We start from the raw sequence: 57,671 nt of genomic DNA, 5'->3' as shown, positions 1-57,671 counted from the left end.
ACCCTTCAAATACCTTCATCTGGAGAACTTTTTCCGCTGCCTTCTGCTCGGCTTCTTTTTTGCTCTTGCCAACCCCCTGGGCCAGCAGCTTATGCCGGTAAAACACGCCGGCGATAAAAGTCTTATCGTGAGCAGGCCCGCTTTCCTCCAGAATGGCATACGTCACGTTGTCTTTGCCCCGGCTCTGTACCAGTTCCTGTAGCTGGGACTTGTAGTCGTAGAAGTTGCCCTCCGCGACCTCGTGGATATCCTGGGCGAGATACCTGAGTATAAAGTCGCGAGCATACTCCAGCCCCTGGTCCAAGTATACCGCTCCCACCACCGCTTCTACCGTATCTGCCAGTATCGAATTGCGCTTGCGTCCGCCTGATAACTCTTCTCCCCGGCCTAGATACAGGTATTCGCCGACTTTCAAGGTGTTAGCCACTTTAACCAAGGCCTTTTCACAAACAACTTTGGCCCTTATGCGGGTAAGATCCCCTTCTGGCCGCTCTGGGAAATTCTTATAAAGATACTCCGCCACGACCATATTCAACACCGCATCCCCTAGAAACTCCAGGCGCTGGTTGTTCTCAACCGCTTCATTTTCCTGGGAATAAGAAGGGTGGGTCAAAGCCTTTGTCAAAAGGCCTGTATCGACCTCGACAATACAGTTGGCGAGCTTAAACTGCTCGGCCAGTTTTCCCTTCCTGCTCATGGTTTCACCTTATTCCCGTCACGCAACCGAAAAACGACCTCGCAACTCCATTTTAATCAACTCCTAATGCTCGTTTTAGCTTCCCTACCATGTCGTTCTCGACACACTGCACTGCTGCCTTTACGCCGTTAGTAACCGTCTGGGCCTTCGAGCTGCCGTGACAGACTATGCTCACCCCGTTTACCCCTAATAGAGGAGCTCCCCCTACCTGGTTATAATCGAAGCTCTTTAGCAGCCGGAGTACCTCGGGAGACAACGCTTCCTTCAAGGTATCCATTAGCAAGCCCATAAAACCCTCTACTGCTTTCAAAACCACATTACCCACAAAACCATCGCAGACCACCACTTCACTCTTACCCACAAATATATCGCGGCCCTCTACGTTCCCTATAAAATTTATGCCCGTTTCCTTCTTCAACATCGCGTGAGCCTCGAGTACCGCTTGGTTACCTTTGCTCTCCTCTTCCCCGTTGGACAGCATCCCCACGCTCGGCTGCGAACTGCCATTCACAACCGAAGCATAAGCACTTCCCATCAAAGCAAACTGGACCAGCTGTCGTGGTTTACAGTCCACATTAGCCCCTATATCGAGCAGAATAGTGTTCTGGCCGCTTCTAAGCGGTATGTTAGCGGCTATGGCCGGTCGCTCCACGCCTGCAACGGTTCCCAACACAAAAACTCCGGCTGCCATCTGGGCCCCGGTGTTTCCGCACGACACGACAGCCTGGGCCTCACCCGCTTTCACCAATCCGGTAGCCACAACGATGGACGAGTCTTTCTTCTTACGTAAAGCCAAGGCCGGATGCTCGTTCATACCTATTACTTGAGACGAGTGAACTACCGTCAGCTTGCCTCGGTCGTAATCGAGGCCGGACAACTCTCTGCCGACAATCTCTTGATCCCCGACCAATATCACTTCTATCCCTAGCTTATTTATAGCTTCAACCGCACCCCTGACCACCTCCCGGGGAGCATAGTCGCCACCCATAGCGTCGACTGCAACTCGCACAGCACTTCACCCTCTTTTCTAGCTATAAAATAAAAAGTAAGCTAATGGCTGCTAACGCCCATTACCTTACTTTTTGCCTCTGTAGAACAAGTTATTTCGTTACTGCTTTACCCTTGTAAAAACCGCAGTTCAAACAAACGCGATGAGGCATCTTCAGTTCGTGACACTGCGGGCACTCTACCAAGGTCGGATGCTCCATCTTCATCCACTCGCTCCTGCGCATGTTCTTGCGGGACTTCGATTGCCGGCGTTTAGGGACTCCCATCGTAATTCCTCCTCTGCATCAGTTTTTGTTATCAAGCAAAGCTTTTAATGCCTCCCACCTGGGGTCAATCTCCTCCTCCTGGCAACGGCAAGCTTCCACAGCCAAGTCCACTCCGCACCCGGGACAGAATCCCCGGCAGTCTTCATTGCATACGCGTACCAGTGGAAGATTGACGACAATGTTTTCGATAACCAGAGGTTCCAGGTCAACTTTTTCATCCCGGATGACCAGCACGTCCCCGGTTTCCACCTCATCACGTGTTACAGCCGCCCCTTCTTCCACTAGCTGAACGTAGAAGTCAACCAGCATCGGCAATTGGTAAGGGCGAAGACACCGTCCACAGGTTAGTATGGCCACGGCGTTTATCTTACCGTTCCCCACTATCATGCGACCGGTATTGGTAAGAGTAAGATCCACATGAACCTCTTCGGGAAACGTCACTGTTTCACCAGCGATCTCGATTCCCTCGATTTTCTTGCTCAGGTGGAATACCTCAGTTTCGTGGGGATGATGCTGAAGCCACCCCACTTCAATCTTCATATACTCACCACCCCATAGGATAGCCAGGTTAATTATATTCTTCCACAAAACCGTATGTCAAGGAAACCTGCTGATAACGTGTTATCGATCTGTGATTTTGTCACCTTTAATAGTTCAGTGAAAATGCCCCCATGAAAGGTGAGGTCGATTCCGAGTCTACTCTCTCTACAGCTTAGTCCCTGCTCCTTCTGCCGCCAGCCCCAACCCTAACGACGTTGCTAAGTCCACCAAGCAACACGAAAAGCCAGGACAAAGGCCAACTCATTACCTGCATTTTCCGCGAACAACTACAACAATGCGATTTCCAGCTTAAAGCGAATTGGCCAGATCCTTTAGCAGCTCTGCCAAGCTGCTCATCTCGGTAATCGAGGCAGTAACCTCTTCTGTTGCGGCTGCCTGCTCTTGACTTTGTTTGACGTTCGTCTCAGAAGCAACTCGGACAGCTTTTATCTTATCTTCAATGTTCTGCGTGAGCTTTCTGATCTCTTCTGCGGTGGCTTTGGAATGGTCAGATAATTTTCGAATTTCTTCGGCTACTACGCCGAAACCTCGGCCGTGCTCTCCCGCCCGTGCCGCCTCGATAGCCGCATTCAACCCCAACATTTTGGTTTGATCAGCAACAGACTTGATAAAATCAAGTATTTCGTGTATTCGTCCCGAAATTGCCTGGACTTCCCTTACCAACTCTGCCAAATTCGATTCATTGACGTTGATATTGCTTGCCGCCAAAGCTATTTCGTGCATAACCTTGACTATTTCGCCGGTTGTACTGCTCAGTCGTTGCGCCATCTCTTGTAGTTTGTAGGGCAATAGCCGGGGAGAGAATATGCCAAAGGAACCGAGAATTTCTCCGGTTTCATCATCTTTTAACGGAATTCCAACACACCTAACAACCTTGTACTGTTTAGAGGGCATGTCCACGACCGCAAACTCCCCGCGCCGCATAACTATTTTGCCGACATCGTCGTCCTTCATCGGCATTCCCACTTTAATCCACGGAATGTCGAACTTATCTGACCCCAAGCGGTGGGTAATCTTCTCTTCATCGGTGGCCAATACCAAGGCTCCCTCCATCTGTGATTGCGCCACGATGGGAGCAAACAAATCAAACGAGCGGTGGATGTCATGAACCTTACGCAACATGATGCCGCAGGTCCCTATAAGCCGTCCGTTACCGTCAACAATAGGGGAAACTCTTATTTTTGAAGGAAAACCGTATACCTTTTTCCTGATGGTACCGCTTTGCTTCTGTCCGGTCAGAATGCAGGCCCTGACCAAATCCACAGTGTCAATCGTGTCTCCCACACGCAAAGGCACATCGAGGTTTGAACTCCTCACAAAATCGAAAACTTCCAGGTCGCTGGTAAAAACCAACCCTCCTTCTGCAAACATCTCCAGGAAACAAGGTGCGGCAAGCTGCCAAGCCCGCTTTTCATCGACACCGACGTTATTCTGGCCCTCGAAGGAATTATCCATACCTCTCCCTCCTCTGTCGAATACCGATAAAAACCTCCAAATCCTCCAGCTAGCTACCTTATTTACTATATTTATGTACTTTTCGATAACATCTTTATTTTTCCTGTACAGACTATTAAAAGAGCAAACAGTTCCTCAAAACAGGAACAACCTGACTCTTTGGTCAGGCAGCACAATACCGCAGGCAAGTCCTTATAATTGTGTAAAAATGGTGAGCCAAGGCTCCATAATATAAAAATTGTATTAAGGAAATAAACCACAATCGAGGAGGTCTTACAATGGCCCAATACCATGTTACCATCGATTCCCAATTATGGCAGCAACTCTTCTTGTCGGATGCCAAGGAGAGAGGTATGCAAAAACACTTCAATCAGTCTTGAATCAGGTGTTGGAGGCTGAAGCTAGCGAGCAGCTCTAAGCACAGTGTACGAGCGCACGGACAAACGTGTGAGTTGCCGTAACGGGACTTATACAAACATCCTAGAAACGATAAAATTCTGTAAGAGAGAGGAATTACCTTTATTAGTGGCGAAGTTGTTTTGTACTTCCCGTTGATACGGTTGTATTCGACTCCCATCGATACAGGAGGTTAAAAATGAGACGTTTGCTGTTTCTTGCCTTAGCTGCGATAACTATCCTGGCCGGTGATTTGACGCTGCCTGCCCTCGCTCAAGAACAGCCCGGAATTCCGGTCCTGATTGACGGCTTGCCGGTTACCTTTGACGTTCAGCCGGTTATTCGGGGCGGACGGACACTAATTCCCTTCCGAGCTATAGCCGAGGCTTTGAACGTCAAGGTTAACTGGGACGGCACTGCTCAAACAGTAATTGCTACAGACGGGAAAACCTCTATCCGGCTCCAGATTGGCAACAACACAGCTTATCGCAATGACTCCCCTATCCTCCTTGACGTTCCGCCGCAAGTCCTGGGCGGGAGAACAATGATACCCCTGCGGTTCTTCAGTGAAGCCTTTAACTGTAAGGTGGAGTGGGATAAGTCGATCAACGGGGTCAGGATTACCTCCCCACCCAAACAGATGGAGGTGATCGGGTTCTACGCCTTGGGCGACAGCAAGACCAGCAGCTGGACCGACCTCTTTGGGAAACCCTACCCGGAACATTCATCAGTAAATACAGATGTGGTAGGCGAACTGGCGCTGGGCTGGTACAGTCTGGACAAAGAAGGCAACCTCTTGACCAGGAGCAGAACCGGCTGGCAAAGGCCCGACGGTTGGGAGAAGGTGCTGGAAGCGGCCAATAAGTACAACCTGAAGAGCGAGATGGTAGTCCACGTGACCGACGGTGACGGCACCATTTCTTCTCTGTTAAAGGATGAGGCTGCTATGACCAGGGCGGTTGATAGTATAGTGATGGAAGCGAGGCTGTATCAGGGAATCAATCTCGATTTCGAGGGTTTGGGCTACCAAGATAGCGGTGAGCAGTTGAAAACGGTGCAGGACGAATTTACCAGGTTCGTGAGGCTCTTAGCGGAGCAGGTGAAGGCTGCTAACCTCACCCTGACCCTCACCCTTCACGCCCCCAACAGCGCCTATAAGGGTTACGACTACCGGGCACTGGGGGAGATTGCCGACCGGATTATCATCATGGCCTACGACTATGGTTCTAAGCCGGAACCGGTGAACCTTGTCACGCAAGCAGTGAAGATGGCTAAGGCGTCTGTCCCGCCGGAAAAGCTAGTGCTTGGAATTTCTGTCCCCACGGAAACGGCGGAAAGCATTCTAACCAAGGTGGGCATTGCCAAGCGGTATAACCTTGACGGCATCGCCCTGTGGCGGCTGGGTCTGGTAACCGGCGAGATGTGGGATGCCTTGAGGGCTACCGCAATACCAAAGAGGTATGAAAGATGAAAGGCTACTTAACCAGTGAGAAGCGCGTGCCTAACATATCAAACGGTACGTTGATGCTTTCTGGGCTCCTTTCAATAACTGTGGACCCGTTTTATATCCTTAACCTTTCTGGACTAACCGGGGATGCTACGCCGACTACGAAAACAAGAGTTTCACAAATTTCAAGCCTGCCCCATAAAGAAGGTAAGGTACGAAGAAGCTAATACCTACCAGTAGCACGAAACCCAAGGGGCCGGTGTTGCCGGCCGCAGCCGAGGCCGTCCACAGGGCCGCCGCCGCCCCTACCACCAATTGGAGCACCCTCGCGGTATCTCCGAACACCAATATCTGGCCGTTTCTTTCCAGGGGACTGCGGTCAAAAAGCCAGACTGACAAGTAGTAAAGCCCTACACACAGCAATGCCAGCAAGAAACAAGCCGGCAGTGACGGGAGGGCGGCATGCGGTCCGCCTAACACCACACTCCCCAACGTGTCCGCTGCATATGCTATTCTCTCCAGCACTCGTCCCAGGCCATATTCCGGGCGAATCAATCCCAACCCGTACAAGAAATTGCGGAAGCCCAGCAGAACCGGGGCAGGCCCGAAAATCAATCCGGCACTTATAATACCGGCCGATACTGCGTTTCCGGCCACCGTGGAAGCCGCAAAAGAAATGCTGAAAACTGCGGCCAGAACCGCGGCCTGGCGGGCACACCAGACCCATACGTCGAACAGGGTGTACGGGGTGGAGATGAATTGAACCAGGCCTGACAGGTAAACGGCGACTGCCAGCCCGTTCAGAACCAGGACTGTCATTCCGGTTACATACTTGGCCTTGACCACCTGACGCCGGGTTACCGGGGTAGCCAGCAAAAACTCCAGAGTACCACTTTGCTTTTCATCCGACAGCAGAAAGATGCCGAGGACAAAGGCAATCATCCACCCCAGAAATCCAAAACCGGTGGTACCCGCGTCGCTCCCGATGGTACTGTGAACTAAGCCAACCAGGTCGATCTTCCAGGGCTGGCCGGCCCGGGCGTTGAGCCCGGCGACTAGAAACGGCCCGGCGATATACATACCGCTCAGGAGCAGAGTGTAGATAACAAACTTGAGCTGGTGCTGATGCAGTTCCTTTAAGGCCAGCATGGGATGCAGCCCAAAAACCCGGCTAAACATGATGTTCACCTCCAACAGCGTAGTAGAAGATTTCATCCAGTGATAGATCCTGCACCTCGACAAAGGCTGGATTGAACTCCCGTACCCTGGCCAGGATCCGGTCGGCATCCCGGTTTACAATCAGCGAACAGACGTGCTCCGTACTCTCCACTTTCAATACGCCGGGAAGCCGGGACAGTTCGGCCGGCAACCCGCCCGGGAAGACCGTCTGGATACGCCGGAAGTTCCGCTTGAGGTCGTCCATGTCCTGGCAGAAGACCAGTCGGCCTTTATCCAGCAAGGCAATCTGGTCGGCCATTCTCTCCAGGTCGCCCAGGTGGTGGGTGGACAGAAACACGGTGGTTCCCTCCCCGGCCACTTCCTCCAGCACCAGCTGAAAGAATTGCCGGCGCTTGACAGGGTCCAGGCCGGCGGTCGGCTCGTCCAGAATCAAGAGCCGGGGATGGATGGAAAGGGCGATGGTCAGAGCTACCAGGGTGGTCGTGCCTTGAGATAGGTTGCGGATGCGCTTCTCCACCGGCAGGTTGAACTTTGATTGCAGGTGCTTGACTCGGCCCCAATCCCAGTTCTCGTAGAAACCGGAACACAGAAAAAAGATCTCCTCCACCCTAAACCAGGGATACATCTTCTGGGTGTCCGGCACGTACCCGATGCGGTGCCGGGCAACGGCATCTCTTGCCTCACGGCCCAGTACCCATGCACTTCCCCTCGTCGGCTGCAGCAGTCCCAGCAACATCTTGATGGTGGTGGTCTTGCCCGCCCCGTTCGGCCCCACCAGGCCGAACACCGACCCTTCCGGTACCGCCAGGTTCAGGCCGTCAACCACCGTGACCCCGTTGAACCGCTTGGTCAACTCCCAGGTTTCAATCGCCAGCACCATTCTTGCCCCCTTCCCATTTCTCGAGCACTTCGTGGAAGCAGGCCTCCATCTCCTCCCGCCCGAGCTGCAGGTGATGGCTTTCTTCCAGCAACTTCTCCATCATCTGCTTCAACATCTCCATTCTTTCCTCCCGGCTGGCCATACGGGCCGATGACGAAACATAGGTTCCCCGGCCCCGCGAGGTGGCAATAACCCCTTCCCACTCCAGTTCCTGGTAGGCCTTGGCCACGGTATTGGGGTTTATCAGCAGCCGGGACGCCAGTTCGCGTACCGACGGCAACCGGGCCCCGGGCTCAAAGAGGCCCCCGTCGATACCTCTCTTGACCTGTTCCTTAATCTGCTGGTAAATCGGTACACTCGACCGGGTATCGATACGAAACCACAAATCATGCTACCCCCGCTTCACCGCGACTATCCTAGTGTACTATGTCACTAATACACCTTTAGGCTATCAATCCCTGTAACAGTTGTCAATAGGGGGCTTTGGCGTGGTCAACAGAAATGCATAAAAAAGTGGACCCCCTATCAACCAGGATTCCCTATCATTGGGTTTGGACAAAACAAGGCGCGGGAAGAAGCCTTTATAAAAGGGCACAAAACCGGCTTAGAATTCGAATATACCATACTTAGTAACCTTTGCTTTCATTCTGCCTATTAGCTGAGAAATTGTGCGAGAAACAGCAAGCGAAGTGTAAGCCAAAGACGTGCATAGTCGTATTATACGACTGAGGAGGAAAAGTATATGATGCCAAGAAAGCTCACCTGCTTCTTGCTCGTTATGGTACTAATAGCCGGTTGCGGCGGGCCGGGGGTCCCCGAACGGACCAATATCCCGGAGACTGCCAGCCAACTCCGGCAAGCGGCGCGGGAATTGATACCGGCCGGCTCTGAGTTACTGCGTCCGGGTTGCACCGAGCCGGGTGTGGAACCGTCCCCGGCGGTACAGGCGGTAGACCTGGACGGCGACGGAGACCGGGAACTGGTGGTCGCCTACCGGGTACCGGGCAAACCGACACAGACCGGTGTGCTTATCGCCACCCCGGAAAAGGAGAAGTACAGGACGGTTTGGCAGCAGGAATTGGGTTATGAGCTGGCGGACCTGCGCTGTCTCGATGTTACTGGTGACGGAGTCCCCGATGTCGTGGTGGGAGGGGCTATAGGTGCTTCCGCCGGAAATTCATTGAAGGTGCTGCACTTTTCGCTGAATGATAAGGGCTTGCCAACGGTAAGGGTGGTATGGGAAAACGGGTATCACCGCATGGACATCGGCGACTTTGACCGGGACGGCCGCCGGGAAATCGCGCTCTGGTCCAAAGATACCGGCTCCGCCTGTGCGGTGGTAGTGTACCGGGCCCATCCCGACCTATCGGGTTTTCATCCGGTGGAAAGTGCCTATGCGGCCTACTTCCCGCGCGTAGTCGCTTACTACGAAGCCGAGGTCAAAAGAATGCCGGAGTCACGCGTTCTCTGGTACTACCTGGCTGATGCCCAGGTAAAGGCAGGACAGGCGGAAGAAGCCCTGCAGTCAGCAGCCAAGGGACGGCAGATGCAGGGTGAATATCCCCCCTGGGGGAACTTCAACCTGGTGGAAGGCAGGGCTCTTCTGGCTTTAGGGCGTTACGGTGAAGCTCTCAAGAAGTTTGCAGCGGTCACAGCCCAGGAGAAGCAAATCCTCTCACCTCCCCAGAAGGATAGGAACAGCTCTATCGGCAGTATGCTCAACATGCCGCTGGGTGAGTTTGACCTGGCCGACGCTTATGTGGGCCTGGGACAGGCGTACGAGGCCCTGGGACAGTACGTCGAGGCCGAAAAGGCGTACCGTCGGCCCCGGGAGTTCCTGCCTCCGGATAGCGTCCCCGTGGGGGAAAGAGAACTGCGCAGGCTGGCAGCCCGTCCCGCAGTAGATGCCGTCAGCAAGTATCTCGCGGCTCTGCGGCCGGACGATAGGGAGCAGGGAATCAAAAGATTAGAAGAATGGGGACGCAATCGTGGTTTTACGGTGCACGCCGTTGAGCCTGAATGGGGCGGATTCAGCCGGACCCCACGGGCGTTGATCCCGCAGGTGTTGCTGCTGGACGTGGGCAAGAGTTATCCCCCTGATGGCTATGACGCGCACCTTATCTGCTGGTGGCAGTTCGACCGGGCTAGCAAACAGGAGCATTTCTATTGGCAAACGTTCTTTAGTGCGGACGAGATTGAACATGGATTGACCAGAGACTATGGACTGCTAAAGGCCCGGCTTGTTGTTAACAGCGTTGATGGGGCTCCGGAAATGGGGGTATTTTTCGATACCGCGGCCTGGGGAAGCGGATCCCCTATACCCACCTACTATCTCTATCGTCTCGAGGGTCAACAATGGCGGGTGGTATGGAGAGCTCCGGCTGCCGGCAACCTCTGGCGGGGGTTTCACGGCACCGCCGAGTTTACCGGGCCCGACCTTGACAGCTTCAACATCTCCGGCGAATTGTGGACACAAGACGGGAAAGGCAACATCTTTCACGAGGCCAACCCGGGTCCTCATCGCCGGTTCTCGGACACCTGGCAGCGCAAAGGGGATGTCTACCGTCGGACCAGAGCCACCGTCATGCCTTCATCTTACAACACCCTGGTGGAGTTTATCTGGTGTTTATCCACCGACAACATTAACCGGGCTACCCGCCTGGTAACGAGCAGCCGCCTAGTGCAGAAGGCCCGCGACGCGAAGATGACTCAATCACCGCTGGGGCAGTCCTGGGGTGTGGACTTTAACGATAACACACAGCTGCTCACGGGACCCTTAACCATTACCTCAGGCCCCGCCGCCGGCACCACCATTACCTTCAAGAAGGTTGGTGACCAGTGGCTGATCGACTCCATCGACAAACCCGGAGAACATTAGTGTGGTTTTAATGGCAAATAATTAAGATGGGAACTACAACTTGCGGCTATCATTGACTGGTCCCTGGTATGTGGGGCAAGCCGGTCAACCGTCCGGAGGTAAGATAATAATTCGACGGTTGTCTCGCGCCCATGATCATTATCATGCTGCTTTCGATGGCGACGCGCGTAAACCTTTGATTGACCGGCGCGCTTTAGGTATTCTGTGAGCAGTACGGGTACATGGGGAGGGTTTGAACATGAAAAGATTACTGCTGGTTGCTTTCAGTGTCCTTACGGTGGTACTAACCTCTACCACCATTTCGGCCTGGGCCGCTGGCGCGGCTGAGGCCAGTTATACGCCTGCCAACATCGCGGTGCTGGTGAACGGTACGGCATTATCCGTTGCCCAAGGCCCGGTCCTGTCCCATAAAAACATTATGGTGCCTCTGCGCGCCGTGGTCGAGCCCCTGGGAGCAACAGTGACCTGGACTGGCACCATTCCCCAGGTCAGAATTCAGCAAGGGGACACGGTGTTCAGCCTGAATATCGGCTCGGATCGAGCTTTCAAAGAACGCGCCGGGATTTTTTTCCTGGAAGAACCGCCGGTTCTGGTCAAAGGCCATACCATGGTATCCTTGCGGTTCCTGGCCGAGGGGCTGGGCGCAAAGGTGGATTGGGACGAGACCCGCAAAACCGTTTTTATCTCGACAGGGGATTTCATGGGGCCGGAATATCCGCCCCCGGCAGTCAGCAAGCAGGAAATACCGGCCACTGACAATTACTACAGACTGTATGACCTCGAGGTTGGACCGAATAGTGGCCCTTCGGCCGAGGAAGCTAAAGCTTATGTGTTAAAGCAGGGATTGCTGAAGACCGTGAAGGACGTTCAGTTCACCCCCATTCGCTTTTGTGAAGACGGCGACACTGATACCATGGTAGTCGGAAATGATGAATTGGGCCGGGAAAAGGCCGTTTGGTTGACCAAGAACAGGTATGGAGGGACGGTGTCCGTCACCGGGTCTGTAGTGCTGGCAGAGGCGATCTCCAGAGAAAAAGTGTACGACATGCTGCGGGCCAAAGGCATTAAGACTGAAAACATAAAGAAAATGTATCTGGCACCGTATGAAAAAGATAAGATTTACTGGCTGGTCATTGCCGAGCAGGCCGATAAGACCTATCATAGTGCGTTTGACTGCAAAACCGGGACCATGGTTCTTGAAAACGTGGTTCCTCGAACTCCTTAGAGAGCACGGTATCTGCTCCGGATGCAAGTGGGGACGGTTCTAGACTTGCGTCAACTTATTGACAAGTGTCAAAAAACAGGCATTGAGCAATTTCCATCATCCAGTGGTGGCTCCAGTACGGTGAAATGGGGGGTTGCCCTGGAGCCTGCTCAAGGGCCTGGACCTACCCGCGGCTATGGGTTCCGCCGAGGCCTACGTGCTGTTGCAACAGATGGGGGAAACAGGCTACCAGGGCTACCCCGAAAACATGAGCAAGATCAAGCAGCATATCTCCGGGCTGGAGCAGACCACCTGGACCCAAAACCTGTACCGGAACTGGCTCTACACCCTGCTGCCGCTTACGTGGAGGAAAACTAATCTTAATGGACCACTCGGAATTATTTCTCCGTGACCCCCAACCCCCCCGTGTTTTCAAAGTAGTAAGAGAATATTACCCGGCCGTCTTCCAGTATGCCCAAAACTGTTGGGCACCCGGCTTTGATGGATAGTAGTGTTTCCGCCTTAAGAGTCTTGAGGTCAACACGCACGATATGGTACACATTGTCGGCGTCATCACCGGTTTCAGCGTACTGAACTGACACATAGGCCAGGTATTTGTCGTTATGTGTTACAAGGGGCCAGAACTCGGCGGAGAGCGGAACCCTTTGCGCATCATCGGTCACCCTGACCTTGAACTGTTTCATTTCCATCTGACCGTAATCGAGCCTGGTGATGTAGATGTCAGGTTTGCTGGTGCCAGCACCGACAGTGCGGGCGGAAAGCCCGTAGGCATAAGGGAAATTGCTGTCAAAGGTGTAAATGCCGTTGAAGGCGGGGTCGTCCATGGTTAGTTTCTTGGTCCGACCTGTTCTGAGATCAATGATTACGTACCCACTGATGCTTTCATACCCAGTAACCCTGGCCACTACTTTGCTGTCCTGGTCGACAAAAGCTGGTCCCTGAATATACGGAACGTATTGGAATTTCGTGTTCTCGGGAAAATGTCTGGCCAGCAGCTTTTCGGTACCGGTCTTAACATCATACAGCATCAGTCCTTGGCTCTGTGAACTATAAACAAAGTACCTGCCATCTTTGGAGACGTCAAAACCACCCCACCAATCACTGCCGAATGCTCCTTTGGCGACGTCAGAAGGAATGTCAGTAATCTCTATCACTTTCAACTGTCGATCCAGTTTGAAGACGTTGCCGCCGCTCACGATTAGATAGCCTGATTGGGTGACCTTGACGGCCTTAAACTGCTTTGGTGACGCAAATGAAGCTAGCTCGTTAAAGTTTCGGGCATCGTACACCTTCAGAGTATCTTGATATGCACTGCCCTCCTTTCCATTGTCGGAGCGAGCAAAAACCTTGCCGTCAAAACTTGCCAGCACATGCAGCGGCCATTCTTTATCGGTAGAACTTACGTTTAGCCGGGTGGGGCTCAGCTTTTGGTATCGGCCGTCGATGACAATGGATTGTGCACTGGTCGGATAGGTGTGGTGAATGCTCTTGAAATACATAGTGCCGTCGGGACGCTCTTGTAGCACGCAGGTTGTTTCCCTTACGACCCGTGTGCTCTTGGCGGAGGCCATCTGAACTAGTTTGATTGTGTAGCTGCCCTCAGCCTCGTTCTTGGTGACCGAGTCTAGCCGGATGGCCCAGGGCGTCATTTCATTGTATTTAACGTAGGAGGCCGATACGGCCATCTCCTCGATATCGAAAGCTTCTCTGTCGGTGTCATAATAAGCAGTGTAAGCAAAGTCTTTTGGTGGGTCGATATTGCTAATACAAGTATTAAGGTATTGACGAATGTACTGAGAGACTAGCTGCGGATCGATGCGCCCGAAGCCGTCATTCAACTTTTGATATGCCTGCTTGCGACAGATGACCCGTATGGCGTACTGAATCGCGTAGTCGCGGTTGATCTGCTCTGGACTTGAAAATGGCTGATTGGCAATGGTGGGTATGGCGTCCTGAATGTATTCATCCCACAGATGGGTTATAACGCTCGGATCACTCACGGCATGGTAATCCACAGTTCGTTCATCGGCTGTCGGTCGAAATACGACTGCAGCGGCGAGGAATATGCCAAAAGCTATTAAACACCACTTTACAGCTGGATTCCTGTTAAGCCACGAAGCAACCGTTTGTTAATCCCCCCACATGGTCCCTGAGCAAGTATACCTCTCTTCTCCAGGATTGCCAAAGGCGAAAATGTACCTCGATCAGAGTGAATTTCTTGTTCGTCTAGGATAAACATTCTCTCAACGAAGAACCCATTTTATGCTGACACTGTCCGGATAATAGTTTCCGTAAAAACCGGGATCAACTTGAAGATTGTCCAACACCTTAACTTGCTGATTATTGTCCAGATCCAGCAGATACAGAGAACCCTGGTCAAACCAGTCCAACCTTTCAAAAACCAGGAATTTACTGTCAGGCGACAAGGACAGCGGATAGTCCGCCTGGGTGTTCTCCGGGGCGGTTACCGGCCGCTCCACAGCATCCTTCCTGCACCATACCTGCTGACCGGGAACCGTCACTTCCTGGTGTCTGCCTTCTTCAAGCCAGGCCTCGCTTTCCCGACCACGGGCATAGAAGAGATACTGCCCGTTCATCCCCCAAAAAGGCCGGGTGTCTACCATACCAGCCTCGCCCAGGTCTTGTTCCTGGAACGCGGAATTCACTATGTCGACCACTTTCAGACGTTTATTGGTACTGGCTATACGGTCACATCCTACTATACAGGCGAGCTTCCTGCTATCCGGAGACCAGGCCAGCCATTCCGGGTAGCCCAAAGCATCTCCTATCGTAAGAAGCGAGTGCGGGTTTTGCAGGTCAACCACCTGCAGGGTCATGCCATCGGCGTTCAGGGATTCCGAGTTAAGGGCCAAAAAATACGCCGCGTAACGCCCATCAGGTGATAGTTTAAGTCCCCTCATCTCGCAAGGGTATAAACCGCTCTCGTCGCTCTCTGCACCATTAGAAGGCAGGGTAAAAAGGCGGGTACATTTGCCGTTTAAGTCCACCCTGTCAATAGCCGGGCGGTCCTTGTCAGTCACCCTCCAGCTTACAGCCATGCTCCTGCCATCTGGAAACCAAGTCAATCCGGCTACGAACCCTCGCCCAGCACAGTCAATCAATGTACGGTTGACCCATTTTCCATTTTCCAGTCGCGCCAGTTTCAAGCTTTGATCCCGGATCTCCTGGTCAACCCACTGCAGCGTTTGGTAGGCAATGGTGTTTTCTACCGGCGACCACGCAGGAGTTCCGCGCACCACGGGCTGATCATCCAGACACAGTGATTGCTCCCCGTCGGCCCGAACCACCCACAGGCGCGTATCATCAGAAAACGCGTCGTCAGACGTCCGTCGCAAGTAGGCCAGCCACTGCCCGTCCTCGGACCAACCTATGATCTGGTCTACATTTTCGCCGGGGACGAGTTGCGGCTCAGCCTCGGGTCGATTCATGTCCAGCAGCCACAACCGTTCGTCATGAACAAAGGCCATTCGCAGAGGCAGTGCTGCTTTTGCAACCCTCTGAGGCATAGGAGCAGACTCAACTGGAACATCTATGTAGACGGCTCTGTTCTTTCCGTCCCACCGGACACTGCCTCCCAGAGCTTCAAACAGGTCGCGAGCTGGTACCGCTATGCCGTACTTCCAGGGCTTCAATCCGCACCTCCAGCGGTATGTTTTACCGTCAAGCGTGTAGCTGTCGCTCCCCACTGCTGTTTTCAACTCGCGTCCGTTTATGGCAAACAATGCCTGATTATCCCGTATGTCAAATCTTAATCCCGGAATGCCTTCAATAAGTGCGAGAGGCACCAGGGCCACCCCGCTCCCAGTGTCAATATAGGCAGTACTGCCACGATAATCACCGTTACAGTACACTTTAATACCGGCATCTTCGCTTAGAGCACATGCCGCTGGACAGTATGTCACCCAGAGAAGCAGCGTGAAGATGGCTGCCAGCAGCCCCGCTGTTTTTCGCCACTGCCACATGTTCCCCCTTGAATTGTGCTCCATTTTGTTCCCTCCTGATGAGAGTGGTATTCCTAACCAACAATACGCAGAGGCGGGACGTTTCTTACATTAGAAAATTCATGCGTACCACCTGCTTTTTCTGTTAGGTTTGCTAAGGTTTTTAATTGCCATTCAGGGAATCACCGCATAACTCACCAGGCCTTCAACCTCAAGCAGGCGCTCAGGTTGTCCCTCTTGTGACGCCGCTCGATAAACGCTTACACCGGCAGCATCCCGGCGTAGTGAGTAAACAACGCGATCGGGGTCTTTATCGAGGAAATAGATTTTTCCCCCCGGGTCGCACAGCGGCCAGTAGGAGTTTAAGTCGGGCGGAATGTGCCGGAGGTATGTGAGCCGCCCGGTTTCCGGTTCCAGAAGGACGACTTTAGCCCGGAAGGGGTCGGGCACATCCGGACCCGTGTACTGGCTCCCTTCTCCCATGAACTCGCGATAATCCGGCTTGCCCTGAGAAATGAGATAGTGCTTCCCGTCCGGCGTAAAGCATCCGGGGGGAGTGTACAGCTGGGTAGTGCTCATTAGATCCCGCTTCTGACCGGTTTCAGGCTCCAAGATAACAAGCCATTTTCTATACGGGGGTCGGTGGACTTGTCGTCCCTACCACGATCCTTTTGCCGTCGGGACTCCAGGCGACGGAGGTGATGATCCGGTAAGCCGCGTCTGGCGCACCCGGATTGGTGAAAGATGGGAGCATTTCCCTTTCGCGCCCACTCGAGAGGTCAAGCACGACAAGTGCTGTCCCTTCGCCCTTTTTATCCTTTTTCCCGGAGGCTACCTGCCGGCCATCCGGGGAGAGGGCGGGCCAGTGAAAGACTCCCTCTTTGAGACGGCGCAAGATAAATGCAGGTGCTTTTTCGGAGGAACGAGGCGCGCTACTTTCCTCCGCCGGCTGTACCAGATAAAGCGCCTTTTCAGTTGCAACGAGAAATTCCTCCCCCCTGGGGTGGGCACTAAGATAAGTGACACGCTCTGCGAACCGCCTGCGGAAAACCTCTTTCTGCGTTCTGGTAATCGACGAGGATGACTTCTTGCTGTTCTGCCCCGCAATGGGCCACATGTTTTCCAGCCCAGGCGAAAAACCGCCGCGGGAAAAGGACCTACTCTTGCCTGGCCTCCCCTCCGGAAGGCGTGAACTTAAATAGCATCACTTCTTTGCCCCGGCTGTCGCGCAGCCGCCCGGTCCAGACTTCTTTGTCCCCCTCCTTCGTAATGGTACCATTGTCCTCCCGTTACCCGGCTAACCAGCAGCGTTGCCTTCGCTCTCCATTTTTACACAATTATAAGGACTTACCTCGCCCCTATCTGGATATCGCCTGTATCAATAGTCTGTCAAGCAGTAGGGTTAATTAAGAATTCCATGATTTCCCCCCTGAAGTAACTAAAATCTCCCGTTTCCAGGTGCCAAGTTCCTTCTGCTTTAGCGGGGATCCGCAAGCCGCTGCATTCCCTGTAGTCGGCATCCAACACACTGCCTGACCAGTTTTGGAGGGAGTAACCATCATCATTTGCCTGGTATCTTTGGGCCGTAAACCTGGTAACATCTCCCTCTTTGTCAAAGAAAAAAATGCCGGAAGCAGTGGTGCCTTTGTAGCTCATTATGGCTCGGGCAGAGCTTCCGTCTACCGGTTCCCACCTTATGTACTCACTCAGAGCAGCGCTGGGGAACCACATGATTTCACTGAGAAACCGGAGCAGGGTTCCCTGGTCGATTTCCTTTCCTTTTCCATCAGCTACAGTTTTCAGTCCGAGGAGTTTAATAAGCATATTCCCTTTACCATCAAGATAGCGGTCGCGGCCAACAAGCCAAATCAGAGACGCGGCTTTGACTCTTGCGCTCCAGATATAAGCAGGTTCGTCGATCACATAATACTGCACAGCTTCAAACGGCATCCAGGGCTGATCTTCTCGGGTGCGGATTACCCCTTTTTGCTTTAGATATACAGTGCTGATCCTTGGCTTTCCTACTATGTTTGCCCGCTGCAGCCATTTCTGCACGCTCGCCGGCAGACCCTCTAGATCTGACGCTGCTACTAATGAACTGGTCGCAGCTTCACCGGCTTCCTTTTTTGCGGCTCTGGATAGCACTTCTCTTACTTCTGTTTTTACCTTTTTCCTCCACATGATGTTTGCTGTCACCACACTCAGGATGAGGAGGATTAAAACTCCTGCGCCGCCCCAGAGAAGGTAGAACAAAATTTTGCTCATGGAGAGAGAGTCTCCTTTCTGCCGTGACCTTTGGGCTTTTGGGATGTGCCTTGTCGCTGGCCTTTTCTTATCCTATCACATTTTCCTATTCGTCACAGGTCTGAAACCCCAAAATTCAGATACGCAAATCGAATTTGCCTGGCAAAAACAGTTGTAAAGGTGTTAAGGCCCAGGAACAGATAAAGGCTTGTGGACAGGGGAATTGAACGCAGTCAGCAACCACTCTTACAGCAAGTAGAAACTGTTAGCAACCCCGATCTCTTCAGGCCTCCATCCTGTTATACACGTACACGCTTCTCCCGGACAAAAACGGAGTGCTAGCTCGGTTCGGATGGGGCTTTCTCCTTTGCTTTCTCCCTCAATGAAGCTTCGGCTCTGGCCAAGAGCTCTTCCCCGTTCTCTCCATCGTCAGGGTACACTGCGATCCCACATGTCCATACCCCCTGGAGCACGCCTGCTAGTTCTAGCTTATTCACGACTATCTGCGCTCCATCTCTCCCAGTTAGTGGAAGAACTAAGGCAATGGTGTTTTTCCCTAACTCCATAAAGGACAAGAGTTGCCTTCGACCCACCCCTGTTTGCCCGGTTGATTTCATTTCTTAGCACTTTTCGAAGTAAGTCGAGGGGTGAAACTTCTTTCCTGGCACCAGTACCCAACAGTTTCTTTACACGGCGTACCAGCTCCTGCTCCGAAAACGGCTTGATGAGGTATTCCACTGCTCCCAGTTCTATAGCCTGCTTGATTGTAGTGACTTTGCTTTCGACCGTAACCACCATGACTGGCACATGTCGGTATTCCGGCAGGCGTTTAAGACTGTCCAGCACTGTCAGGCCGTCCATCCCCGGCAGGTGGATATCAAGTATCACCAAATCGTAAGGCCTTATCTTTTCCCGCGCCCTAGCCAGCGCTTCCTGACCGCTCGCGGCCTCATCGACCAAGTAGCCCTTTTCCTCCAACGCTCTTCGAGTTGCAAACCTGGTTAGTGCCGAATCCTCGACGAGCAGGATACTCTTCTCTGGGAGAACCGCCAAAAGAATTACCTCCCCTCCAACCGCTTCCCGACTTTAACGTTAAATAAGCCCGTTAAGCGTTATCATTTTGATGACTGGGGCCGCATCTACCTATAGGTTTCTCTTTTTCAATGTATCCAAAAGCTTCGTTCGGCTGCGTGTGTTAAACCTATGTAACCCAAATTCGACATAAAGTACCATTATCCTCCTGTCGTTGACCTCGGGTTGTCGTCGAATAGGTGAGGGTAATGTGTCTCACATGATATGAGCTACTAACACATACTTCTGACCATAGGCGGTAGGTAAAACGGTGGGTCACAGGCGCGAGAATCCCCAGCCATTCCATCGCCATACCGAACGCTCGCGGCCTAAAGGAAATCTGCGGAGAGAATAAGAAAGCCAGCGGTAGCGGGATTCGGTTACTATCATTTCAAGGGCCTTGTCCCCATCTACGTCTCCCGCTTCCAGTTCGAGAACCGGCCGCTCCAAACCCGAGGACATCCACACCGGCTTCATCTGGTTGCCCACCAGCCTGTAAAGGTAAAGGTGGTTCCACCATTTACCATCATCACCAGAAACCCAAAACGGCCTGTGCTTCCCGAACCTGCCCCGCACCCACACCGTCATGACCAGCTCCTCCTGGCCATCATTCGTTACATCGGCTATCAAAAAGTCCTCTACTTTCCAATCCGACGGCGACTCCCATATCAGCTTATCTTCCTCGCTGACGGTCAGGATGCGCCCTTTCAGTACATAGGTTTCCAGCACGCCGTCGCCGTCGAGGTCTCTCCCGCTAACCGTCACTTCCCTGTCGATGCCAAAGAAGTAACCCAGCCACCAAAGAAAAAGCCCGGCCGCAAGAGCCAGGCCCAGCCATCTCCAACAACTCCGGTACCCTCGATGTTCCATAACCCGCTCCTCATTGCCAAACCGGTACAATCGGCCACTCTTCCATTCTGGCGGTGAATATCCCGGTCCACTTCGGAGGTTCGGGAGCCTTCCCGGAGCGCAGTATTTCCTGCCATTTCTGGTCGGTCAGGCGATCGGCGGCAGACCAGGGAAACTCGTAGTAGGAATAGACCCCACCCCGGGCTATGCGGAGCTTCCCTTCCACGGGGACGACAACGTAAATGTCTGATATATAGCCCGTTCCCTCCTCCAATACCAGGTCGGGAGGGGCCGTAGCCACGTCTGCCACCACCGGAGCCGGGTTCTCCCATATCTGGGACCGGCTCTCGACCTCATCCCGCAAAGCTTCCAGCCAGAAATGCTCCAGTTGTCCGCCGAAAGTGCGGATGAGCTCGTAATCGGCTTCCGAGAGAGGTTCGTTATTCAGTTCCTTTACCGATATGTCCTTGAGGTCCAAAGCCAGTTTCTCCAGCCGGTTCAGGCTCTCTTTGTCCCTTTCCGCTAATAGTCCCCGACTTTGTAAACCTTCTCTGGTCATGGCCGTCAGAGCTGCCAGGCGGGCGTAGACTTCGGGGTTAGGTTCCACATAGCCCCGGTCATCTCCCTGTTCCCAGCCTCCCCCCATCTCGGCATAGACCTGTTTGGCGTAAAGAACAGTATCGTGCTTCAGTTCCGTCCAGCTACCGAGATAGGTGTTCAACTCTTTCCTCGCCCAGGCCTGGTTACGCATAAACGAAGGATAACCTTCGGGTTTTTCCTGTATGAGAGGCTTGAGGGTGTACAGCCAGCTCCAATAAAGGTTCTGGGTCCAAGTGCTTTTATCCAGCCCTTTGATGTACTGTCTCATTTTGGCCATGTTCTCGGGGTAGTTGCGGTACCTGGTTTCTCCCATTTCTTTCAGAATGGCATAGGACTCACCGGAACCCATCGCCGCCGGAATATCCAGGCCTTTGGGCAGCACCCTCCTTTGTCCGTCCGGGTTCTCCTTCACTTCCCGGTAAACCAGGCGCTGGAATACCGAGGCATCGAGGGTAAACCTCTGTCCCATGAAGCGGAAGCCTTTTATCTCCCGTTCCCGATCCGGTTGGATAGTCTCGTCAAAGATGGGAACAGAGTTGATGGCCGGGGGATTCAGCTTGGCGGCTTTCTTAATAAAGAGTTCCCATTGGGAGGAGTCGGTCGCCAACTGCTTCAAGCTGACCACGTTTCCGTAAACTTCGGCCAGTACCGGTTGAAAATCCAAATAACCCAGGTCATCGCTCTTGCCCACGAAGAACGCGGTTGTGCGGTAGATGTTCTCCCAGTTCTTTAGGTTCTCTCCCCGGTTAAGAGCCAAGGTCATGAGCACGGCAGACCTAATCTCATCCTGGTCTTTCAGGCGGAAAGTAAGACGCCCGTACCACATCATGGTTTTGAAGTAGTTCTTCAACTCCTCGCTTTTAACATAGTGCCCGCGCGGGGTGTATTGGGTGTAGTCTTCTTTAAGAGATTCCAAGACATCGGGAGACTTGCCCATCGTCATCACCGGAGAAACCGCGGTCTCCTGGTGGGCCTCGATCAGTGCCAGTTCCCGCTCTACCTCTTCTTTCACCTGTTCAGGGATCTTTGCTTGCGGGTCCAAAAGTTTGTTGCCTACCGCAAAAAAGGCTACGTTCCGCCGGGCTGCATTTTCCCAAGCCGTGCCTTTCAAGCTTTCGTACTGTTTCTGAGATTCGGCCAGCATCCCTGTGTTCAGCTTCTTCAGTTCGGGGATCAAATACTGTGTTTCCACGGTCTTCAATAGCTGGTTGAAGAAGAGGTGATAGTTATGAAGCATGGCGTCGGTGGTGATGAAGTTCGGTATGCCGTCGTACCTGTTGGTTTCATAGACTATGAAGAATTCCGGGTTCTGAGCCGGAATCACGACGAAGCCGTTTGCAACCAGCAGCTTTTTGGCTTCCGAAGAGAATTTGAAACGATCCCGGTTTGTTACGTTCTCGAGATTTGTAGCTACCTTGTAGGCGGGCACCTGCGGGGTTACATCCACCTTGACTTCCTGATAGGGGGCAAAATCCGCAGCCAGTGCAGTCTCTGGCCCGGTAGGTATCGTGGCTGTCCCGCCGCCCCCGCACCCGGCAGCCAGAAACAATACCAAAACGACAGCACTTAGCCAAACAGGCCTCTCTTTCCTGATCACGCCCTCTTCCTCCCCGCTCCCGTTGTTTTCTTATCGATATCTACGTTTCTTGAGGCCTATTTCTTGCGATCCCTTTCCTATTTCGGGACGTGCATCCACCTGCGCCACTTTCTCGTCCCCGCTCTCTTAGAACCGTTCACCTTATCTCAAAACTGCAGCTTACAACTGCGGTTATTTCCTTTTCCAACGAACTTGTGTCATTGATACCGTAATCGGAAATCTCATTAGAGTAACGAGGTGTAATCTGGAATACCCCCATACGGGCGGATCTCAGGGCCCCTACCTTGCTTCCGGCATTGCCCGCTATCTCCTCGGCTCTCCGCTTGGCGTCCTGGGTGGCTAGAGAGAGCATCTTTACCTTCAGCTCGGGAAGTTTTGTGTAAAAATACTGTGGGGGATAGGACTGGAACTCAAGGCCCTGATTCATGAGGTCGGTCGCCTGAAGAGCCAGCTGCTTTATCTTCTGAACATCCTTGGACTGAACTTTCACCTCTTCGTTCAAGACGTAACTTTCAATTTCACTCGTGTATTGACCGCTGGGTCCAATAACGTAGTTTATACCGGTGTTGATGGAGGAAAACTCGATATCCTTTTCCGGTATCCCCTGCTCCATCAAGTATTTCTTCACCGTAGCTTCATTGACCTTTAATTGATTGTAACCCGTTTTCAGGTCTTTGGTTCTCACGCTGAAGTTTCCCGTCCACACAGCAAGATCGGATACGATTTCTTTTTTGGCTGATCCCGTAACCGTTATGGTGTTACCTGCAGCTTTAACCCTCAATAGTCCCCATGTCACAATGGATGACGAGACTATTAAGCCGAGGGCCAAAATAAGCGCAACCCACACGTACCAACTGTTTCGGTTCTCCAAGTCCCTTCTCCCCTTTCGCAAGATAATACCGGAAATTCCTGTGAATTATTAATTCTTTTCTCTCTCAGATTATTCCTCTTTTTTGGGACACGCTTTTTTGCTGTCGTTGGTTTTAGGTAGTTAACCCTTTCGTCATGCCTATCCGGTCTCAGGACTTCGTGTTCTAGAATAATCGCGGTCCGGCGCCAATGGTGGTGTATACGCCTTCCCAGTCGAGGGGCTCGCCACTCCCGACTCGGCTGAACCCCAACCTGTATTCAGCTTTTTTGCCAGGGGTAAAGCGAGATATTATGACACCGTTACCGGTGACCACGGTGAATCCGTTTGCAGGAATCCTCGCCCTTCCCCTGACAACTTCTTTTACAGTTCCGTTTTTTCGTTATCGTTCTGCGCACCAGTGGTCAACTCTTACGTTATCAGAAACATGCTTATAAAACAAAAAAGAGGACAGCTCTCTGCCTTTCGTTACCATCGGTAGTGAGGTTGAAATTGAGGAATTATCTACTCGCAGGCTTCTCTGTTTTCGTCTTATAGCTCCTTTTTCAAGAAATATAGGGAGCAAAGGACGTCTCGTACATCTTACCTGTCGGGAAAGCATTGTTGTCAAAAAGGTACTTTTGGACTATTTGATGTAGTTGTTTATTGCTTTAAGAGCAGTATTGCTGGGTATAGCGAAACCGATGCCCTGAGCTTCTGAGCTCACAGCGGTGTTGATCCCCACTACCTCTCCCTCCAGGTTCAGCAGTGGACCGCCACTGTTCCCCGGATTGATAGACGCATCTGTCTGCAAGAGGTTCTTATACTGTCGGTTTTCAATAGTGATCGGGCGGCTCTTGGCACTTATTACTCCGACAGTCACAGTATGGTCCAGACCATAAGGATTACCGATAGCGATGACCCAATCGCCTACCCTGGTGCTGTCTGAATTTCCCAAAGATAAAGTCGGCAGATTACGGTCAGCGTCTATCTTAAGCACTGCCAGGTCGAGGTTGTAATCTGAGAAGACTTTGCGTGCCGAGTACGATTTGTCGTCACCAGAAAGACTTACCACGATTTCGTCCGCGCTGCTCACTACGTGCTCGTTGGTTAGGATATAGCCGTCTTTAGAAATGATAAACCCAGACCCCAGCCCCTGTACGGTCTGAGACTGCGGTTGAGTCCGGAGCCGCCGCCCATAGAACTGACGAAAAAAAGGGTCCGTGAAGAACGGGTTTTGAGACACGTTAATTTTCTCAGTGGTGTTTATGGTGACGACCGCCGGACTAACCCGTGCCACTATCTCGGGAATCACAGAGGAATCCGTAACGGCTGCCGATGACGCAGCAGCTGCCCTCGTTCCTGAAGCAAATTCAACCGGGTTCGATATGACTCCTGGGCTTGACAAGAAGGCTAACATAGTTAAAGCGCCTAAAATAAAGTATGCTGCTTCCCTTACTCTGAATAGAATTCTTGACTTCCCCATACTTCGCACCTCCATCATCCGCTCTTACCCTAAAATAACTCACCGAAGTGGCCGTAGTCGCCGCCTCGAACCGCATCTATTACTGCCCGCGGCGATCAGGGCCTAAAGAGTCGCTCATGGTCAGGACAATACCGGTTTACGGGCTGCAATTCCAAAAATGCGCCACCATAAGTTCAGTCCACAAGTAAAACTTACACAACGCTTCCAAACTTCTTCACTCCCCTGCTAAGTTCCCTCTTACCAACATATCCTATTTCTGTTGCCATTCTGTGAACAAACTTCAACGAAAATCCGAACTGTCTGAGATAAACAGTTATCGCTCCCAACAACACAGACTTTCTTTCCTGCATTGCAGTCTGAAGTTATAATACGTGGCATAAGGCGGTGACGTTAGGTACTTGGGTTCTACTCCACTTATTATCAATCTCAACAAGCACTGCTCCAATTCTGCCTTAGAGACGTTTCGTTCGCAGTTGCTCAGTGGCCTGGGCATCCAATACCTGGTTTAACACCCTTTAGATGAGTTTTGCCATACCTGCCTCCTTTATATGATATGGGCTCAACTTTCGGAGGTAGCCTTTTTCGTTAAGGCATACTTGACTGGAGGAATCTGTTTAGAGACGGAGAATTATATAAATCAAAATCTATGCTAGCCGGGAACTGCGATAACTTCGGGGTGATGTTTTGAAAAATAATCCGAGAAGGCTTTGGATGGGTCTTGCTGACAATTTGCATGATAAACCACACGTTGGGATTATCGGCGTACCTTACGACGGCTCGGTTTCTCAGGATTCAGGAGCGAGGTTGGCACCGGCCTATCTCCGCGAATTTTCCGCTTATCTTGAACCGATAGCCGAAAATGGGGCGCTCCTCGATAATCTCAGGATAATGGACTATGGCGACGTATCGGTAAATAATGACGATCCTGGCGCTACCCAGAAAGCCGTATTTTCAAGAGTATCTGCCATTGCTAAGAAAGGAATCGTTCCGGCGGTTATCGGAGGCGATCACAGCATCTCCAGTGCAGTGGTGTCAGCATTCGAGCACAAACCGGATCTCGGGATTATTTGGTTCGACAGCCACCCTGATCTGATGGATGTTTACCAGGGCGTTAACGGCCGGCAGAAGAGCAAATTCAGCCATGCGTGCCCGTTAAGAAGGATTCTGGAACTACCCAACGTAAATAGGGAAAACGTCATACTTGTCGGTGTACGGGATTTCATCCTTGAAGAGCTTGACTATATCAACACAATGGGGCTAGAAGTACTCTCGGCCAGGCAGTTGCACAGGATGACGCCGGAAGAGACTGCCAGTCGCCTGATTGAAAAACTCAAAGTAGTTTCAGACATTTACATAAGCTTTGATATCGACGTCCTAGACCCAGCCTTTGCTCCCGGAACGGGTTGCCCGGTGCCCGGTGGCTTATCGTCGCGGTACTTGTTGGACATCATTTACGAATTGATCGAGATTCAGAGAAAAGACATTTTTGAGAAGAAACTCAATGTCGTCGGCTTTGATATCATGGAAATCGCGCCTCCGCTAGATGGTGGGCGCATCACCTGCTACGCAGGACTCGGAATACTTAAAGCAATGTTGGCTTATGTGACATTCCAGTTCGGATTGGACAACTTAAGGGGGGACACACAGTGACATTATTTCAAAAGATCGAATTGGTGCAGTATCTAGTTACCATCATAGGGTTTCCGGTCCTTATAATAAGTATCCTCCTGATGTGGAAACAGACCCGAGCTGTTTGTCAGTGCACCATGAGCCAAGCATATCAAAATGTGGTAAACCACCTTATAGATATGGATCGCTTCTTCTTTGAAAACCCTGAATACAAAGCCTATTTTTATGACGGGAAGGATTTGTCGGCTGACGCGGATATCGTTTTACAGACCAGACTCTTAAGCATAGCCGAATTGTATATGGACATTTATGATGCTATGCAAGTTCAGAAAAAGTTCATGCCTGAGTATCCTTGGCATACACTCGAAGAATATTTTGCTTCGATTTTTGCCAACAGCCCGATTATCAGGAGATTCATTGAAAGCAACAACAAATGGTATCCTCCCGAGTTAAACGCTAGAGTGCAGGCAAGTATACGGCTCGCACGCTAGGTGCCTCCGCCGGAACTAACAAACAGCAGGCAACTACCCATCGTTGGTGCATAGTAAAAGATCACCCCCAGGTCATAATCCGGCTAAGTGACATGGCTTTCAGCCTGTTAATCCTCCCCTTCCGGAACGAGTGTGAGAAAGATACTTACCAAGCGTGGGTCGAACTGGGTTCCGGCGCCCTGTTTTAGATTATTCAAGGCCTCTTGATGGGTAAGCGCTGGACGATATGGCCGCTGACACGTCATAGCGTCGTACGCATCTACTATGGAGAGTATACGGCTCAACAGGTGTATGTTCTCCCCAGCCAACCGCTGCGGATACCCTGTTCCATCCCAACGTTCGTGGTGTTGGAGAATGTAAGGCGCTATGCGGGCCAACTCCCCGGAGGAGAGTGCTATGCGGTATCCGGTCTCGGGATGACGCTGAACCACCTTCATCTCCTCCTCAGTCAAAGGCCCCGGCTTACATAAAACGTCATCGGGAACGCCCAGTTTCCCAACGTCGTGCATCTCAACCAAAAGCCGAAGGCTGTCCATCTCTTCCTGGCAAAGCCCGACGGCATTCCCTAGGCTGCAAGCCAGTTCCTTCATGCGCTCCATATTATGAAAATCCTTTCCGGCCAAGGCAGTTTTCAGAGCGCTAATGGTCGCAGCCCGCAGGTCTCTGCCGTTTGCAAGTTTGTTGAGATACATGGCATCGTCTGCTTCCTTATACAACTGACGTAGGGGACGGGAACCGTCTTCCGCTGTTGCCGATCCTACAGAAATACTCAGAGGAAAATCGGAATGCTTGGTATTATCTGTATCTACGGCCATCTTGATGCGTCTCATGACCTTCTCTGCCGTTTTCTTGTCTGCTCCCGGCAGAATAACGGCAAACTCGTCCCCTCCCACCCTGGCTACTATATCCGAAGCACGAACACAGCCCTTAATCACAGAGGCGGCCCGCCGGAGCAGCTCGTCTCCCCGGTCGTGCCCCCATGCATCGTTAACCAGCTTGAGCCCATCTAAGTCGCAGATAATGAGACTTACCGGATAAAAGCGACCCCTCTCCAAACACAACAACTGCTCTTCAAAAAAGTTTCGATTATAAAGGCCTGTCAAAGCATCGCGCGTGCTCAAGCGTTTCAGTTCCTCTTCCATAAGCTTGCGCTCGCCGATATCCCGAATGCACTGAACAGCCCCCAATACGCGCCCATCATCGCCATAAATAGGGGCAGCCAGGGTCCAAAAATACAGCCCTTTGCCCTCACGTGCATGCGGGGCAAAACCTTCCCCGACTACAATGTGTCCTTTTCGGGTGAGTTTTTCGTAACTTTCCGTCCAGCTGTTACCTTTGCCTAAGGCAATATCTACAAGTATCGGCCTCCTCTCACCAAAAAAAGGAACCGCGTAAACATAGTCACCTCGACCTAAAACCTCTTCGGCCTTAACTCCAGTCATGTCTTCCATTGCCCTGTTCCATACCAGTACTTTACCATCGGCACCCACGGTCAGGGTCGCGTCAGGCAGAGAATCGACCAACCTTTGGAGAAACTCCAGTTTACTGTCCAGGGTATTGTCTTCACCACAGTCAGTTTGGTGTGGGGTTGCTGACGACCTCCCGGGAATCTTTTGCTCTTTGTCGCCCGCGGATTCGATATTTCCACTCAGGCCGTTCTTTGTCCCGTCCCTCAACCTCACCGCCCCCGTCACCTCAGTGATGGAACTGCTTTATACGTCACTTCCGCTTCGACAGCTGTTAATCTTCCCGAGTCCAGCATGACTTTACAGTCCTGAAGTCTATTTCTTGCATTTCTATGCTTATGCGCCAAATCCTGCCTCATTCTGTGAAATTTTTACTGAGATCGGCGCCCTGCAGCTCACGTAGCATTCAGCAGAGTAGGTCGTGGCCATCATTTGGAGACGATCTCCTCAATCCTTACTTTGATTCGACAGAAATAACTGGCAGAAGGTCGGACAGTCACGAAACCGCAGGGATCAAACATGAGGCGGGTTACCCCGCCCTTAAGCTATTGCCAGCATTTAACGCATTACTTCCATATGAAATCCTTCGCCGGCAATTCAATCCCTTTTTGATGCTTCTACGACAAAAGCTTTACTCATACCTGTGATTTTCTTGTATAAAGGAACGGATAAGCTTCTTCCCTGTTCGAGAATCCTTCACTCGAACCTATGGTATTCTTGCAGTGATTTAGGCGGTTTCGGCGACACCAGGCTCTCTCTGTAAGCAGCAATGCCCTTCGCGCCGGCCAGAGCCGCCGCCATAGTCGTGATATACGTGACCTTGTTCTTAATGGCCGCCTTGCGGATATAAGAGTCATCCTGTTTGCTCCGCTTGGTAGCCGGGGTGTTGATCACCAGCTGAATTTCTTTGTTGGTTATGGCATCGAGAACATTCGGCCTGCCTTCAGCCAGTTTCTTGATATACTCGCACGGTACCCCGTGCTCTTGCAGGTACCTGAAGGTACCCGCAGTAGCCCTGATCCTAAAGCCCAGCTTGACGAATTCCTTCGCGACCTCCAGAGCTGCTGGTTTGTCTTGGTCATTGACGCTGATAAACACGGTTCCTTCGGTAGGCAGCGGGGAAAGTGTTGCTTCTTGGGCTTTAAAGTAAGCGAGCTCAAAAGAATCAGCCAGCCCCAGCACTTCCCCGGTAGACCGCATCTCCGGACCAAGTATGGGGTCTACTTCGGGGAACATGTTGAAGGGAAAAACCGCTTCCTTGACCCCGAAATGGTTCAACCGGTTGCGTTTCAGACTTTCGATGGGGAACTCTTTGCCGGCCGCATGGGTCATCATGATCTCGGTAGCAATCTTGGCCATGGGTATGTTGCACACCTTTGAAACTAAAGGCACGGTGCGGGAAGCCCTCGGGTTGGCTTCAAGCACGTACACCTTGTCCTCGGCTATGGCATACTGGATGTTCATAAGACCGACGACGCCTAGCTCGCGGGCAATCTTTTTCGTGTAATCCTCGATGGTAGCGAGGTGCCGTTCCGGGATAGTGACCGGCGGGATGACGCAGGCCGAATCCCCGGAATGAATACCGGCCAGTTCGATGTGCTCCATAACTGCCGGTACAAAGGCGTCTTTCCCATTGGCAATGGCGTCGGCCTCGGCTTCAACCGCATTGCTCAAAAACTTATCGATCAAAATCGGTCTTTCCGGGGTCACACCCACTGCGGCCGTCACGTACTGGCGCAGCATCTCTTCATCGTATACGATCTCCATACCCCTGCCGCCCAGGACGTAGGAAGGCCGAACCATTAAAGGATAACCTATGCGGGCGGCTACTTCCAAAGCCTCTTCCAGGTTGGCCGCCATCCCCGCTTCCGGCATCGGTATGCCTAAGCTTTCCATCATCCGGCGGAAACGATCACGGTCCTCTGCCAGGTCTATAGTGTCGGGAGTGGTTCCTAAAATCCTAACCCCCGCTGCAGCCAGCTCCTGAGCTATGTTCAGAGGTGTCTGCCCTCCGAACTGTACAATGATGCCGATGGGTTTTTCTTTTTCGTAAATACTCAGAACATCCTCCACAGTCACCGGTTCGAAGTACAGCTTGTCGGAGGTGTCGTAGTCGGTGGAAACGGTTTCGGGGTTGCAGTTCACCATCACCGTCTCGTAGCCCAGCTCCTTCAGAGCGAAGACCGAGTGCACGCAGCAGTAGTCGAACTCTATTCCTTGACCGATGCGGTTAGGACCACCGCCCAGGATCATGACCTTGGGCCTGCTGCTGGTAGTAGTGCTGTCCGGCGCGTTGTAAGTCGAAAAGTAGTAAGCTGCATTTTCAACCCCGCTCACCGGTATAGCCTCCCAGGACTGCGACAGCCCCAGTGCCAGGCGGCGCTCTCGGATCTCGGTCTCACCGACTCCGAGCAACATGGCCAGGTACTTATCGGAAAACCCGTCTCTCTTGGCCTTTATGAAGAGCTCGTCCGGCAGGTGACTCCCCTCGTATTTCAGAATCTCCTCTTCTAGCTCTACCAGTTCTTTCATCTGTTGTATGAACCACGGCTTAATATGGGTAAGGCGGTACAGCTCTTCAATGTCAGCGCCTTTGCGCAGGGCTTCGTACATTATGAACTGGCGCTCGCTCGTCGGTTCCGCCAGCATCGCCAGCAAATCTTCCAGCGGCCGCTCGTGGAAATCCTTCGCAAACCCGAGGCCGTAGCGGTTAATCTCGAGCGAACGAATCGCTTTTTGGAGGGCTTCCTTGTAGGTCTTGCCTATGCTCATGACCTCGCCCACGGCTTTCATCTGGGTTCCGAGTTTATCTATCGCTCCGGGGAACTTCTCGAAGGCCCAGCGGGCGAACTTGACTACCACGTAGTCGCCCGAAGGGGTGTACTTCTCAAGCGTTCCGTCTCTCCAATAGGGAATTTCATCGAGAGTCATCCCTGCCGCCAGCAGGCAGGATACGAAAGCGATAGGAAAACCCGTGGCCTTTGAAGCTAGGGCCGAGGAACGGGAGGTGCGGGGGTTGATTTCGATGATAACCACCCGCCCGGTCTTCGGGTCGTGGGCGAACTGGATGTTGGTTCCTCCTATGACCCCTATGGCTTCTACCACCCGGTAAGCGTAGTCCTGCAAACGCTCCTGCAGTTCTGGGCTTATCGTAAGCATGGGGGCCACACAGAACGAATCTCCGGTGTGCACCCCCATCGCATCCACATTCTCAATGAAACAAACGGTTATCTTTTGGTTCTTCGCATCCCTTACAACCTCTAACTCTAGTTCTTCCCAACCCAACACGGATTCTTCTACCAGGACCTGTCCCACTAAGCTTGCGGCAAGCCCCCGGCTTACGACGGTCCGCAATTCCTCTAAGTTGTATACCAGGCCGCCGCCGGTTCCTCCCAGAGTATAAGCCGGGCGTATCACCACCGGGTAACCTAGCTCTCTGGCGATTTCTTCTGCTTCTTCCACGCTGTAAGCTGCCTGGCTGCGCGGCATCTCTATGCCCAAACGCTCCATGGTCTCTTTAAAAACAGTACGGTCCTCGCCTTTTTCTATAGCGTCTACCTGAACCCCGATAACCTTAACCCCGTATTTGTCCAGAACACCTTGCTTGTGAAGTTCGGAAACTAGGTTCAACCCTGACTGACCCCCGAGGTTGGGAAGCACGGCATCCGGCCTTTCTTTGGCTATGATGGCAGCGAGGGATTTTACGGTAAGGGGCTCGATGTAGGTGGTGTCTGCTATGCCGGGATCGGTCATTATAGTCGCGGGGTTAGAGTTGACCAAAACTATCTCGTACCCCAGCTTCTTAAGCGCCTTGCAGGCCTGAGTTCCTGAGTAATCGAACTCGCAGGCCTGTCCGATAACGATCGGGCCTGACCCGATAATAAGGATCTTGTTGATGTCTGTCCTCTTGGGCACGCGATCATCCTCCATTGAGCCGGTGTTATCCGGCTTTTATTTGTGAGTACGGCAGTTGGCTGTCGACCGCCTTTACGATTATACGGTTAATTCATTTGATCGTAAAGTATTTTGGGAGTATACTTGGCAAGTATTCTAAATACAGAAAACAGGCCGCGACTTCGCGTTCTATAAAGCAGCCTACCTTTTTCGTTACCCAAGATTCAATTAGGCTGGACTTCACGTGGTAGAGTCTCTATATACTCTATTTCTTTCAGCTCCCTCTGGTTCTTGGTCACGCCGAGTTCCTGCAACCGGCGGGCTGCCGGCAGCAGCCGGGTCTGCCACGAGCCTACAGCCTGGTTGAACGACTCCACAGCACCCACCAACCCCCTTCTCACGCCTGAAAGATGCTCCGCAAAAACGCACACCCGCTCGAATAACTGCCGCCCAGCTTCGATAACCTGTTCGGCATTCTCGCTAGCCTGCTTCTGCTGCCAACCATAGGCCACCGCTTTCAGCAAAGCAACCAACGTCACAGGGGTAGCCAGTAATACCCTGCGGTTAAAAGCGTCTTCGATCAGACCAGGGTCGTGTTCCACCGCAGCCCCGAAATACGGTTCGCCCGGCAGAAACATGACCACGAAATCGAGGCTCGATTTGAACCGGCTCTGATAGTCCTTCGATCCCAACATCTGCATGTGGTTTCTCACTGCCCGCGCGTGCCGCTGCAAAGCCTTACTTTTAGCTTCTTCTTCCTCTGCTTCAACCGCGTCGAGATAAGCTTCCAGCGGTGTCTTGGCGTCGATAACGATCAAGCGCCCGTTAGGAAGGTGGACGACCATGTCGGGACGCACGCGGCCATCCTCACTGTCCACCGTGAACTGGCCCGTGAAGTCGCAGTATGGTGACATCCCCACCATCTCTACCACCCGCTGTAAAGTTATCTCTCCCCAGCGGCCCCTGGTTCGGGGCGTTCTCAAGGCGGAGACCAGCTTCCTGGCCTCGCTCTGCAACAATTGTTGAGCCTGGCTCAGCTCTTCCAGGTGCCTGGTCAGGCTGCCGTAGGCTTCCCGCCGGGCTTTTTCCATCTCCTTTATTTCCCGTTCGTACTGCTCTAGAGCCTGTCTCAGGGACACGACCAGCGATTCTACCGCCTGCCGCCCCTGTCCCAAATCGCCCTGAGCCCTGGTTACCACGGCTTCCACGCTCTGGCGGGCAAGGTCTAGGAATACCTGATTATTTTGCCGCAAGGCCTCCCCCGCCAGGCTCCGAAAAGAATCGGCCAGTTTCTGAGTAGCGTCGTCGAGAAACTTTCGCTCTTCTTCGATTTTTTTCTGACTTTCTGCCAAGAGCGTTTCGGCTCGTGTACGGGCAGTTCTCTCGACATCCAACTGTTCCCTAACGGTTTTCAACTCTGCTTCGGTCTGCGAGAGCCGCAGTTTATCCTCCGCCCTCAAGCTGTCGGCGGCCCGCAGTCGTACACTAGCAAAAGCCCACGCCATGAGCCCTCCCAAAACAAACCCCACTGCTACCCACCAAAAGTCCACGCCCGGCTCACACTCCCCTCTGTATCTGACAGCATCGCACAAAAACCCGATCACTGCCCTTAACTGACCTATACCTGCCCCCCCCGACCCTCACGGTACCATGTGAATAAAGAACAACGATTACCCTGCTAAGACCTCTACCAGGACCTGGTTCATATTCTTACCCCTTCTGCCTGTTCTCCACTGTTTAATGGCGTACAAACCCTCATTGTACAGCCCCGAACGGAGTTTCCTAATCGACCAGACAACTTAATACCACATTTCATCTTACCTCTACCATCCAGTTTTGTCAGTCCCCGCTTGCCGTTCGCTCCGAACAATTCATGGAATTCTGTCATGAATCAGCCCATAATGAGCACCCCTGGGCTTATACACAGTTGCATTCCCAAAAATAGGCCTCACTCTTTCGATACTATAGCAGGATAAGTCCCGAAATCTGGCGAATTATTTTGTACAAAAGCTAACCTCCAGTAGACTAGACCGGCCACGGGCCACTCAGTAGAGGCTCGCAGGATGCAAGAAACGCCAGGGAGTAACCCGGCCAGCCTGCGATGTCACGGCTCCCCTGGATGTAGGAAAACTGGTTTAACACCTATAAACATCCCCGGTTACGAAGGGAGGGTATGCTTCAAAGGAAAGGAGGATGATGTGTAGTGAATGTCTGTCCTAATTGTAACACCACCATATTGGAGAACGATTCCCTCTTCTGCGCCGGGTGTGGCAGCCCTCTCACCCCGCCGTCAGTGCCTCCCAGACGGAAAAAGCTTTGGATTATTGCGGGCGTCGCTGTTTGCCTGGTCCTGCTGGGAATACTGGCTTGGCGCCTCTGGTACGGTGGGCCGGTGCGCGCGGCCAAATTGGTACCGGAAGACACCGACATATTCGTGGTAGTAAAACCCGACCCCCAACAGGTCAAGAATTTCAATCACATCAAGGACATTTACCTGTCAATTCCAGAAGTCCGGGAGGCTGTTGAGGAATGGGAAAAAGACTTCCGCCAGGAAGCTGACCTTGATTTCGAGGCTGATGTCAAACCGTGGCTCGGACGGGAGGCCGCTTTGGCCGTTCCGGATCTTACTGTTGACGAGGATCCGGCCGTTTTGCTTGCCTTAGAAACCAAAGATGAAGCAAAAACCTCCGCCTGTATGCGAAAAATGCTTGCCCGGATGGAAGAAGACGGCTACGAATTTACTACTCGGGTTTACCAGGGCACCGGGGTTACTGTTGAGGAAAACGCCTCTAATCCCTTCGCGTATGCAATCACCGGCGACTTTTTGCTTGTTTCAAATGATGAAGACCTGCTATGTGAGACTATAGATCGGGCCAAGAATAACAACAAGCAAAACCTAGCCAATAACGAGCACTATCAGGAAGTCATGAAAAGGCTGCCACGAGGTCGTGCTTTGGCCTGTTACCTGGATTATCAGAACTTAGTACAAATGGCCAGAGATGAGGGGAGCATGGGCCCCGTTGAGTGGTGGCTTGACCGGATGGAAGCCTACGAAAGTATCGGCTATGCATTGTCCTTTGTTCGAGAAGGAATCCGTATGGACTATGTCAGTACCCTCAATCCGGAAAAATCATCGTCGCTCCCGACCGCAGGTGCGGATAAACTCGAAGAAACGTTGGTCCTGACCCCGGAAGATTCAGTAGCCTATATCGGGACAACCGTTATACCTAGCTATCTGAGGAACCTGCTGGCTGATGTCCATACAGAGCCCGGCCTCAGCGATGTCTCCGAGGGATTGAATGAGATGGAGTCCGAGACAGGTATCGATATAGAACAGGACATACTAGGCTGGATGAAGGGAGAAATGGCTCTGGCTATTATTCCCGATAATACCGGTCTTTTCGGAGAAACAGACATACCGGTGGGCTTTGTGTTTATGGTAGAGGTTAATGACTCAGACTTCGCAGCGAGAAAAGTAGATAAGATAGCGAATGTCTTTATGCAGGAGGAACCTATAACGCTTGATCACCAAACCATATCTGGATCCGAAGTCCGCTGGCTCCGGGATGCAAGCTCCACCGACGCTACCTTGGGATATTGCTTCGATAACAACTACCTAATTATGGGGTCTTCAGAGTACCTGTTTAGGCAGACTCTAAGCAAAGGGAATCCTCTAGCCAAGAGTCCCACATTTAAGTCAGCTATGAAAGAGGTTCCGTCCCCAGAAACCAGCTGTATGTACTTCGATGTCAAGAAAGGGACAGAGCTGCTAAGGAAGAGCTTAGATTCATACGACCGACAGGAATTCGACCAAGAAGTTTATCCTTATGTTAAACCAATCAAGTCGGTTGCTTTCTCAGCCCAAGTTGATAAGGACAATGCTGAGTCCGGAACCTTGATGGTCTCCGTTAGTGAGTAGTTGCCGCTTTCGGATGGTTGAACCTAGAAACTATAAAGCCGGGGCTTCATAAACCTCAGAAGTCCCCGGCTTTTTTGTGCCCGCACCATCTTCGTCCTGCCGGTTGCATTTAACGAACCGAAGGCCCCACCCTGTTTGAGTTCGCAACATCACATGTGAAGATTCCTGATACCGTGCTTGGAGTCGACCTTCACAGCAAAAGCGCACAACATATAGACCGTTGTGATGGATATAATGAGTATTGAAATGATTTGTGATGGGGACAAAACGCTGGTAATCAGGACTCCACGGTTATCCCCCCTCCCGAATTCAAGGAGGAACCTCGTTACCGGATACGCATAAAGGTAAAAGACTAGGCGGCGTTCCTTAATAACGTACTGAGTTACGAAAAACCCAATAAACAGCAAGATCGCTTCGATCTCTCGCGCTGGGAACCTCTCAATAAAAATGGTATTAAATACGTTCCAGTTTACGATTTTCCCGTAGCAGCATCCTCCTAAGGAACAGCCGATTCGTCCAAAACCATGGAACAAGAGCATGGATGGAACAACAGCGTTAAGATACATCCCAACATCATACCTGAACGCCTTGAGGAGGAAGGTCGCCGTCCCCAAAAATCCGATCAAACCAAAGTAAAAACTCAACCCTGCGCTTTTTATTCTCAGCAGCAAAGGCAAATCTAACGCGCCCGGCATTATGAACCAGTTACCCACATTAGATAGCCCCATTCCGGTAACAAATGCTATTGCCAGCAACAATAAAAGTCGATCTTCTTCAGGCTTACGAAGATTATAATCTTTCAAGTTGTGCATCAACACCAGTAAAGCCGAAATCAGTCCGATACCTGCCATGACATTGTAGATCGGGAAGCTACCCATATCGATTAAAGGATGTCTAACCATGTTTTTTCCCTTTCTATCGTTGTCCTTTCTGTAATCACAAGCTCACTATACACCCTTCTTGAATGTAAAGTTGGGGTCAAGGTGCTCAAGGATGAAACAGCCGAAACAATATATGTTTATGAGACTGCTGTCTCTACCGATATTAATTTTCCGGTATTTCCTCCATCGGTTGAACAAAAGCGATTATACCGGCGATTAAGAACAGTATCAAGGCAGCCCAGCCAAACAGGCTGGTAAATGCGGTCATGATTACAGTGATAAGCGATATGGCAGCGCAGATAAACATCGATATCCCGCAAAAAGTAGGCTTGGACTTGCCGTAGAAAGCCGCAATAAATCCCAAGATAACCGGAATAAACCCCAAGGCAGCCCCCATACCAAGGCCTCCAGCCGAATCTGTCATTCCCGCCCCCACGACGGCCCCGCAGGTGCTGGCACAAAGGATGTTGGGCAATGAAACAAACGCCCCTACAATTCCTAATATCATAGGAGCATTTGACGTACCTCTTTTCGCCACTTCACTACCTCCTTAGATGCAATAATCTCGAGCACCTTGACCCATCAAGTAACCCATGTTACCTTCTCTGACTCAGCGACTAATGTAACTGTAAGTCGCTTTACTCTCTAAGCGGCATGCCTTTCGCATCCTTGTCTATAACGCCGGTCAGTATCATGATGCCTTCAATAAATCCCCAGATACCGCCAATTCCAAAAGTAATCAGAGTAACGATAATCTGGGCTATCCCGATACCGACATAGCCGAGATAGAAACGGTGTATGCCAAGACCTCCCAAGAATATACCGAGAAGGCCAGCCGCCAATTTTGACTTATCCCCCGCTTTTGCTGCAACAGTGAGTTTAACCCCGCATTTTAAGCAAACTTCTGCAGCTGGATTTGTTTCGGCTCCACAGTTCTGGCAGTAATTCTTCCCATTCCTGGGGGAACACCCACATGTAACACAGACCACGGCCTGTTCGGCAACTTCGCTTCCACAATTCCTGCAAAACATCCGCATACCCCCTGTTGCTTTTTCTCTCGCTATTCCATGTCTATGATCCTCCAGCCATCGTTAAACTGCTGTAAGTAAATCGCACCGTTTCCGCCATCCACTACCTTTCCACTCTCATCCTTGACCTCTAAATTTACCACCACAGTTGCCTTATCACCACTTATCTCTTCTGAAACTATGTCCTTTACCTCAAACCTAACGTCACTCTTATCCCCGCTCTCGTATTGGGCAAATTCAAACAAGGCAGGGAATAGGTCGGCAACGTCTTTGAGACTAATGCCGATAAAGGACTGCAGAATGTTGCTGGTGGCGTTGTACATCTTCTCGTACTTGGGATCAAGGCAGGTTATCGCGGTATTGAAATCTTTTTCGTTCAAGGCATTGAAGAACTTGTATACCACATCATGGGGCTTAGTTACGAAGAACATGTTATATAGAATGATACCAGCGGTAACAATAGCCGCTGTAAGAGCGACCGCCGTAAACTTTGCTCTTACAGCACCTCCTGCTGCCTGGGCGACCACCATGCCGGCAGCCCCGGCCGCCTGGTTGACACCCGAAGCAAGAAACCGGGCATCATTGATGGTTGGCTGACTTAACATTGAAGCGCCGTTACCTGGACCAGAATTGAACGCAGCCCTGGTACCGCAACCCGAACAAAACCTGGCTCCCGCAGGCAGTTCTGTACCACAATAAGGGCAAAACACGCCTACACTTCCCCCCCTTCTTGACTTTAGTTAACCTCGATGGCTGGACCTGCCTTCGCACTAGCTGCCAAAATCGCTGCTCCTTTTCCAGCCTTTAAGTGAAGCCCGTAACCCGTTTCAGCGACCTTCCGTCGCGTCAAGCTTCCACGTCATGCAGACATTCCACCACACTTGTTAAACGTTTTTGCCCCCTTTCTATGAAACTTGAGTCACTCAGAACACCCTGTCGCTGGTAGGTACCCAGGAACCGTCGACGTATTTCACATAGCCATTCCGGGATGCATTCTCTTTGTAGATATCTCCTGTGGTGCTATTCACGGAATAGCGTTCGTAGGTATTTGTGTGAGTTACCATGTCCCAATAGGCCCAGAAGTCAAAAAACAGGGTTCCTTCAGAGTTAACATGCCTATCAAAATCGGCCAGCCTGAAATTATCATACTGAGCGAGATACTGTTTAACTTCGGGAAGCGCCAGTACCATTTCCCTGGCCCTTTCCTGGGTTAGGGGGCTGATAACCGTGCTCCCCGCGGTTGCCGGAGCCAGGGCAGGACTGGGCTGGGACTCTGGTTGCTCGTTTTCTGAATTGCCCGCTGCCTCGTCGTTTCCTTTTGGAGATACTGATACCAGTTCAAGCGTATCCTCTTCTTGGCTGCCATTGTTATAGACGCAGATAGAAGTGGCTTTCACCATACCTAAACCCCGTACACACCACATATCTGTGCTTTCCTTAATCAGTGCCATTGGGTCTTCTGCATTCTGTGTTTCCACATACCTGATATGGGCAGCATCCATGGTTTTTCCCATTACCTCTATTCTTTCGACCCCAAGGTATTTACTGGTTCTCGTATAGTTTTCAATGCTGGTTTGGTACGATTCTTCCTTCATGTGATAATTGCTGGTCCACTCTGTATTGGGATTTACAAACGCTATTACCATACATCTTTCGTTGCCCAGCGGCACATGGTTCCAGCTTTCACTGGCATACTGACCTGCTTCACTACCCATCCAGACAATGCCTGCGGGAGTCAACTTGTAATAGTCAGTGTGAAAGAAGGGGTATTTGACCCCAACTTCGACCATGTATCTGCTGTACAAGCCGTTGGCATCCCTTTTCCAGGTGCTTACAAGCGTTGTCCCCTTCCGCCCGCCATACCGGTCCTGGTAGGTATACTCACAGTCCATGCGGGGAATGAAGTAGTCGAAGGTAAGCCTATTGTTTTCCGGTTTTACAGGGACCGGAAGTGAATTCACATACATATCCTGTTGCGTAATATAGACCGGTTGCCAGGTGTAAATCAGCAGTCTAGTAACGTACCGGTTAACCAGCTGCTCCTGTTCCTTGCTGGCGGCACCCAGCATTATCTTGACAGCTTCCAGGTTCTGTTCATTGGCTGCCAGGCTCCTGCCAGCCCAGGCCAAGGCCTTGTCTTTATCACCGGCCAGCAAATAGTACCCGGCTATATCCGCCATAATCCATTCATTGACCGGCTTTTCAGCTATTTTCTGCACCAGTTTCCCGGCTTTTTGCTCATCTCCACTCTTGAACATGCAAGCCGCAGCCAGTACCGCCGCTTTCTGGTTGGCCTCGTCCTGCTTCAGTTCTTCTTCATACAGGCTCAAAGCCTCCTGGTACTGCCCGCTCTCGTACAGGGCATAGAACCTCATCATGTTCCCAATCCCCTGATCTTCAGTACTTCCCGCTTTATCAATCAGTTCTGACCAGTCTTCACTGTACATGTCTTTGAGGATGCGATAAGCTTCGGCCTGGTTGACGTCAAGGGCAAGCGACTGAACTATGCTCTCTACGGCCTTGTCCTTCTCTCCATTCCTGGCATAATAGCTGGCCAGGGCGTTATGGGCCCGGTAATCCTGTTGATTGGCCAGGATTCCCTGTTCCAGAACTGCCAAGGCCTGCTCCCCTCCTCCATTCCGCTCATAGATCATGGCCAGACCCTGGTATGCTTCTACAGCAGTCTTGTCTTCATCGATAATTTGCTTGTATGCTTTCTCGGCTTGGACCGGGTCGCCTTTATCCATGTACATCCCGGCCAGGCTCAGCTTGAGCTTCAAAACGTCTTCCTCTTTTACAGCCTCAATACCCTGGTCATATGTCTCCTGGGCTTTGTCAAATTTGCCCTGCAGGGTGTAGACTTTACCCAAGCCCTGATACGCCTTTACCTCGCGCTTGTCGATCTTGATGACTTCCTGGTAGGCGAGAATGGCCTCTTCGAACTTGTTTTCGCTTACATACTTAACCGCGAGCTCAAGCTGCTTGTTCACCTTGGCCTGAGTGCTGCCAAAACACCCGCTTATTAAGCTGGTAAATAACACCGCTACCGCCAGCAACGCCACCCGTCCACCCTGGCATTTACCCTGCCGTTTCACAACCCCTTCTCCTTTCCCAATTATGCCCCTCAGCGGGGAACAACCAAGTAGTAAGCAATCGCGACTATGGCAACAAGAATAATCAAAAGAGCCGCTGTCCCTATCCCTTTCCTGATCAATCCTCCTTCTACCCCAACCGGATCCTGTATTTTGACGGCAACCGCCGTTATATTGTCGGGCCCGCCTCTCTTGTTGGCCAGGTGGACCAGCATTTCGGCGGCCCTTTGCAGGTCTTGGTTTAAGGCCACCGCCTCCTTTATTTCTTTGTCGCTTACCACGTTATACAACCCATCGGTACAGAGCACTAAAAAATCCCCAGGTTCAAGGGGATAAGAAAGAACGTACACTTCCGGGGGTCTTGCCCCTCCCCCTACAGACTGGGTGAGCATGTGACGATGGGGATGGCTCTCCGCCTCTTTGATACCGATCTTCCCCTGGCGTACGAGATCAGCTACAACGGTCTGATCCCGGGTAAGGCAGATAATTTGCTCGCGCCGGATAACATAAGCCCGGCTATCTCCGACGTGAGCAACGTAGGCAGTATCGCCCACTACCGAGACCGCGGTAACAGTGGTGCCCATGCCGCTTTGCCCGGGAACACTGTGAGATTGCTGGCGTATAGTTTTGTCGGCTGATAGTATTGCCTGTTTAAGGCTTTCTAAGGGAGCTTCGTCCTGTCTGGAAAAATAACGCTCTTTAACGGTTTGAACTGCCAGACAGCTGGCTACTTCGCCAGCAGCCGCTCCACCCATACCATCCGCGACCACATAAAGCCTTCCCTTAGTTTTCAGGGTCGTCATATCCTGCGGTTCGTGTATCAACCAGCTGTCTTCGTTGTTCTTTCTTCTCCGTCCCGTGTCACATGCTACCCCCACCGGGGGCTTCTTCGCTCGCCTTTTCAATCTCTTTGCTCCTTTGTAAGGCTATATCCAGCCCTTTTCCCTCAACTCGGCTATCCTGGCCCGGGCGACCGATACCTCGTAGCTATCCTTATTGAGGTCCACGGTTTTCTGCAGATACTTGTAAGCAGTCTCGTACTGCTTGTGTTTCAATTTAAACAAGCCGTATACGAAGTTTGTATGTGAATCTCCCTCGTCCAACCGCAACGCTTCTTGAAATGCTTGCTCGGCTGCGGCGTAATTTCCGAGCTTGTCGTGTATCATTGCTATGTTGAGGTATGTATTGCCATCAACAATTCCGATGTCGACGAGTTTGTTAAAGGCAAGCAAAGCCTGCTGGAATAACGGAACCGAAGTCTCCTCCCCGGAAGACTGGTATAACTGGCCTAATTCGAAACAATATTTCCCATAGTCACTGATAGCTTGAATGTGGTAGGGGTCTATTTCCTGGGCAGCTTTAACCGTAGCGACAGCCCTTTTCAAATATTCAACCTTTTCGGCCTGGGACGCCGCTTGGGCACTCATAGCCTCGTATAATCTAGCCGTGCCGAGCTTGTACTCGATATTGGTCGAATCACCCTTCTGCGCTCGCTCAAAGTAGGCCAAGGCTCGGGAATAATTCTTTTGGGCCATTTCCACCTCTCCCAGAACATAGCTGGTCACGTGGGTTGTGGACCCCTTGCTGGCTTCCAAGGTATTCAATACCTCTCTCGCCTTGCTAAAGTCCCCCATCCGGCAATAACTGACGCCCAGATCGCGTACCGCCGCCTCGTAATCCTCTCCCGGCAACCCCTGGCTATCCTGAATACAGCGGTCAAAATACAACGCCGCTCTACCGTAATCTTTCAAGGCAAAATAAGCGGATCCCAACAAGTACGAAGTAGCAGCGTCGTCCTTGATCACCCCTGTTCTGATTTTTTCTTCCAAGAATTCAATGGCTTTTGAAGCCCGGTTTTCCCGTAAGTACAGCCGGGCCAGGTTATGGTACACATCTGGTTCGTCCTTATACTTTAATGCCTCTAAGAAAGAGTTTTCTGCCCGGGTATACTCGCCTCGCTCCGCCAGGCTTATGCCTGCATCTATTTTCTGCTGGTATAACCTGATGCTGGTCAACTCTCTTTCTTCAATGCCTTTCCCTATGGCCGCGATACCGAGGACCATCATTGCCGCGATTCCGATTGCCGCTAGCACTCGCCTTAGCTTTCCGATTTTGTATTCACGGCTAAACCTATCAATAAACCTGAGGTCGTGATACAAAGCGGAAGCGGTCTGGTACCTCCGCTCTGGTGCCTGTTCCAAACACTTGTGGATGATGTAATCGATACCCTCGGAAAAGTACTTGTTGACTTCCCTCAACTTTACTGGATTAGCAGGGTCATACCTGCGCCCGGTCAGCACATGGTAAAATGTTGCCCCAAAACCGTAAATATCGGTCCTCTCGTCATAAATACCCCGGTACTGTTCGGGAGCCGCGTATCCCTTGGAACCGAAGCCGCCTTGGCTGGAACCCCCTCTGCTCTCCCGCGAAATACCGAAATCAACCAGCTTCAGGTCTTCATTCTTGTCGATGATAATGTTGCCAGGTTTCAGATCGCTGTATATGATAGGCGCGGGCTTTAAGTTATGGAGGTAAACGAGTATCCCGGCCAACTGCCTGGCCCACTTAACGGCCGTCTCCTCGTTTACCGCTTTTCTGATTTCCAGCAGTTTTTGCAGGTTTTGTCCCTCAAAATAGTCTTCGATAATGTAGATTCTGGTGTCGGATTTTATAACATCGACGATACGAGGCAGGTTTGGATGATTCAAGCGCTTCAATATCTCCGGTTCAACCAGCAACCCCGAAGGGCTACCAGGCCTGTGTTCGATTTCCTTGATGGCCCACTTATTGCCTACGTTAACGTTCTCAGCAAGGTAGACCCGCCCCATGCCCCCTTTGCCCAATAGCTGTAATATTCGGTATTTTCCAAAGGCAATCTCACCTGTCTTCAGCATGAGATCCAACCTCACTTTGCAGGTTTTGAGGCTTCGCCATCCGGTCAGTTTTTACATGATTCGGGGTTGGCACCGCAGGAGCAAGGACTTGAGTCTCGATGAATTGCTCCAATAACAATGTCGTGTCAGCACCTGCTTGATGATCATGAAGCGTTTTCGTAGCAGGGTAAGGTTCTTGGGAAGGAATAATGGGGTAAGCCGGAAGGGTTACCTCTTCACTGGCGCCTGCTGCCAGCCTCTTTATCGTCCGGAGGTCTTGGGCCACGGCATCGACCTCATTTAATTCCCGTTCACGCCTGTGTTTCACATATAGGACGATTGCAGCGACTAAGCCCGTTACTATTAGCACAAGGCCGCCGAGAATATACAGGTATGAAATGAGGTAGGTCCGTATATTTTCGCCTAAAGACATATGTATGGTTGCAATGCTAGAAACGTCCGCTCCCACGTCTATTCTCCCCTGATAGCTAAATGCTCTTTGCCAATACACCCCTGCTCAACACAGGCAGTTCCACACGCTGTATGCTGTATTCGATACCCGTATTCGTAATCCTTTCATCCTATACATCTTTTTTCTAAGGAAGATATTAACATTTCTTCGGCAACAATCTTACGTCCGGCGCCCCGGGCAGCAGGGAGTAAGCATCTCTGAAACATCCTCAGCGTTCAGGTTCCCACCCGCCAAACGCAGAAGAACCCATAAGTTTGACCGGAACCCCTGTACATTTCGGATTCCAATCGAAAACACAGGCACTTGCCCAATCGTTTGTGCAACAGGAGCCTGCTCCCCGCTCACCCGGACACCGCTACTTACGCCTTTACCCTATTTCTTTTAGAATACAGATTATATTGTTGTCCGGTTCGTAGGGGCCCATTAGAAGAAGTTTGCTCTGGTAAGAAAAGACGGACGTAAACCTGCATATCACTTTCCCGTCCGACTGCTTCAGTACCAGCACATCGCCCTCCATCCCCCACTTCACGTCCTGCAGTTCTCCTTTCACGACCTCTAGGTTACCTCCAGGCTGGAAACGGATCTGGCAGGGTAAACAATTCCCCTGATACTGCCACACCATTTGTGAAAACGAGTTCTGCTGGTCCGAGGAATCACTTCCCTCCTGGCTGGATATCGTGACCATTTGTCGCCCCGCATCCCAGGACACCTCGTACCCGAGAGCCCGCGCCAAAGGGCCGATGGGCAAAGTAACCCGCCCGTTGAACACTATGGGGGCGGCGTCCAAGGTCTTCTCCTCTCCGTTCACCAGCATCTGAAGCTTGCCCACAGTCAATTTGACGGTAGTTTGTCCCCGAGTTATGGAGACGCTCATTTCCTGCGGGTCCCATTTGATGTCTTCACTAGAAACCCCCATGCCATCGCAGGCGCTTCTTAACGGCATGTAGACCCTGCCCCCTATTACCCGAGCAGGAGCGTCCGTTCTTTTCTCTACCCCGTTCACTTGATAAGTGTCAGAACCTATTATGAAGGTCGTATTGAGGCTATCTCCAGCCCAGACCGCAGGGCTCAGGCACAGGTGGATCAGCATGATGAAAGAGACCACCATCACACGAAGAATGCGTTGCACTTTTCTTTCCTCCTTATCACTCTGAGTTTTGATTGGAATATTTCCCTAGTTCCAACCAGAATAGCTATCCAGCTCCTTTAGCGTCTGTTTAAACTCCTGTAACTCTTTCTCCAACTCGGTGGGGCCTTGATGTGTGCGTTCGTACTCGAAGCGTTTTTTATAATCAAAAGCGTCGTGCGCTTCCTGTCTCATGTCTCCCAATCCAAGGCTTTTGAAAGCATCCGCTGCCAGGCTCTGCCCGGGCATAAAATCCATATACGCATCGCCGAAGTTATAATCGGGATTTGAAAACGCACTAACCAACGTTTGAACCGTACCCACATACCCAATTGCCTTGCTGACCTTGCCTGGATCCTCACTTACCGATTGATAAGCCGAGTTTAAGTTAGAGAGCATGTTCCACCCGGCTTGCATTCCACTTTCCTGACTGATCGTGGATGCCGCTGCAGATACGCCGTTCCTCAAAGCCTGCAGATTTAGGAAACCTTGTGATTTCTTCTGTGACTCATTCGGCACCTGTGTTATCACGCTTGGGGTTAGAACCGTAACCTCGCAGTTTGCATACTTCGAGCCATCAACGGTGCGAACAGTGATGCGGGCGTTGCCGGACGACCCATAGCCAACCCCTTTGGCTGTAACAACTCCGTACTTATCTACCGATGCCACGCTGGGATTGTTCGAACTCCATTCCACCGCCTGGTTAGAAGCATTAGCAGGAGTTATGACGGGCTCCAGTCTGTAACTCTGTCCAAGATACAGGGTTATGGCACTTTTGCTCAGGTTCACGGCTTGAACCCTAACCGTGGCATTAGCAGCAGGCGTACTGACTGTCAAAGATTGCTCCGGCCATTTCCCTTCTTTGCCTGAAGCAGTTACCGCGGTCACCGCGTAGTAATACGTTGTTGAAGGACTTACTGTGACGTCGGAGTAAGAGGTTGCCTTCACCTTTTCGAATGTTGCCTTTACTCCGTTGTTTGCTTGAGTTCGATGAATGGTATACGATTCTGCCCCGGAAACACTGTTCCAGCTCAGATTAACTACTGTAGGCCCTTTAGCCTCCGCTACCAACCCTGATGGGGCAGGGAGTACCTGGTCTGAGATGTCCTTAACCTCGATGGTTTTTGAATCCGATGCTTCCTTACCGCTTTGGTCCGTCACGAGTACCTTAACACTGTGAGTCCCCGGTGCCGTCCCACTGATATCCCAGTTAAAAGTTAAATCTGTAGCTCCAGGCGGGTATTTCTCATACTGGTCAATAAAGTAGCGAACCTTCTTGACGGTTGAACCAGATGAAACCGTTACTTTAATGGGGACCAGGTCTTGATTCTGTCCCTTGACAATAGGCTCCCCGTTATTCACCTTCACCTGAATCTTCAATGTCTGGGTTTCTGCTGACTTGTCCTTGACTGTAAATGTCTTGATAACGACACCGCTCTTCTGGCTGCCGTATTCTGCCCACACCCTGACCGACCTCTCGTAACCGGGAGCAGCCCCCGCAGAACTTATCGTTTTGGTCAGGGTGTAGACCCCTGCCCCGGTCCCGGTCATTTCACAAGTATAGTTGTTGTCAACCTCTTTACCCGGGGTGTCGAATTGTAGACAGACTCTGCTCACTTGCCCCGATACCCTGGCAGTGAAGGTGTAACTGTTTCCTTGATAGCCGCTCTCGGGGTTGATATTTAAACCTTGCACAACCGGTACACCCGGTACAGTAACGGCTCCCAGTACTGTGACTTCGCAGGTATCTTGCTTCTGTTCGTTAGCTTCGGATCTCGCCACGATTGTAGCAGTACCTGCACTCACGGGTGTTACGACTCCTGAACTGTTTACCGTTGCGACCCGGGAGTCGGTCGATATCCATTTTATTTGCGGGTCAGTTGCATCGGTCGGATACACAGTGGCAACCAGCGTCTCGTTTCCTCCGTTAATAGTCATAGTCAACGAATGTTTGTTCAAAGAAACGGAGGTAACGGCCTTGTAGCTTCCGGCAACTACTAATGTGCAAGTAGCCTTCTTGAAAGGGTCAGCCGCCGAACTTGCAGTAATCGTGGCGGTACCAACACCTGTGATCGTGACTATGCCCAGATCATCGACCGTTGCCACCCGCGGGTCGGAACTGCTCCAGTCTATACGCCTGTCGTTCGCTTCAAGAGGGTAAACGGTGGCAAATAATTGGAAGGGAATGTCGTTTGGTTTCTTCTGTAGACTAGTAGCACTCAGCTTAACCTCGCTGACAGCAACCTTAGGGTCTACATAAACCGAGCAGGTGTCATAAACGTCTGGGTTGGCTAGAGACACCGCATGGATAGAGGTGTGGCCTACAGCTCTTGGAGTAACTAACCCTTTGTCATTCACAGCAGCCACGCTGGGATTCGAAGAATACCAATCAATCTGCTGGTTGGCTACGTTGGACGGGTACAAAGTAGCGTGCAGTTGGAGCGGCGGACCACCGATAACCATGGTAACGCCGCTAACATCCAGCGCCAGCCTGGTAGGTTTTATAGTCGTGACCTTGAAAGTATCGTAAAACCGTTCGCCGAAAGGACTCCTATCCTTTACCATCTGCCACTCACACCCGATGGTCTGCTGCTCATCAAACCTAACCGGGAAAACAAAGGTCTTGCTCTCACCAGGCTTTATCACCTGCCCATCCAGGTACTTTTTATCGAGCGCGTAATAGTTGTTCTTCCCATCTACCTTGCACTGGAGGTAGATTCCGCTACCTGACCAGTCTGCTTGCCCGGTGTTAGTCGCTGTCATCGTCAGACTAGTCGATTCTCCCACTATTATTTCCGAAGGCAACGAGTCACCTGAGAGCTTGGCATCATAGGCCAACCGGTTTGATGAGGTAACCTTAATGCTTCGGGATATGGGGCTTCCGAACCCTGTAGTCCCGTTTACCATCCGGAATTTAACGAGATACTCCCCCGTAGCATCCGGCGTCATTGTAAACTGAAAAGTCTTACTGGCCCCGGGGGGAATTATCTCTCCCGGAGCAAGATCCATTCTGTTACTCAGACCGAAATGAGAATAGTCATCGGTGATCCTAAGCCAAGTCTGGTTGAGGTCTGACCATGCCTGGCCGCCTGTGTTTTGGAACGTAACGCTCACCGGGTAAGAACACCCTGCTTCCATCGTCGATGGTATGGAACAATCGATAACCTGGCAGTCAGAATTTCTGACACCTACGGAAAAGTGGACTGGGTCAGATGGGATGAACTCTCCATTCACATAAGCTTTCAAAATCAGTTTGTATCTATGGTTTTCCTCTACGTCATAATCATAGATTTTACAGTCGCCGTAACAGGCTATTCGTCCTTCACCCTTGGTTAATAGAACCTCACTTCCCCCGGTAACGTCCCACATCGCGTAACAGTACTTGGTGGCTTCAGGAACCGGAGTCCACGTCAACTCGCAAACCACACTGTCCTCGGAGTAGGTGCTGCCGTTAATCGGGCTTGTAATCACCGGCGTTTCGGTTGCCAGGACTTTGCCATCGCCGATAAAAGAACTTGACACAGCCAAAAAAGCAACCAGAAAAATAATCATCTTTCTGTCCATGTTAATCCCTTCTTCCGTCAGAATACCAAGCAGACCAGCTGAGTAAGCCTCTGCAAACAAATGAGAACCGCTGCCCCTTCTCCAAACTCAGCCCTTTTTCTAGCAAAGTTAGCGCCGGTGAGAAGGCCCAGCCGAACACACAGCGTGCATCACCCCCAAAACAAAACCTGCCGATGTACGCGCGTCTGACCACTTATCCGCGCCGAATTGATTCTCGTTGTATTGTAGTTCTTCATTGTCATGGAAATAAATAGCACAACAGTAACAAATCGATCACACGATTGCCTCCCGTACCCTTTCTATTCGGAGCGAAATACCGCGATCCCCTGTGATTAAAGCCCACGCTTGCGCAAATGCCGTACCATCAGGAGGAAAAAAATGAAGCTTGTCGAAGTAAACAGACCAAGGGCTACGTGGGGTGTGACACAACTAATTTTTTCGATAGAAACCTTAGGAGGAGAACAAATTTGAGCTTACTCAGGATAAGAAGATGTTTAGCAATATTCGTTGTTTTGATAGCTCTGCTGATTTCGGGCTGTAATTCCTTGTTTCCCACGCATGCGGGTGCCAGGGTGAGTAAACAGTTAGAACTTGCTGTTAAGTACCTGGCCGAAAATAAATTCGACGAAGCCATATTGGCCTATCAAGAGGTTATCAGAATTGACCGTAAGAATACGGTAGCCTATAGGGGGCTCAGTCTGGCCTACAACCTACAGAAAAAGGCAGGCAACGCCGAAAAAGCTCTCGAAGACGGTTTAAGACAGGATTCTGGGAACGAGGAACTTAAGCTGGCTACGGCCGGGTTTTATGCTGATCAGGGTAAGAAAGATCAGGCCGAGACGCTGTACCAGGAAATACTCTCTCAAAATCGGGATTATCTTCCGGCATACCAGGCTTATTCAAGATGGTTGGTAGCCCAAGGGAGGCAAGATGATGCTATAGCCCTGTTAGAAAAGGCGAAGGCGGACAATCCACTGCAGAATGAAATCAGTTTGTTATTGGCGGACCTGTATGTCCGAAAGGGAGATAACCAAAAAGCACTGGCGATCATAAGCGGTTTAATTACACGGGATCCGGATCAATCATTAGCATATAAAGTATTGGAAGGCATGTACGCGAACCGCTGGCAAGAACTAATGGATCTGGGAGACGAGTATACTACCCAGAACCACCCCAAGGTAGGCGAGTTATTCAAGTTGACCGCATTGTATAACTTGGGCCGCTACCAGGAGATAGTAAACCAATATGAGCCCTTGCCCGAGGAGCTAAAGGATAGCGTTCAAGCCAAGTTGATATTAGCCCAGTCCTATATTAAAGTGGGGCAGCAAAAGCGGTCTGCAGATCTCGTGAAGTCAATAAATGTGGAAAACATTAAGGATGCTGGAATGTTTGCCGCTCTAGCTGACTACTACCTCAAAGTTGGTCAAGATACAATTGCCCGCAAGCTAGCCATGGAAGGGATAAATACAGATGAAACGGCAATAGACAACTACCTAATACTGTATAGAAGTTATGAAGGCGAAGACGAAGCCGAGGCCAAGGTATGGCTTTTCGAATACTTGTTGAAGAGTGTTCACGGCGCCGCGCAGGCAATAGACGAGCTTATTGCATCGGGAATTAACCCCGATGTTTTTCAAGGGATGGCTGTAAAAGGCGAGAAGGATGCAGTAAGGGTTACATCTGGAGTTACGGTACAGTATCTAGAACGCACCAGTTATAATAACGGGCTGTACTTTTCATTTGCCACGCGGGTTGCAAAAGCCCAGCTTACGCCACCATCTATACAAGAGAAAGCTAGACGATTTGTAATTGACGTTGGGCCTCGTCCCTTTGAAACGTCCCCAAGTAAGCTTCAGAAACGAGTTAATGAATCCATCGCCAGGGGTAATCACCTTTGGGAGGTAGGAGATTCCGATATTCACATGGGGATGAAGCAACCTGGTTCGTATTATGTGTTGTTAATCTTCTTGGACGAAAACAATAACGTAGTCGGTTATTACCAAACCCCTGAGCCGATGATCGCAAAATGACAAATCATCGGTTTACTCGTCTGAGCAATAATGGCTCTTGAGCTCGCTAAAAAGTTCAATCAGCACAAAAGAACGAAAGAAGGAACCGCAAATGGCGGCCTTCTATCTACTTTGGTACAAAGAACGGTATCGTGCTTCAGCTCGGTCCAACTTCCGAGATAGGTGTTCAGCTCTTTCCTCACCCCGGCCCGGTTGTGCATGAACGGGGGATAACCTTCGGGTTTTTCCTGTATGAGAGGCTTGAGGCTGTACAACCAGCTCCAGTAAAGGTTCTGGGTCCAAGTGCTTTTATCCAGCCCTTTGATGTACTCTCTCATTTTGGCCATGTTCTCGGGGTAGTTGCGGTACCTGGTTTCCCCCGTTTCTTTCAGAATGGCATAGGCCTCACCGGAACCCATTGCCGCCGGAATATCCAGGACTTTGGGCAGCACCCTCCTTTGTCCGTCCGGGTTCTCCTTCACTTCCCGGTAAACCAGGGGCTGGAATACCGAGGCATCGAGGGTAAACCTCTGTCCCATGAAGCGGAAACCTTTTATCTCCCGTATCCAGGGTCGACTGTTCCTGCCATATACCTAATTATAAGGCGGTCTACAGAGTTCGATATCCCTCAAATTTACTGCACCTTGATGCACTTTCACCTGGCCTATTCACTCCAGCTAAAAGTATACGTGCTCCCGTCATACTTCACATAATAACTGGAATTGCTCTTATCTACCGCTTTCCCGGTTATGTCAGCATCCTCATAATCCGTATCCTCTATCTCGGATTCAATCTTCGATTTTACCGCCTTCAGGAAGGATTTCAGCCTGCTCTGGGAAAGCTCTGTCAGTTTCTCGTATTCATCAGCACCGCTGAAGCTAAAGGTAGCCTTATACACTAGGTCATCTTCATCACCACTCAAAGTGAACGTAATCCTTATGCCGTCGTCACCGAAATAATCATCACCTGCATCTTCGAAATAATCGTCAAGCCTGTCTTCGATATCGTCCAAGGAAACGTCGTTTTTGTCCTTGAGTTCCTCTATCTCGTCCTCAAGATCGCTGATTCTGTTCTTCAGCGTTGTATTCTCATTGGTTAAAGAAGTGTTTTTGCTCTCCAAATCCCTTACCTTACTCTGAAGCTCGGCTATCTGCGCCTGATATTGAGTTAATTGCTGTCTCAGGGCAGTTTCGGTAGAGCTTGCTTTATCTGTAATGACTACTTTTTGGTTGATCCGGTCCCACGTAGTCTCTTTATCGCCAAAATAGTTCATCAGCATGCGTAGAGGTATGTACGTGGTGTTATTGATCACGTACGGCTGGTTCGAATCCGTCAACTGCTTCCCGTTATAGAATATGTTTACTCCTTTGTACGCTTTGATGGTTTGCATCGCTAGGCTCGCGCTGGCTGCCGGTACAGCAAATGTCATAACAATAAAAATCGTACTCACAAGCAAAATCCATTTCTTTAAGCCCTTCATCCTATTTCACACCCCTTCGTTACTAGACTTGTTTTTACTTTCCCGGTCGGAATTCGGGTTTTGACCAAGTATTACACCCAGATAGCACACGCACCTCCCCAAGCTAATTAGCTTAGTCTTACCATATCACCTACTTCCAAACCTGGCAACCTTATCCTTTATCCGCTTGTCATCGTTCTCTGATATTGCCACCTTGTATTAGTCCAGTGAAAATGTTCCCATGGGCGAGGAATATGTAAAGTTGAGTACAAAAGAACTCAATTCAATCGTTTGGTTGTCATCCAAAAGCACATCGAAGGTCTCATCGCCACGCCACTAGTGACGCTGAAATCCTTGGCCTGTCGAGCCGCCAGGCCTAGCTCTTACAAAGCTGCTCGCCGGGCTTTGCCTAATTCTTGCGAAACAAAGAACCCAGCACCGTCCGGCTGGAGGCAAGCCCCAATCCGGCAAAGCTGCGGTGTCGGGATAGAATAGCTTTCAATGCGTCCACCACCGCCTCCAGGTCCTCCCAGGAAACGGTCAGAGGAGGCTCCAGCCTTATGACGTTGGGGTTGTTTAACGTATAGGCGGTGAGAATACGGTGCTCGTTCAAAAGCAGCCCCGCTACCAGTGAGGCGGTGTATTCTTCTCGCAGGTTTGATACCAGCCCGCCAGCCAACTTATCCAGGAAGCCCTCGCCCCCACCGGCAAACTCTATCCCCACCATCAAACCTTTCCCCCGCACCGCCTTGACCAGCGGATGGCCGCTCACCACATCTTGAATGCGCTCCAGAAAGAACTCGCCTTTGTGCCTGGCCTCCTCCGCCAGGTTCTTCCCTACGATGGTCTCGAGCGCCGCCAGCCCCGCGGCCATGGCCCAGGTGTTGCCGCCAAAGGTCGAGGTGTGAAGAAGGCACTTGTCCAGACCGCCGTAGGCCTGCTCCCAGATCTTAGGGGTGCACATGAAGGCACCTACCGGGATAACTCCCCCTCCTAAGGATTTGGCCAAGCACAGGATGTCAGGTGCAACCCCTTCGTGCTGGCAGGCAAAAAGCGCACCGGTGCGACCGAGCCCGGTTTGCACCTCATCCGCGATCAGGAGCACGCCGTAGCGGCTGGTCAACTCGCGCGCCCCAGCCAGATAACCTTCAGGAGGAACAATAATGCCGCCCTCGCCCTGGATGGGCTCCACGATAAAAGCCGCAGCCTCGGTCTCTTTGAGGGTTTTTTCTAGGGCGTCAAGGTCGCCATAGGGGATGGCGCGGCAGCCCGGTAACAGGGGCACAAACGGCTTCTGGTATTTGGGCCGCCCAGTAACGGAAAGGGCACCGAAAGTCTTGCCGTGAAAAGAACCCTCGCAATATATGATCTCGTGGCGCCCGGTAGCCGCCCGTGCCACTTTCAAGGCTCCCTCCACCGCCTCGGCTCCGCTGTTGCAAAAGAAGCAGTGCCGCAGTTCACCAGGAGCTACCTCGGCCAGGTTGTGGGCTAAAGAGGCAGCCAAGGGATTTAAGGAAGCCTGCAACAGATTCGGTCGCTCCCGGACCGCTTCCAAAGCCCGCAGCACCTCCGGCGGGTTGTGCCCGAGATTGAGTGCCCCATAGGCGCCTAGGAAATCAAGGTAGCGGTTGCCGTCGTTGTCCCAGAGATAAGCGCCCTGGGCCCGGACAAAGCGCTTATCAAAATCCAGAAGGCCCAGCAGCGTAGCCAGGCCAGGGTTGACATACTGCTTGTAGAGCCGAACAGCAGAAGCTCGATCCAGATTAAGGGCTTCGTTAAAAGTCAGCATCGAGTACACTCCTCCTCGTCAACCAGGGGGACGTCAGACTGTGTGAAAACGAAATTTTGACGCTTAATCATACATCCAGTTGCATAATATGCACTCGCTTACGGGACTAGCGGTGCCGGGCGTGTACATTTATGCCATCACTAACTAATTTTCACACAGTCTGACGGTTCCTGCGGTTTATTTTCAAAATAAACCGCAGGAACCGTCCCCCTGGCCTTAAACATCAAGAACTGACACTTCTTCGGCCGCTTTTTTACTCTCTTCCCATATCATGTCCACAATCTCTTTTTTCATGGCTATGAACTCGGGAGTCAAAAGGATACTGTGATCGCGCGGACGGGGCAGAGAAACCTTAATCGTTTTCTTTATGGTACCCGGCTGCCGCGTCATAACGTGAATAGTATCCGCCAAGAAAATAGCCTCATCGATGTCGTGGGTGATGAACAACACCGTCTTGTGGTCTTCCTCCCAGACTCTCAGGAGCAGCTCCTGCATGACCACCCGGGTCTGGGCATCTAATGCACCAAACGGCTCGTCCATTAGTAAGATGTCCGGATCGTTGGCCATGGCCCTGGCAATTGCCACCCTCTGCTTCATCCCTCCCGAGAGCGCCTTAGAATAGAGTTTTCTAAATTCAAGCAAACCAGTAACTTGAAGATAATGGTCGACTATTGATTCCACTTGTTTTTCGGGGATCCTGCGCAGCCTGGGCCCAAAGGCCACGTTATCTTCTACCGTAAGCCACGGGAACAAGGTGTAAGCCTGAAAGACCATCCCCCGGTCGGCTCCGGGTCCACTAATGGGACGCCCGTGCAGCGTGATAGTGCCGGAAGTAGGTTTCTCCAGCCCGGCCACCATGCGGAGCAGAGTAGTTTTGCCGCACCCGCTAGGACCGACAATGACCGCAAATTCCTGGGGCTCGATCACGAGGTTGATATTTTCTAAGGCAACAACCTGCCTGCCTCCCGCTAAGAATACCTTGCTTACTCCTTCTACCGACAGCATCTAACTCCCCAACCTTTCCCACCAAGGAAACAGGGCCTTCGACAGGGCCTTAAAGGCAAAGTCAGTTACAACCCCCAGGCCGCCAATAACCAAAAGTCCCACGAATATCCGATCCGTCTGCAAAAAACGCTGCGACCTGAGTATCATGAACCCCAGGCCCGAGTTGGCCGCAACCAGCTCTGCCACCACTAGGTAGGTCCACGCCCAACCCATACATATCCGCAGGTTGTCCATTATTCCCGGAAGTGAAGCAGGTAAGAGCACCTTGGTATAGACTGCCCTTCCTTTGGTCCCCAAAGTGTAGGCCGCATGCAACAACTCCTTGGGCACGGTAGAAACGGTGTCCTGCACCATCAACACCAGTTGAAAGAACGTCCCCACGAAGATTACGGCCACCTTCTCAAAGTCCCCTATCCCGAAATAAAGGATCATCAATGGAATCAACGCGGTTACCGGCAAGTAACGGACAAAATCGATAAACGGTTCAAAAAAAGCCTCCGCCTTCCTGCTGGTAGCCATGATGATCCCTAAAGGAATGGCTAAAACCGCGGCAACCAGAAAACCCGCCAAAACCCGATATAAGCTGACCAGAGTATAGGGAATCAATACCCCTTCCTCCTGCAGCGAGACAAAGGCCTTAGCTACAGCCGCCGGCGATGGAAGATAGATCGGGTTAACCCGTCCGCTGAAAGACAGTGCACACCAGGCCCCTAATATCATAATTACTGACAATATCATGTAAGTGCGGGGTTCCATGCTGGAAGACCTGGAAAACGAGTTCTTGTTCGTTTCCATGTCAGTCGCTCCTCAAAAGTACAGGTATCAAAGACGAACCACGGATAAATCGAGACACTCTACGACATCTTATTACAGCCGTAGAACAACCCCATCCTTGCATTAACGGGTGTTCGGCCCATTTACCGGGCAGCTTCCTTAACAAACCGGGAGACGACTACATCTTTGGGGTCTACCTTGGTCTTAAGAACACCTTTCTCCGTCCAGAATCGGGAAGCCAGCTCAGTGATGTAATAGATGTTGTTAGGTTCGTTCGGGTCAAAGAACTTCTTGTTTTCCTGGGTGCCCATGAACTGCACGCCTTTTGCCATGTCAGCGATCTCCTCTTCCGACAAGGAGAGGGCCTTGGCCATGATCCGGTTACCCTCCTCCGGGTGCTCCTGGTAATAGTCAACGGCTTCGTTCCAGGCTTTTACCAAGCCCAAAACCGCGTCCGGGTGCTGGTCGATAAAGTCCTGCCGCACAGAGATTACGTCCACTATATAGCCGGGGAAATCGCGGCTGGAAATCAACACATGTCCGCCCTGGCGCTGGCTGGCTTTGGTCAGCCACGGCTCCCAGACCACAGCAGCGTCCAGTTTTCCGGCCACGAAAGCCGCTCCCGCATCTCCCGCTGTCATCTCTTGAATCTGTATCTTGCTTTCATCCACTCCGTATTTGTCGAGAACAGCCAAGAAAAAGAAATAGCTGGTCGAAGCCTTGTCCAGCCCTACCGTTTTCCCTTCTAGGTCCTTTACCGTCTTTATATCGGCCGACGCAATGATTCCGTCCCCTCCAAAAGACTGGTCCATCCCGCAGACGAACTTCGCGTTCACCCCGTTGGCGTAATGGATAACATCACGATCCACAACATTTCCTAATGCTTGAATCTGGTTAGCTGCGAGTGCCGCCGCGTATTGGGATTCGTCTTCGATGATTACCATTTCCGGATCAATATTGTACTTCTGGAAGAATCCCTTTTCCTTGGCTATGTACAGAGGACCGTAACCCACCCAGGTACAGTGACCTATCTTAAACTTCACAGGCTCGTCCTTTTTCTCCGTCACCGGTTTGGAACTGCATCCCCCAATGAACAGAGCTAGCACAAAAACCAGCAAACTCGTCAGCAACAACTTTCTTTTCCTGAAAAAAACCATCGATCCAACCTCCATTCCTTGTCTTTGACTTCAACACGGGCCGATAGGGTCGCTCCCTTCATCTATAATAAAGCATTAACACGGCAGAGTGGTAGGTTAACTTTAGGTTCGGGCGCAAAAAATCCCGGGAGAACGGATATCCCGGGATCCTTTTTCCAGAATGCGAGCAATAACCTCTCAAACTTTGTTCCAGGCCAGCTGTACCAAGATTCCGGGCCTGTCAAAAAGGTCGTATGCGGGCACAAGCTAATACTCCTTCAAAATGTCATGATGTCCTATAGCGTGCAGGGTGAGAACGTCCTTTTCCGCCTGGTAAACGATGCGGATGTCCTTGTTAACATAGGCTTCCCAGAACGGAGTCCCTCTTATCTTGTGAACCCGCAGTGATGGGTGTT

Annotated in this window: 45 protein-coding genes (1 of these 45 running past the window's edge); 8 read left to right on the top strand and 37 right to left on the bottom strand. The window is 51.4% G+C overall.

The genetic code is table 11. The features are described 5' to 3' along the window. The 5 genes from rnc to HPY90_RS04240 all read right to left on the bottom strand — a co-directional run. Positions 1-697, bottom strand: partial view of a ribonuclease III gene (rnc, locus tag HPY90_RS04260; protein ID WP_013175462.1) — the 5' portion only. Its footprint begins 2 nt before the window's first position; only the first 697 of its 699 coding nucleotides appear in the window; the start codon lies at positions 695-697; only part of the stop codon is in view: it crosses the left edge, with 1 base visible at position 1. Between the two features lie 52 nt (positions 698-749). Next, on the bottom strand, positions 750-1,706 hold the full coding sequence (gene plsX, locus HPY90_RS04255) for a phosphate acyltransferase PlsX (RefSeq protein ID WP_013175463.1): 957 nt from the start codon (positions 1,704-1,706) through the stop codon (positions 750-752). A gap of 91 nt (positions 1,707-1,797) precedes the next feature. Continuing rightward, complete coding sequence (gene rpmF / locus HPY90_RS04250) at positions 1,798-1,971, bottom strand: 50S ribosomal protein L32 (protein ID WP_013175464.1); 174 nt, start codon at positions 1,969-1,971, stop codon at positions 1,798-1,800. 18 nt (positions 1,972-1,989) lie between these two features. After that, positions 1,990-2,511: a YceD family protein gene (locus HPY90_RS04245; RefSeq protein ID WP_013175465.1), complete on the bottom strand. Its 522-nt coding sequence runs from the start codon at positions 2,509-2,511 to the stop codon at positions 1,990-1,992. Between the two features lie 309 nt (positions 2,512-2,820). Beyond that, complete coding sequence (locus tag HPY90_RS04240) at positions 2,821-3,987, bottom strand: methyl-accepting chemotaxis protein (RefSeq protein ID WP_287191568.1); 1,167 nt, start codon at positions 3,985-3,987, stop codon at positions 2,821-2,823. A 595-nt stretch (positions 3,988-4,582) separates the two neighbouring features. Between HPY90_RS04240 and HPY90_RS04235 the strand changes: the two genes are divergently transcribed. Beyond that, the gene (locus tag HPY90_RS04235) at positions 4,583-5,854 is read left to right on the top strand and encodes a stalk domain-containing protein (RefSeq protein ID WP_287191565.1); all 1,272 of its coding nucleotides are present in this window, start codon (positions 4,583-4,585) and stop codon (positions 5,852-5,854) included. Positions 5,855-5,989: 135 nt separating this feature from the next. On the opposite strand, the gene HPY90_RS04230 is transcribed toward HPY90_RS04235, so the two are convergent. The 3 genes from HPY90_RS04230 to HPY90_RS04220 are packed head-to-tail and all read right to left on the bottom strand — an operon-like array spanning position 5,990 to position 8,274. Further along, positions 5,990-7,009, bottom strand: coding sequence for an ABC transporter permease subunit (locus tag HPY90_RS04230; protein ID WP_287191563.1), 1,020 nt, complete (start codon positions 7,007-7,009; stop codon positions 5,990-5,992). After that, the gene (locus HPY90_RS04225; RefSeq protein WP_287191560.1) at positions 7,002-7,889 is read right to left on the bottom strand and encodes an ABC transporter ATP-binding protein; all 888 of its coding nucleotides are present in this window, start codon (positions 7,887-7,889) and stop codon (positions 7,002-7,004) included. The genes HPY90_RS04230 and HPY90_RS04225 overlap by 8 nt, the downstream gene beginning before the upstream one ends. After that, on the bottom strand, positions 7,873-8,274 hold the full coding sequence (locus tag HPY90_RS04220) for a GntR family transcriptional regulator (RefSeq protein WP_287191557.1): 402 nt from the start codon (positions 8,272-8,274) through the stop codon (positions 7,873-7,875). Before HPY90_RS04220 ends, HPY90_RS04225 begins: the two co-directional genes overlap by 17 nt. A 357-nt stretch (positions 8,275-8,631) precedes the next feature. On the opposite strand from HPY90_RS04220, the gene HPY90_RS04215 reads away from it, so the two are divergent. From HPY90_RS04215 to HPY90_RS04205, 3 genes are all read left to right on the top strand, one after another. Then, entirely contained in the window at positions 8,632-10,767 is a 2,136-nt protein-coding gene (locus HPY90_RS04215) for a hypothetical protein (RefSeq protein WP_287191554.1), read from the top strand. A 238-nt stretch (positions 10,768-11,005) separates the two neighbouring features. Then, positions 11,006-11,992, top strand: a complete 987-nt coding sequence (locus tag HPY90_RS04210; RefSeq protein ID WP_287191551.1) for a copper amine oxidase N-terminal domain-containing protein — start codon at positions 11,006-11,008, stop codon at positions 11,990-11,992. A gap of 133 nt (positions 11,993-12,125) precedes the next feature. Then, the gene (locus HPY90_RS04205; protein ID WP_287191549.1) at positions 12,126-12,383 is read left to right on the top strand and encodes a DUF3160 domain-containing protein; all 258 of its coding nucleotides are present in this window, start codon (positions 12,126-12,128) and stop codon (positions 12,381-12,383) included. Here the strand turns inward: HPY90_RS04205 and HPY90_RS04200 are convergent. The 10 genes from HPY90_RS04200 to HPY90_RS04155 all read right to left on the bottom strand — a co-directional run bounded on the left by HPY90_RS04200 (position 12,370) and on the right by HPY90_RS04155 (position 24,648). Then, on the bottom strand, positions 12,370-13,992 hold the full coding sequence (locus tag HPY90_RS04200) for a WD40 repeat domain-containing protein (RefSeq protein ID WP_287191546.1): 1,623 nt from the start codon (positions 13,990-13,992) through the stop codon (positions 12,370-12,372). The two genes, HPY90_RS04205 and HPY90_RS04200, sit on opposite strands and share 14 nt — an antisense overlap. Before the next feature lie 243 nt (positions 13,993-14,235). After that, positions 14,236-15,999 carry a stalk domain-containing protein gene (locus HPY90_RS04195; protein ID WP_287191544.1) on the bottom strand — a complete coding sequence of 588 codons (1,764 nt, stop codon included), beginning with the start codon at positions 15,997-15,999 and terminating at the stop codon, positions 14,236-14,238. Between the two features lie 129 nt (positions 16,000-16,128). Next, complete coding sequence (locus HPY90_RS04190; protein ID WP_287191542.1) at positions 16,129-16,533, bottom strand: hypothetical protein; 405 nt, start codon at positions 16,531-16,533, stop codon at positions 16,129-16,131. An 810-nt stretch (positions 16,534-17,343) separates the two neighbouring features. Next, complete coding sequence (locus tag HPY90_RS04185; RefSeq protein WP_287191539.1) at positions 17,344-18,219, bottom strand: DUF6544 family protein; 876 nt, start codon at positions 18,217-18,219, stop codon at positions 17,344-17,346. Between the two features lie 317 nt (positions 18,220-18,536). Continuing rightward, complete coding sequence (locus HPY90_RS04180) at positions 18,537-18,695, bottom strand: hypothetical protein (protein WP_287191535.1); 159 nt, start codon at positions 18,693-18,695, stop codon at positions 18,537-18,539. Further along, positions 18,688-19,251 (bottom strand): response regulator, encoded by a 564-nt coding sequence (locus tag HPY90_RS04175; protein ID WP_287191532.1) that lies wholly within the window; start codon positions 19,249-19,251, stop codon positions 18,688-18,690. Before HPY90_RS04175 ends, HPY90_RS04180 begins: the two co-directional genes overlap by 8 nt. 294 nt (positions 19,252-19,545) lie before the next feature. Next, a complete protein-coding gene (locus HPY90_RS04170) occupies positions 19,546-20,139 on the bottom strand; it encodes a hypothetical protein (RefSeq protein WP_287191528.1) in 594 nt (197 codons plus the stop codon). A 10-nt stretch (positions 20,140-20,149) separates the two neighbouring features. After that, a complete protein-coding gene (locus HPY90_RS04165; RefSeq protein WP_287191524.1) occupies positions 20,150-22,315 on the bottom strand; it encodes a DUF3160 domain-containing protein in 2,166 nt (721 codons plus the stop codon). 136 nt (positions 22,316-22,451) lie between these two features. Beyond that, positions 22,452-23,186, bottom strand: a complete 735-nt coding sequence (locus HPY90_RS04160; protein WP_287191522.1) for an SIMPL domain-containing protein — start codon at positions 23,184-23,186, stop codon at positions 22,452-22,454. A 622-nt stretch (positions 23,187-23,808) separates the two neighbouring features. Beyond that, positions 23,809-24,648, bottom strand: a complete 840-nt coding sequence (locus tag HPY90_RS04155; protein ID WP_502707186.1) for a trypsin-like peptidase domain-containing protein — start codon at positions 24,646-24,648, stop codon at positions 23,809-23,811. Between the two features lie 711 nt (positions 24,649-25,359). Here HPY90_RS04155 and HPY90_RS04150 point away from each other — a divergent pair. Together HPY90_RS04150 and HPY90_RS04145 are read left to right on the top strand one after the other, a co-directional pair. Beyond that, on the top strand, positions 25,360-26,298 hold the full coding sequence (locus HPY90_RS04150) for an arginase family protein (RefSeq protein ID WP_287191520.1): 939 nt from the start codon (positions 25,360-25,362) through the stop codon (positions 26,296-26,298). Then, positions 26,295-26,768 carry a hypothetical protein gene (locus HPY90_RS04145; RefSeq protein ID WP_287191517.1) on the top strand — a complete coding sequence of 158 codons (474 nt, stop codon included), beginning with the start codon at positions 26,295-26,297 and terminating at the stop codon, positions 26,766-26,768. The genes HPY90_RS04150 and HPY90_RS04145 overlap by 4 nt, the downstream gene beginning before the upstream one ends. Positions 26,769-26,875: 107 nt before the next feature. Here the strand turns inward: HPY90_RS04145 and HPY90_RS04140 are convergent, their stop codons facing one another. The 3 genes from HPY90_RS04140 to HPY90_RS04130 form a co-directional block, all read right to left on the bottom strand. Continuing rightward, positions 26,876-28,450 (bottom strand): sensor domain-containing diguanylate cyclase/phosphohydrolase, encoded by a 1,575-nt coding sequence (locus tag HPY90_RS04140; protein ID WP_287191514.1) that lies wholly within the window; start codon positions 28,448-28,450, stop codon positions 26,876-26,878. A gap of 480 nt (positions 28,451-28,930) precedes the next feature. Then, the gene (gene carB, locus HPY90_RS04135) at positions 28,931-32,149 is read right to left on the bottom strand and encodes a carbamoyl-phosphate synthase large subunit (RefSeq protein ID WP_287191510.1); all 3,219 of its coding nucleotides are present in this window, start codon (positions 32,147-32,149) and stop codon (positions 28,931-28,933) included. A gap of 203 nt (positions 32,150-32,352) precedes the next feature. After that, complete coding sequence (locus HPY90_RS04130; RefSeq protein WP_287191507.1) at positions 32,353-33,678, bottom strand: DNA recombination protein RmuC; 1,326 nt, start codon at positions 33,676-33,678, stop codon at positions 32,353-32,355. Between the two features lie 653 nt (positions 33,679-34,331). Between HPY90_RS04130 and HPY90_RS04125 the strand changes: the two genes are divergently transcribed. Continuing rightward, positions 34,332-36,047: a DUF3352 domain-containing protein gene (locus tag HPY90_RS04125; RefSeq protein ID WP_287191504.1), complete on the top strand. Its 1,716-nt coding sequence runs from the start codon at positions 34,332-34,334 to the stop codon at positions 36,045-36,047. Positions 36,048-36,196: 149 nt separating this feature from the next. Here HPY90_RS04125 and HPY90_RS04120 read toward each other — a convergent pair whose 3' ends face one another. From HPY90_RS04120 to HPY90_RS04075, 10 genes are all read right to left on the bottom strand, one after another. Next, complete coding sequence (locus HPY90_RS04120) at positions 36,197-36,949, bottom strand: prolipoprotein diacylglyceryl transferase family protein (RefSeq protein WP_287191501.1); 753 nt, start codon at positions 36,947-36,949, stop codon at positions 36,197-36,199. 142 nt (positions 36,950-37,091) lie between these two features. Then, positions 37,092-37,466, bottom strand: coding sequence for a hypothetical protein (locus HPY90_RS04115; protein WP_013175485.1), 375 nt, complete (start codon positions 37,464-37,466; stop codon positions 37,092-37,094). Between the two features lie 100 nt (positions 37,467-37,566). Further along, positions 37,567-37,959 carry an NINE protein gene (locus HPY90_RS04110; RefSeq protein WP_287191495.1) on the bottom strand — a complete coding sequence of 131 codons (393 nt, stop codon included), beginning with the start codon at positions 37,957-37,959 and terminating at the stop codon, positions 37,567-37,569. A 29-nt stretch (positions 37,960-37,988) separates the two neighbouring features. Further along, positions 37,989-38,666, bottom strand: coding sequence for a zinc ribbon domain-containing protein (locus tag HPY90_RS04105; protein WP_287191491.1), 678 nt, complete (start codon positions 38,664-38,666; stop codon positions 37,989-37,991). A gap of 213 nt (positions 38,667-38,879) precedes the next feature. Then, a complete protein-coding gene (locus HPY90_RS04100; protein ID WP_287191488.1) occupies positions 38,880-41,051 on the bottom strand; it encodes a tetratricopeptide repeat protein in 2,172 nt (723 codons plus the stop codon). Positions 41,052-41,080: 29 nt separating this feature from the next. Continuing rightward, the gene (locus tag HPY90_RS04095; RefSeq protein WP_287191485.1) at positions 41,081-41,953 is read right to left on the bottom strand and encodes a Stp1/IreP family PP2C-type Ser/Thr phosphatase; all 873 of its coding nucleotides are present in this window, start codon (positions 41,951-41,953) and stop codon (positions 41,081-41,083) included. Positions 41,954-41,974: 21 nt separating this feature from the next. Continuing rightward, on the bottom strand, positions 41,975-43,942 hold the full coding sequence (locus tag HPY90_RS04090) for a serine/threonine-protein kinase (RefSeq protein WP_287191482.1): 1,968 nt from the start codon (positions 43,940-43,942) through the stop codon (positions 41,975-41,977). After that, entirely contained in the window at positions 43,926-44,432 is a 507-nt protein-coding gene (locus HPY90_RS04085) for a hypothetical protein (protein ID WP_287191480.1), read from the bottom strand. Before HPY90_RS04085 ends, HPY90_RS04090 begins: the two co-directional genes overlap by 17 nt. A 328-nt stretch (positions 44,433-44,760) precedes the next feature. After that, positions 44,761-45,522, bottom strand: a complete 762-nt coding sequence (locus HPY90_RS04080) for a copper amine oxidase N-terminal domain-containing protein (protein ID WP_287191478.1) — start codon at positions 45,520-45,522, stop codon at positions 44,761-44,763. Between the two features lie 45 nt (positions 45,523-45,567). Next, entirely contained in the window at positions 45,568-49,083 is a 3,516-nt protein-coding gene (locus HPY90_RS04075; RefSeq protein WP_287191475.1) for an Ig-like domain-containing protein, read from the bottom strand. 467 nt (positions 49,084-49,550) lie between these two features. Here HPY90_RS04075 and HPY90_RS04070 point away from each other — a divergent pair, with 467 nt between their 5' ends. After that, a complete protein-coding gene (locus HPY90_RS04070) occupies positions 49,551-51,113 on the top strand; it encodes a tetratricopeptide repeat protein (protein ID WP_287191472.1) in 1,563 nt (520 codons plus the stop codon). A gap of 59 nt (positions 51,114-51,172) precedes the next feature. Here the strand turns inward: HPY90_RS04070 and HPY90_RS04065 are convergent, their stop codons facing one another. The 6 genes from HPY90_RS04065 to HPY90_RS04040 form a co-directional block, all read right to left on the bottom strand. Continuing rightward, positions 51,173-51,649, bottom strand: coding sequence for a DUF3160 domain-containing protein (locus HPY90_RS04065; RefSeq protein WP_287191600.1), 477 nt, complete (start codon positions 51,647-51,649; stop codon positions 51,173-51,175). Positions 51,650-51,756: 107 nt separating this feature from the next. Next, entirely contained in the window at positions 51,757-52,542 is a 786-nt protein-coding gene (locus tag HPY90_RS04060; protein ID WP_287191469.1) for a stalk domain-containing protein, read from the bottom strand. Positions 52,543-52,960: 418 nt separating this feature from the next. Next, a complete protein-coding gene (locus HPY90_RS04055; protein ID WP_287191466.1) occupies positions 52,961-54,340 on the bottom strand; it encodes an aspartate aminotransferase family protein in 1,380 nt (459 codons plus the stop codon). Positions 54,341-54,556: 216 nt separating this feature from the next. Next, positions 54,557-55,345, bottom strand: a complete 789-nt coding sequence (locus tag HPY90_RS04050; RefSeq protein ID WP_287191462.1) for an ABC transporter ATP-binding protein — start codon at positions 55,343-55,345, stop codon at positions 54,557-54,559. Further along, the gene (locus HPY90_RS04045) at positions 55,346-56,140 is read right to left on the bottom strand and encodes an ABC transporter permease (RefSeq protein ID WP_287191459.1); all 795 of its coding nucleotides are present in this window, start codon (positions 56,138-56,140) and stop codon (positions 55,346-55,348) included. A 122-nt stretch (positions 56,141-56,262) separates the two neighbouring features. Next, on the bottom strand, positions 56,263-57,276 hold the full coding sequence (locus HPY90_RS04040; protein WP_287191456.1) for an ABC transporter substrate-binding protein: 1,014 nt from the start codon (positions 57,274-57,276) through the stop codon (positions 56,263-56,265). Positions 57,277-57,671: the final 395 nt, after the last annotated feature.

The sequence above is a fragment of the Syntrophothermus sp. genome (assembly GCF_013314835.1).
Classification (GTDB): domain Bacteria; phylum Bacillota; class Syntrophomonadia; order Syntrophomonadales; family Syntrophothermaceae; genus Syntrophothermus; species Syntrophothermus lipocalidus.
The sequence above is the reverse complement of the archived record's forward strand: the minus strand, read 5'-3'. Positions and strand labels throughout refer to the sequence as shown.

What these genes read in the sequence shown, in the direction of transcription:
- HPY90_RS04150 (WP_287191520.1), top strand. Translation starts at nt 25,360, where the DNA reads ATGGGTCTTGCTGACAATTTGCATGATAAACCACACGTTGGGATTATC.
- HPY90_RS04190 (WP_287191542.1), bottom strand. Translation starts at nt 16,533, where the DNA reads ATGAGCACTACCCAGCTGTACACTCCCCCCGGATGCTTTACGCCGGAC.
- HPY90_RS04215 (WP_287191554.1), top strand. Translation starts at nt 8,632, where the DNA reads ATGATGCCAAGAAAGCTCACCTGCTTCTTGCTCGTTATGGTACTAATA.
- HPY90_RS04040 (WP_287191456.1), bottom strand. Translation starts at nt 57,276, where the DNA reads ATGGTTTTTTTCAGGAAAAGAAAGTTGTTGCTGACGAGTTTGCTGGTT.
- HPY90_RS04155 (WP_502707186.1), bottom strand. Translation starts at nt 24,648, where the DNA reads ATGGGGAAGTCAAGAATTCTATTCAGAGTAAGGGAAGCAGCATACTTT.
- HPY90_RS04230 (WP_287191563.1), bottom strand. Translation starts at nt 7,009, where the DNA reads ATGTTTAGCCGGGTTTTTGGGCTGCATCCCATGCTGGCCTTAAAGGAA.
- HPY90_RS04210 (WP_287191551.1), top strand. Translation starts at nt 11,006, where the DNA reads ATGAAAAGATTACTGCTGGTTGCTTTCAGTGTCCTTACGGTGGTACTA.
- HPY90_RS04170 (WP_287191528.1), bottom strand. Translation starts at nt 20,139, where the DNA reads ATGGAACATCGAGGGTACCGGAGTTGTTGGAGATGGCTGGGCCTGGCT.
- HPY90_RS04195 (WP_287191544.1), bottom strand. Translation starts at nt 15,999, where the DNA reads ATGGAGCACAATTCAAGGGGGAACATGTGGCAGTGGCGAAAAACAGCG.
- HPY90_RS04050 (WP_287191462.1), bottom strand. Translation starts at nt 55,345, where the DNA reads ATGCTGTCGGTAGAAGGAGTAAGCAAGGTATTCTTAGCGGGAGGCAGG.
- rpmF (WP_013175464.1), bottom strand. Translation starts at nt 1,971, where the DNA reads ATGGGAGTCCCTAAACGCCGGCAATCGAAGTCCCGCAAGAACATGCGC.
- HPY90_RS04075 (WP_287191475.1), bottom strand. Translation starts at nt 49,083, where the DNA reads ATGGACAGAAAGATGATTATTTTTCTGGTTGCTTTTTTGGCTGTGTCA.
- HPY90_RS04240 (WP_287191568.1), bottom strand. Translation starts at nt 3,987, where the DNA reads ATGGATAATTCCTTCGAGGGCCAGAATAACGTCGGTGTCGATGAAAAG.
- HPY90_RS04235 (WP_287191565.1), top strand. Translation starts at nt 4,583, where the DNA reads ATGAGACGTTTGCTGTTTCTTGCCTTAGCTGCGATAACTATCCTGGCC.
- HPY90_RS04055 (WP_287191466.1), bottom strand. Translation starts at nt 54,340, where the DNA reads ATGCTGACTTTTAACGAAGCCCTTAATCTGGATCGAGCTTCTGCTGTT.
- HPY90_RS04225 (WP_287191560.1), bottom strand. Translation starts at nt 7,889, where the DNA reads ATGGTGCTGGCGATTGAAACCTGGGAGTTGACCAAGCGGTTCAACGGG.
- HPY90_RS04045 (WP_287191459.1), bottom strand. Translation starts at nt 56,140, where the DNA reads ATGGAAACGAACAAGAACTCGTTTTCCAGGTCTTCCAGCATGGAACCC.
- HPY90_RS04185 (WP_287191539.1), bottom strand. Translation starts at nt 18,219, where the DNA reads ATGAGCAAAATTTTGTTCTACCTTCTCTGGGGCGGCGCAGGAGTTTTA.
- HPY90_RS04245 (WP_013175465.1), bottom strand. Translation starts at nt 2,511, where the DNA reads ATGAAGATTGAAGTGGGGTGGCTTCAGCATCATCCCCACGAAACTGAG.
- HPY90_RS04110 (WP_287191495.1), bottom strand. Translation starts at nt 37,959, where the DNA reads ATGTTTTGCAGGAATTGTGGAAGCGAAGTTGCCGAACAGGCCGTGGTC.
- HPY90_RS04120 (WP_287191501.1), bottom strand. Translation starts at nt 36,949, where the DNA reads ATGGTTAGACATCCTTTAATCGATATGGGTAGCTTCCCGATCTACAAT.
- HPY90_RS04090 (WP_287191482.1), bottom strand. Translation starts at nt 43,942, where the DNA reads ATGCTGAAGACAGGTGAGATTGCCTTTGGAAAATACCGAATATTACAG.